The sequence below is a fragment of the Kordiimonas lipolytica genome (assembly GCF_042651265.1).
In the GTDB taxonomy this organism is placed as follows: domain Bacteria; phylum Pseudomonadota; class Alphaproteobacteria; order Sphingomonadales; family Kordiimonadaceae; genus Kordiimonas; species Kordiimonas lipolytica.
In genome coordinates this window covers 458939-516609 of the sequence record NZ_JBHSCR010000003.1, presented here as the reverse complement: position 1 = coordinate 516609, position 57671 = coordinate 458939, and the positions used below count along the sequence as shown (strand labels likewise).

The 57671-nt window shown below is 56.1% G+C and carries 53 protein-coding genes and 1 riboswitch (2 of these 54 running past the window's edge); of the genes, 14 read left to right on the top strand and 39 right to left on the bottom strand.

What is annotated here, in order from left to right; genetic code table 11:
• Positions 1-282, bottom strand: partial view of a hypothetical protein gene (locus ACFO5Q_RS06560; RefSeq protein ID WP_068153203.1) — the 5' end (the start) only. 453 nt of this gene lie to the left of the window's left edge; the window shows 282 of its 735 coding nt (coding positions 1-282); the start codon lies at positions 280-282; its stop codon lies beyond the left edge, outside the window.
• 504 nt (positions 283-786) lie between these two features.
• Here ACFO5Q_RS06560 and ACFO5Q_RS06555 point away from each other — a divergent pair.
• Complete coding sequence (locus ACFO5Q_RS06555) at positions 787-1074, top strand: encapsulin-associated ferritin-like protein (protein ID WP_068153201.1); 288 nt, start codon at positions 787-789, stop codon at positions 1072-1074.
• Between the two features lie 49 nt (positions 1075-1123).
• On the opposite strand, the gene ACFO5Q_RS06550 is transcribed toward ACFO5Q_RS06555, so the two are convergent.
• The 14 genes from ACFO5Q_RS06550 to ACFO5Q_RS06485 form a co-directional block, all read right to left on the bottom strand.
• A complete protein-coding gene (locus ACFO5Q_RS06550) occupies positions 1124-3043 on the bottom strand; it encodes an NAD(P)-binding protein (protein WP_068153198.1) in 1920 nt (639 codons plus the stop codon).
• A 127-nt stretch (positions 3044-3170) separates the two neighbouring features.
• The gene (locus tag ACFO5Q_RS06545; protein WP_068153195.1) at positions 3171-3650 is read right to left on the bottom strand and encodes a glutathione peroxidase; all 480 of its coding nucleotides are present in this window, start codon (positions 3648-3650) and stop codon (positions 3171-3173) included.
• Between the two features lie 121 nt (positions 3651-3771).
• Entirely contained in the window at positions 3772-4584 is an 813-nt protein-coding gene (locus tag ACFO5Q_RS06540) for a PhzF family phenazine biosynthesis protein (protein ID WP_068153193.1), read from the bottom strand.
• Between the two features lie 4 nt (positions 4585-4588).
• Positions 4589-4945, bottom strand: a complete 357-nt coding sequence (locus tag ACFO5Q_RS06535; protein WP_068153190.1) for an ArsC family reductase — start codon at positions 4943-4945, stop codon at positions 4589-4591.
• A 2-nt stretch (positions 4946-4947) separates the two neighbouring features.
• Entirely contained in the window at positions 4948-5883 is a 936-nt protein-coding gene (locus tag ACFO5Q_RS06530; RefSeq protein ID WP_197421355.1) for a cation diffusion facilitator family transporter, read from the bottom strand.
• Between the two features lie 111 nt (positions 5884-5994).
• Positions 5995-6501 (bottom strand): F0F1 ATP synthase subunit B family protein, encoded by a 507-nt coding sequence (locus ACFO5Q_RS06525; protein WP_068153187.1) that lies wholly within the window; start codon positions 6499-6501, stop codon positions 5995-5997.
• Between the two features lie 2 nt (positions 6502-6503).
• Positions 6504-7046, bottom strand: coding sequence for a F0F1 ATP synthase subunit B family protein (locus ACFO5Q_RS06520; RefSeq protein WP_068153184.1), 543 nt, complete (start codon positions 7044-7046; stop codon positions 6504-6506).
• A gap of 141 nt (positions 7047-7187) precedes the next feature.
• On the bottom strand, positions 7188-7412 hold the full coding sequence (locus ACFO5Q_RS06515; RefSeq protein WP_068153181.1) for a F0F1 ATP synthase subunit C: 225 nt from the start codon (positions 7410-7412) through the stop codon (positions 7188-7190).
• Positions 7413-7472: 60 nt separating this feature from the next.
• Positions 7473-8228, bottom strand: coding sequence for a F0F1 ATP synthase subunit A (locus ACFO5Q_RS06510; RefSeq protein WP_068153512.1), 756 nt, complete (start codon positions 8226-8228; stop codon positions 7473-7475).
• Positions 8229-8265: 37 nt separating this feature from the next.
• The gene (locus ACFO5Q_RS06505) at positions 8266-8616 is read right to left on the bottom strand and encodes an AtpZ/AtpI family protein (protein ID WP_197421354.1); all 351 of its coding nucleotides are present in this window, start codon (positions 8614-8616) and stop codon (positions 8266-8268) included.
• A gap of 170 nt (positions 8617-8786) precedes the next feature.
• Positions 8787-12245 carry a chromosome segregation protein SMC gene (smc, locus tag ACFO5Q_RS06500; RefSeq protein WP_068153177.1) on the bottom strand — a complete coding sequence of 1153 codons (3459 nt, stop codon included), beginning with the start codon at positions 12243-12245 and terminating at the stop codon, positions 8787-8789.
• A 77-nt stretch (positions 12246-12322) separates the two neighbouring features.
• Complete coding sequence (locus ACFO5Q_RS06495) at positions 12323-13012, bottom strand: thioredoxin domain-containing protein (protein WP_068153174.1); 690 nt, start codon at positions 13010-13012, stop codon at positions 12323-12325.
• Positions 13013-13102: 90 nt separating this feature from the next.
• Positions 13103-13705 carry a DsbA family protein gene (locus ACFO5Q_RS06490; protein ID WP_068153171.1) on the bottom strand — a complete coding sequence of 201 codons (603 nt, stop codon included), beginning with the start codon at positions 13703-13705 and terminating at the stop codon, positions 13103-13105.
• Positions 13706-13726: 21 nt separating this feature from the next.
• Positions 13727-14281, bottom strand: coding sequence for a DUF721 domain-containing protein (locus tag ACFO5Q_RS06485; protein ID WP_068153169.1), 555 nt, complete (start codon positions 14279-14281; stop codon positions 13727-13729).
• Between the two features lie 112 nt (positions 14282-14393).
• On the opposite strand from ACFO5Q_RS06485, the gene mutY reads away from it, so the two are divergent.
• Positions 14394-15446 carry an A/G-specific adenine glycosylase gene (mutY, locus tag ACFO5Q_RS06480; protein ID WP_068153167.1) on the top strand — a complete coding sequence of 351 codons (1053 nt, stop codon included), beginning with the start codon at positions 14394-14396 and terminating at the stop codon, positions 15444-15446.
• A gap of 188 nt (positions 15447-15634) precedes the next feature.
• Positions 15635-18103 (top strand): ABC transporter permease, encoded by a 2469-nt coding sequence (locus ACFO5Q_RS06475; RefSeq protein ID WP_068153164.1) that lies wholly within the window; start codon positions 15635-15637, stop codon positions 18101-18103.
• 26 nt (positions 18104-18129) lie between these two features.
• Here the strand turns inward: ACFO5Q_RS06475 and ACFO5Q_RS06470 are convergent, their stop codons facing one another.
• The 6 genes from ACFO5Q_RS06470 to rmuC all read right to left on the bottom strand — a co-directional run bounded on the left by ACFO5Q_RS06470 (position 18130) and on the right by rmuC (position 23915).
• Entirely contained in the window at positions 18130-18693 is a 564-nt protein-coding gene (locus ACFO5Q_RS06470; protein WP_068153160.1) for a beta-lactamase hydrolase domain-containing protein, read from the bottom strand.
• A 515-nt stretch (positions 18694-19208) separates the two neighbouring features.
• Complete coding sequence (locus ACFO5Q_RS06465; RefSeq protein WP_068153154.1) at positions 19209-20324, bottom strand: site-specific DNA-methyltransferase; 1116 nt, start codon at positions 20322-20324, stop codon at positions 19209-19211.
• A 153-nt stretch (positions 20325-20477) separates the two neighbouring features.
• A complete protein-coding gene (gene rnhB / locus ACFO5Q_RS06460) occupies positions 20478-21131 on the bottom strand; it encodes a ribonuclease HII (protein ID WP_156432084.1) in 654 nt (217 codons plus the stop codon).
• Positions 21132-21884: 753 nt separating this feature from the next.
• Entirely contained in the window at positions 21885-22121 is a 237-nt protein-coding gene (locus tag ACFO5Q_RS06455) for a YdcH family protein (RefSeq protein WP_068153152.1), read from the bottom strand.
• A 238-nt stretch (positions 22122-22359) separates the two neighbouring features.
• Entirely contained in the window at positions 22360-22596 is a 237-nt protein-coding gene (locus tag ACFO5Q_RS06450; RefSeq protein WP_068153149.1) for a YdcH family protein, read from the bottom strand.
• Between the two features lie 83 nt (positions 22597-22679).
• Complete coding sequence (rmuC, locus tag ACFO5Q_RS06445) at positions 22680-23915, bottom strand: DNA recombination protein RmuC (protein ID WP_068153146.1); 1236 nt, start codon at positions 23913-23915, stop codon at positions 22680-22682.
• Between the two features lie 198 nt (positions 23916-24113).
• Between rmuC and ACFO5Q_RS06440 the strand changes: the two genes are divergently transcribed.
• Positions 24114-24995: a phytanoyl-CoA dioxygenase family protein gene (locus ACFO5Q_RS06440; protein WP_197421353.1), complete on the top strand. Its 882-nt coding sequence runs from the start codon at positions 24114-24116 to the stop codon at positions 24993-24995.
• The gene (locus tag ACFO5Q_RS06435) at positions 24992-26215 is read left to right on the top strand and encodes an NAD(P)/FAD-dependent oxidoreductase (protein ID WP_068153144.1); all 1224 of its coding nucleotides are present in this window, start codon (positions 24992-24994) and stop codon (positions 26213-26215) included. The genes ACFO5Q_RS06440 and ACFO5Q_RS06435 overlap by 4 nt, the downstream gene beginning before the upstream one ends.
• Positions 26216-26245: 30 nt before the next feature.
• On the opposite strand, the gene ACFO5Q_RS06430 is transcribed toward ACFO5Q_RS06435, so the two are convergent.
• Complete coding sequence (locus tag ACFO5Q_RS06430; protein WP_068153142.1) at positions 26246-26800, bottom strand: glutathione peroxidase; 555 nt, start codon at positions 26798-26800, stop codon at positions 26246-26248.
• Positions 26801-26993: 193 nt separating this feature from the next.
• Between ACFO5Q_RS06430 and ACFO5Q_RS06425 the strand changes: the two genes are divergently transcribed.
• A complete protein-coding gene (locus ACFO5Q_RS06425; RefSeq protein ID WP_068153139.1) occupies positions 26994-28103 on the top strand; it encodes an NADH:flavin oxidoreductase in 1110 nt (369 codons plus the stop codon).
• A gap of 83 nt (positions 28104-28186) precedes the next feature.
• Here ACFO5Q_RS06425 and ACFO5Q_RS06420 read toward each other — a convergent pair whose 3' ends face one another.
• The 3 genes from ACFO5Q_RS06420 to ACFO5Q_RS06410 all read right to left on the bottom strand — a co-directional run bounded on the left by ACFO5Q_RS06420 (position 28187) and on the right by ACFO5Q_RS06410 (position 32570).
• Positions 28187-29449: a DUF547 domain-containing protein gene (locus tag ACFO5Q_RS06420; protein ID WP_197421352.1), complete on the bottom strand. Its 1263-nt coding sequence runs from the start codon at positions 29447-29449 to the stop codon at positions 28187-28189.
• A 226-nt stretch (positions 29450-29675) separates the two neighbouring features.
• Positions 29676-30902, bottom strand: a complete 1227-nt coding sequence (locus ACFO5Q_RS06415; RefSeq protein ID WP_068153134.1) for a DUF547 domain-containing protein — start codon at positions 30900-30902, stop codon at positions 29676-29678.
• A 483-nt stretch (positions 30903-31385) separates the two neighbouring features.
• Entirely contained in the window at positions 31386-32570 is a 1185-nt protein-coding gene (locus ACFO5Q_RS06410; RefSeq protein ID WP_082720117.1) for a DUF547 domain-containing protein, read from the bottom strand.
• A 294-nt stretch (positions 32571-32864) separates the two neighbouring features.
• On the opposite strand from ACFO5Q_RS06410, the gene putA reads away from it, so the two are divergent.
• Positions 32865-36026: a bifunctional proline dehydrogenase/L-glutamate gamma-semialdehyde dehydrogenase PutA gene (putA, locus tag ACFO5Q_RS06405; protein WP_068153129.1), complete on the top strand. Its 3162-nt coding sequence runs from the start codon at positions 32865-32867 to the stop codon at positions 36024-36026.
• Between the two features lie 78 nt (positions 36027-36104).
• Here putA and ACFO5Q_RS06400 read toward each other — a convergent pair whose 3' ends face one another.
• Positions 36105-37214, bottom strand: coding sequence for a PA0069 family radical SAM protein (locus ACFO5Q_RS06400; RefSeq protein ID WP_197421350.1), 1110 nt, complete (start codon positions 37212-37214; stop codon positions 36105-36107).
• Positions 37215-37362: 148 nt separating this feature from the next.
• Here ACFO5Q_RS06400 and ACFO5Q_RS06395 point away from each other — a divergent pair, with 148 nt between their 5' ends.
• Entirely contained in the window at positions 37363-37956 is a 594-nt protein-coding gene (locus ACFO5Q_RS06395; protein WP_068153127.1) for a MarR family winged helix-turn-helix transcriptional regulator, read from the top strand.
• Positions 37957-38036: 80 nt separating this feature from the next.
• Here ACFO5Q_RS06395 and ACFO5Q_RS06390 read toward each other — a convergent pair whose 3' ends face one another.
• From ACFO5Q_RS06390 to gcvT, 6 genes are all read right to left on the bottom strand, one after another.
• On the bottom strand, positions 38037-38714 hold the full coding sequence (locus ACFO5Q_RS06390) for a nitroreductase family protein (RefSeq protein WP_068153124.1): 678 nt from the start codon (positions 38712-38714) through the stop codon (positions 38037-38039).
• Positions 38715-38819: 105 nt separating this feature from the next.
• Positions 38820-40019, bottom strand: a complete 1200-nt coding sequence (locus tag ACFO5Q_RS06385) for an EAL domain-containing response regulator (protein ID WP_068153120.1) — start codon at positions 40017-40019, stop codon at positions 38820-38822.
• 122 nt (positions 40020-40141) lie between these two features.
• Positions 40142-41677, bottom strand: coding sequence for an aminomethyl-transferring glycine dehydrogenase subunit GcvPB (gene gcvPB / locus ACFO5Q_RS06380; RefSeq protein WP_068153117.1), 1536 nt, complete (start codon positions 41675-41677; stop codon positions 40142-40144).
• Positions 41677-43026 (bottom strand): aminomethyl-transferring glycine dehydrogenase subunit GcvPA, encoded by a 1350-nt coding sequence (gene gcvPA, locus ACFO5Q_RS06375; protein WP_068153114.1) that lies wholly within the window; start codon positions 43024-43026, stop codon positions 41677-41679. Before gcvPA ends, gcvPB begins: the two co-directional genes overlap by 1 nt.
• 59 nt (positions 43027-43085) lie before the next feature.
• Positions 43086-43457 (bottom strand): glycine cleavage system protein GcvH, encoded by a 372-nt coding sequence (gene gcvH, locus ACFO5Q_RS06370; RefSeq protein ID WP_068153111.1) that lies wholly within the window; start codon positions 43455-43457, stop codon positions 43086-43088.
• Positions 43458-43481: 24 nt separating this feature from the next.
• Positions 43482-44615, bottom strand: coding sequence for a glycine cleavage system aminomethyltransferase GcvT (gcvT, locus tag ACFO5Q_RS06365; protein ID WP_068153109.1), 1134 nt, complete (start codon positions 44613-44615; stop codon positions 43482-43484).
• Between the two features lie 153 nt (positions 44616-44768).
• A riboswitch (glycine riboswitch) is annotated at positions 44769-44872 on the bottom strand.
• 222 nt (positions 44873-45094) lie between these two features.
• Between gcvT and ACFO5Q_RS06360 the strand changes: the two genes are divergently transcribed.
• Together ACFO5Q_RS06360 and ACFO5Q_RS06355 are read left to right on the top strand one after the other, a co-directional pair.
• The gene (locus ACFO5Q_RS06360) at positions 45095-45415 is read left to right on the top strand and encodes a hypothetical protein (RefSeq protein WP_068153105.1); all 321 of its coding nucleotides are present in this window, start codon (positions 45095-45097) and stop codon (positions 45413-45415) included.
• Positions 45416-45513: 98 nt separating this feature from the next.
• The gene (locus tag ACFO5Q_RS06355) at positions 45514-47682 is read left to right on the top strand and encodes a TonB-dependent receptor (protein WP_197421349.1); all 2169 of its coding nucleotides are present in this window, start codon (positions 45514-45516) and stop codon (positions 47680-47682) included.
• Between the two features lie 79 nt (positions 47683-47761).
• Here the strand turns inward: ACFO5Q_RS06355 and ACFO5Q_RS06350 are convergent, their stop codons facing one another.
• Complete coding sequence (locus tag ACFO5Q_RS06350; protein ID WP_068153098.1) at positions 47762-48271, bottom strand: hypothetical protein; 510 nt, start codon at positions 48269-48271, stop codon at positions 47762-47764.
• 308 nt (positions 48272-48579) lie between these two features.
• Between ACFO5Q_RS06350 and ispH the strand changes: the two genes are divergently transcribed.
• Genes ispH through rnhA form a run of 3 tightly spaced genes read left to right on the top strand, consistent with a single transcriptional unit; the run spans position 48580 to position 50928 of the window.
• Positions 48580-49530, top strand: a complete 951-nt coding sequence (gene ispH / locus ACFO5Q_RS06345) for a 4-hydroxy-3-methylbut-2-enyl diphosphate reductase (protein ID WP_068153095.1) — start codon at positions 48580-48582, stop codon at positions 49528-49530.
• Positions 49530-50489: a homoserine kinase gene (gene thrB / locus ACFO5Q_RS06340; protein WP_068153091.1), complete on the top strand. Its 960-nt coding sequence runs from the start codon at positions 49530-49532 to the stop codon at positions 50487-50489. Before ispH ends, thrB begins: the two co-directional genes overlap by 1 nt.
• A complete protein-coding gene (rnhA, locus tag ACFO5Q_RS06335) occupies positions 50479-50928 on the top strand; it encodes a ribonuclease HI (protein ID WP_068153502.1) in 450 nt (149 codons plus the stop codon). The genes thrB and rnhA overlap by 11 nt, the downstream gene beginning before the upstream one ends.
• Positions 50929-50985: 57 nt before the next feature.
• On the opposite strand, the gene ACFO5Q_RS06330 is transcribed toward rnhA, so the two are convergent.
• The 4 genes from ACFO5Q_RS06330 to ACFO5Q_RS06315 all read right to left on the bottom strand — a co-directional run bounded on the left by ACFO5Q_RS06330 (position 50986) and on the right by ACFO5Q_RS06315 (position 55612).
• Positions 50986-52674 (bottom strand): M28 family metallopeptidase, encoded by a 1689-nt coding sequence (locus ACFO5Q_RS06330; RefSeq protein ID WP_156432083.1) that lies wholly within the window; start codon positions 52672-52674, stop codon positions 50986-50988.
• A 144-nt stretch (positions 52675-52818) separates the two neighbouring features.
• Complete coding sequence (locus ACFO5Q_RS06325) at positions 52819-54102, bottom strand: DsbA family protein (protein WP_068153087.1); 1284 nt, start codon at positions 54100-54102, stop codon at positions 52819-52821.
• Between the two features lie 143 nt (positions 54103-54245).
• Complete coding sequence (locus ACFO5Q_RS06320) at positions 54246-54728, bottom strand: peroxiredoxin (RefSeq protein ID WP_068153085.1); 483 nt, start codon at positions 54726-54728, stop codon at positions 54246-54248.
• A gap of 56 nt (positions 54729-54784) precedes the next feature.
• Positions 54785-55612: a protein-disulfide reductase DsbD domain-containing protein gene (locus ACFO5Q_RS06315; protein ID WP_197421347.1), complete on the bottom strand. Its 828-nt coding sequence runs from the start codon at positions 55610-55612 to the stop codon at positions 54785-54787.
• Between the two features lie 182 nt (positions 55613-55794).
• Here ACFO5Q_RS06315 and ACFO5Q_RS06310 point away from each other — a divergent pair, with 182 nt between their 5' ends.
• Positions 55795-56358 carry a YqgE/AlgH family protein gene (locus tag ACFO5Q_RS06310; protein ID WP_068153079.1) on the top strand — a complete coding sequence of 188 codons (564 nt, stop codon included), beginning with the start codon at positions 55795-55797 and terminating at the stop codon, positions 56356-56358.
• Positions 56359-56373: 15 nt separating this feature from the next.
• Here ACFO5Q_RS06310 and ACFO5Q_RS06305 read toward each other — a convergent pair whose 3' ends face one another.
• Positions 56374-57069, bottom strand: coding sequence for a PAS domain-containing protein (locus ACFO5Q_RS06305; protein WP_197421345.1), 696 nt, complete (start codon positions 57067-57069; stop codon positions 56374-56376).
• Between the two features lie 119 nt (positions 57070-57188).
• Positions 57189-57671, bottom strand: partial view of a M16 family metallopeptidase gene (locus tag ACFO5Q_RS06300; RefSeq protein WP_068153073.1) — the 3' end only. The gene runs 759 nt beyond the window's last position; 483 of the gene's 1242 nt are visible here — the last part of the coding sequence; the start codon falls outside the window, past its right edge; it ends in the stop codon at positions 57189-57191.

Below are 57671 nucleotides of genomic sequence, written 5' to 3'. Positions count from 1 at the left end.
ATGGAACTTTTTGCCAAAAACGTTGCTAACTTCGATTCCCTTTGAGGACAGCTTTATGTGAGGAAGTTTTTTATAGAATGTCCACAAGTTTAGGCAAATGACCGCTACCATGAGAATAGCGAGACAACTGTGTAAGTTGAGGCGACCAAATTCATCATTCGTCACCATTAAAATAGCTAACGGTATGGATGCAGCTCCACATGTAAGCAGCATATACTTGAGCGCTTTGGTGGATGGTCCATAGACTTTTATTTCATCATTTTCTTTATGTAGAACCGACATGCTTATTTTTCGACTTCGAAGAAACTAGTTGCATATTGTTCAAAACATATAACCAACTCAAAAGAGAAAGATAGGGTTATCCGTTTTGGGTTAGAAAGTGTCATTCCTAGGCTGGAGTAAGTCGGCTATCACGATAGTCCGCTTCTGGCCGAGAGGCGAGATTCGCCTTAATGATATAATGATCATTGAGTCAAAAAAACGGGTCATCCTACCGTCCCGAAGCCCAATGTGATCACATTCACTTTTTAGCCTCAAAATGTCCGATTTTGGCTAGATTTTGGTGGGCACTATGGGTGTGAAAAAAGTGCCCAAAGTGACCGTTTTTGGTCCATATGGCCCAAAATGTGTGCCCTTTTTGCGGGATTTGGGCGCTATGGCGGCGGGGTGTATGCCCAAAATCTGACGCTGTGTTTTACAACCCCGGCAGATTGATTATGATCAACCACACGCCTTAGCGCACTTGCTAGGGTGGCGACTGTAAAACCAACAGCAAAGGAGCTTCACATGTCAGATGGCGGATACCATGAACCGATCAACGAGCTTTCAGACGACACGCGCGACATGCACCGCGCCATCCGGTCCCTGATGGAAGAGCTTGAAGCCGTTGACTGGTATAACCAGCGCATGGATGCCTGCAAGGACCCGGAACTGAAGGCGATTTTGAAGCATAACCGCGACGAAGAGAAGGAACACGCCGCCATGGTCATGGAATGGATCAGGCGCAAGGACCCCACGTTCGACAAGGAACTGAAGGACTATCTGTTCACCGACAAGCCGCTTTCACACGACTAGGCCAGGCACACGACTAGGTCAGCCGCACGACTAGATCGCGGGCCGCGTTTCAGCCGAAAAGCTCGTCCACCGCGCGGATGGCGGCATCCACCGCGCCGTTCACATAGGCGTAGGCCGAGCTGTCGGAATTCGCGATGGCGAGCTTGCCAACGCGCGCCCGCGCGGTAAGGTGCGGGCCGTTTTCCGGTGACCAGCCACCATCGAAAAGCTCATTATATTCATAGGCATAGCCGTGCGGCCAGCGGTTCACCGTGATGGCGGCGATGTCGCGTTCGGCGTCAAAGCCGTAGGGCCCCAGCGCGCCGGTCAGTTGGTCAATCGCTGCCTGTTCGAACTCCTCAAAACTGGTGCCATACATCTGGTAGCGCCCCGCCTTGTGCTGCTCGCGGCTCATCAGGCCCGGCGCTTTCGGGATATGCACCATATGCACCAGGATCGGTTTTTCGGGGTCGCTTGAGAAGGCGTAGCCGCCCATCGAGACCGGGAAATCGAGCGAGAAATTGCTGTAAAACGCACCCGGCGTGTAAACATAATTCACGCCCGCCTGCTTGAACGCCCGCCAGTTCCTGAGCGCCACATTGACATACGCCAGCGGCACTTTTTCGGGCCACTGCAGCGCCTCGATCTGCTCTTCGCCCAGCTCCGGCATGATGAACGGCAGGATATGGCCATAGCAGGCCATGATGCCATAGCGGGCTTCCACGCGCTCTGCCCGGCCGTCCCGAACATAAGTGATTTCAACGCCTTCGGCTGTATTCCGGGCCTCCACGGCAGTCGAGGACAAGCGGATGCGGACGCTGTTTTCCGCCAGGTCGAGCCTGTCATAATGCACGCGGGCGAGCGCCTCTTCTTCCATGGTGCTGGCTTCCACGGCGTTCGGAATCAGCTTGGCGACAGCAAGCCGCGCGACGCCTGCGTTGCCGTCCGGGAAGTGGAAGATATAGGGTTCTTCACTGTCATAGGGCTCCGGAACGTCAAGCGGGTCAAGCCCGAGCCCGAGCGTGCCGCCGATGCCGAAGCGCACAGCCTCAAGGCCCGAGAGCGCGTCCCAGCCAAGCCCCCAGGTGCCCACGACTTCATCGCGCAAAAGCTCGCGCGCCATCTCGCCAAGGCCGCCGTGCTTGATCATGCACTCTTCAAAGGAAGTCCGCGCCAGATAGTCGATCTTCTCATCCCGCGACAGGTGCGCCAACCAGTCCGGCTGGTCCACAAGCCAGTGGTGCAGCGCTTTTTTGTCAGCGTCTTCAAGGGGTAAGCCGGTAATAAGAGTGCTCAGCTCAGCCTTCTCCGCGTCCCCATAGGCGGCCAGCACATTGTGGCTGCCGCCCGTGCGGCTGCGCTTCAGAAGCCCGCTTTCGCCGAAGGTTTCCGCGCCCGGGTGGACGCCCGCCGTCAGGCCCTGGCGCTCATAGAAGCTCTGGTCGAAATAGCGGTAGAATTTTTCCGTGTCGATGCCGAGTGTCTCAAGGAAGGCCTTTGAGCCCGCGCTATAGTGCGCCGGGCTTTCCAGTGACTGGCTGCCGCCGTAGCCGACCAGCAATTCGCCGTCCACATTGAATTCGTTGCGTTTGGCGTGCCCGCCGAAATCGTCGTGGTTATCCAGGATCAGGATGCGCGCGCCTGCGCCCAGCTTTTCCTCAGCCAGCACAGCCGCTGCGAGGCCGGAGATGCCAGCGCCCACAACCACAAGGTCATACTGGCCGTCCTTGGCCTTCCGGGGGCGGTCATAGGACTTGCCTTCCCAACTGATGGCGTGGGCGACCTCGAAGCTGCCAACATGGCTGCCGCGCAGGCCAGTTTTGGCGGGTGGGTAGGTCCAGGCGCCCTTGCTGTCCACAAGGCCGTTTGCCATCGCCTTCGCCGGGCTCACGCCTAGCGCCGCCGCCCCTGCCAAAGTCACCCCTGTCAGCCCGGTCAGGGCCACGCCATTCAAGAAATCTCGCCTGTTGATGCCCTTCAGCTTGGACATGGATACTCACTCCCACAATTCACGCTCCACCCCGAGCATTTCCCGAAAACAGTAAACCAGGACAAAGCGGGCGCAAAGGAAAATGTGATCACATTAATAAGCTGCTGATTAGTATATGATTTTCAGACTATAGCAGCGCCTCAATCGCGGACCGGATCGCCTCCGGCTTCGTCTTTGGAGCGAAGCGTTTGACCACATTGCCCTCGCGGTCCACCAGGAACTTGGTGAAGTTCCATTTGATGCGCTCCGTCCCCATCACACCTGGCTTGACGGCCTTGAGGTGCTTATAGAGCGGGCTGGCATCATCGCCGTTCACATCGATTTTCGCGAACATCGGGAAGCTGACCCCATAATTGATCTGGCAGAACTCGCCGATCTCATCGTTCGACCCCGGGTCCTGCTTGCCGAACTGGTTGCAGGGGAATCCAAGGATTTCCAGGCCTTTGTCCTTGAGGTCTTTGTAGAGCACCTCAAGCCCCTCGAACTGCGGAGTGAAGCCACATTTGGAGGCGGTATTGACCACCAGAAGAACCTTGCCCTTATAGTCTGCCAGGTTCTGCGGTTTTCCGTTCAACCGCTCGCACGTGAAATCGTAAACAGACGTCATCAGGCCTCTCCCTCATTTGCTCCACCCGACCAAGGTAACGCACTGGGTACAGAAGGCAAGCCGATCCAACGCTACTCGCGCTCTCAAAGCGCAGAACCGGGAAGGTAGGACCGCATGTATATTAGCCCGCGAGCAGGAGCCTGCCCCGCATAACCTCAACCGCCTGCCCGGCTATCTTGACCCGGTCCCCCTTGACCGTCAGCCATAAGTCACCGCCACGGGCTGAGACCTGCCGTGCATAGAGGGTGTTCTTGCCCAGGCGCTCCGCCCAGTAAGGGGCCGATACACAGTGGGCAGATCCCGTTACCGGGTCTTCCGCTATGCCGTGGTTGGGAAAAAAGCATCGAGAAACAAAATCCACATCGCCTTCCCCCGGCGCCGTTGCAATAAAGCCAAAAGGTGCGAATGCCTTCAGCGCCGCGCTATCGGGTGTTAGCGCCCGCACGGTTGCGGCATCTTCGTATACAAGCATCAGGTCCCTGTCTGCGCGGTCGCTTTTGCACACGGCCATCGGCTCTGCCCCCATCGCGTCGCCCAACCCTTGGGGAATATCATACGGGTATGGGTGCAGTGACGGGAAATCCATCTCATAACGACCGCCGTGCCGGATAACGGCCAGCACCCCTGAGGCAGTGTTGAAGCGCACCATCTCCCATTCGGGGTGCAGGTGGGTGAAAACCACATGGGCGGAGGCTAGCGTGGCATGACCGCAAAGCTGTACTTCCATGGTGGGCGTGAACCACCTGAGCTCATAATCGGCATCATCACTTGCTGACGGCACGATAAAAGCGGTCTCTGACAAGTTGTTTTCAAGCGCGATCTTCTGCAACAGGGCATCGTCTGGAAAAGCAGTGAGCGGACACACCGCCGCCGGGTTACCCCTGAACGGCCGGCTGGTGAAGGCGTCAACCTGATAGAGGGCGCATTCCCGCATATTGCTAGCCTTTCGCCCAGGTCTTGATGTCGTCCTGGTCCTTGGGCGCAAAGCCAAGGCGGAACTCACTACCCTTTTTCCAAACCGGGCGCTTGATCAACGCCTCGTGTTCAAGCATCAGCTCGGCGGCTTTGCCGGCATCCACCCCTTCGCGCTCATTGTCTGGCAGTTTGCGCCATGTGGTGCCGCGGGTATTCAGGAGAGCTTCCCAACCCAGCGCAGCGATGAAGTTCGCCATCAGGGCATCATCCAGACCGTCAGCGCGGAAATCATGGAAGCTATGCTCCACACCTTCGGCTTCCAGCCATTTGCGAGCTTTCTTCACGGTATCGCAATTCTTGATGCCATAGATGGTCAGCATACTCATTCCCCAATTTTTCCAAGTTCTTTAACGGTCAGTTGGTCAGACAGCAGGCTTGGCGGGTCCACATGGATGAGGACTTCGCTATCCGGGAACGCCTCGCCAATCATGGCCTCCACCTCATCCGCCACGAAATGCGCGTCCTGCACGGTCATGTCTCCGTCTACCTCGATATGCATCTGGATAAACAGGTCCCGCCCTGACATGCGGGTCTTCAGCTCATGCAGTCCCCGCACATGCGGGTTGCCCATGGCCAGATTAAAAATCTTTTCCCGGTCCTCAAGGCCCAGTTCCTTGTCCATCAGCATGTCGACAGCAGGCAGCGCGATTTCCTTGGCGCCATACAGGATGTAAAGCGCGATCAGGATACCGAAGGCACCATCCGCATAATCGAAACCGGCGGCCGTGGCCCAGGCCGCAAAAATCACTGACAGATTGAGCAGAAGATCACCCTTATAGTGCAGATGGTCGCCCGCCACGGCCAGAGAGCCAGTATGACGCACCACATACGACTGGAAGGCCACAAGCGCGAGAGACAATAAAATCGCAACCCCGGACACCACCATCACCAAGGTAGACTGTGTCACAGGGTGTGGCACAGCCACGTGGTTGATCGATTCGAGCAACAGAAACACAGCTGAGCCCGACATGATGGCCGCTTGAAACAGCCCCGCCAGAGCCTCAGCCTTGCCGTGCCCGAAGCGGTGATCCTCGTCAGGCGGCAACAACGCCGTGCGCACGGCAAACAGCGTGACAAGCGACGCCATAAGGTCGAGGCCGCTATCGGTCATGCTGCCAAGCATGGCCACAGAATCAGATAGCCACCAGGCAACCGCCTTTGCCGCCACCAGCGTGGCCGCAACGCTTACGGAAGCGCGCGTTGCCCAGCGCATCAGATTGTTGCTCTTGTCCCGCGTCACGGTAGCCATCCTTTCCATGAAGACTTGCCTTAGGGGTATATAAGATGGCACCCCAAGCACAAGAAAAAACGCCCCGCCGGAATGGGCGGAGCGTTCTTTCAGAACCGAAATACTTCAGAACTTCTATTCTTAGTGCAGCTTGCTTTCGACGTCGGTGATTGCCTTGTCGATCAGCGCGCCGCCTTCCTTGCCCTTGAGCTTGTCGGCAAACACAGCGCCAGCCGCCTTGATGGCAACGTCAACTGCAACGGCGCGGACTTCCTTGACCGCATTGGCTTCAGCCTGTGCAATCTTTTCTTCCGCGGCGCGCGTGCGGCGCTCAGCCATGGCTTTGATGTCGGCTTTTGCCTCTTTCGCCATGATCTTTGCGTCTTCTTTCGCCTGGGCTACCATATCGGCAGCTTCCTTTTCAGCGTCGCGTTGCTTGCGCTGGTAATCGTGCAGAAGCTTCTCGGCGTCCTCACGAATGGCTTTCGCCTCATCCAGCTGGCCTTTGATTGCAGCCGTACGCTCGTCAAGCATACCGGCGATTGTCTTGTGTGCCTTGGCATACATCACACCGGCAACAAAGACGACAAAGGAACCGGCAACCCAGAAGGTTGGATCGGAGAATACAGAACCGTGTCCATCAGCCATGGTTATGCTCCCTTCACGTCTGCGAGCGCTGACTTAACAGCACCGGAAACTGCGGCGTCATCGCCTTCAATACCAGCCAGCTTGGCAACGAGGTCGGCCGCAACATCGCTTGCAACATCGCCAACGCCTGCCAGGGCCTCTTCGCGTGCCTTGGAGATCCGAGCTTCAGCTTCCGCAGCTTTCGCTGCCAGCGTTTCCTCGAGCTCGGCCTGGGCTTTCGCGATATCAGCCTGAATTTTCTCTTTGGCTTTCAGGATTGTATCCTGAGCCTGCTTGCGTGCCTTCGCGCTTGCTTCCTCGTACGCTTCACGTACGTCATCAGCGTCCTTGCGCAGCCGTTCGGCTGTATCCAGGTCGTTCGCGATCCGCTCTTCACGCTCTTCGAGGACCTTGGTCACGCGTGGCAGAACCAGGCGGGATACGATCACGAACAGCACGATGAAGGTCAGGAAAAGCCATACGACCTGCTCTTCATAGGTCGCGAAGTTCAGCTGTGGCAATCCACCTGCTTCTTCGTGTGCGACTTCTGTATGAGCTTCTGCCATCACTTGCCTCTGTGGCTAGATGTTTCTGGGATCGGGCCTCTTGGCCCACCACCTGTCAAAGCAAGCTTTGCCTGGGTGGCTTATAAGCACTTGGCGCGACCACGCTTGGCCGCGCCTGGTGCTTCATTCGGTAGCTGATCCTTAACCGAAGAGGATCAGGAACGCGATAACCAGCGCGAACAGGGCAACAGCCTCTGTCAGGGCGAAGCCCAGGAGCAGGTTACCGAATACTTTCGGTGCAGCAGACGGATTGCGCAGAGCACCAGAAAGGAAGTTACCGAAGATGTTACCAAGACCAATACCAACACCGGCGAGAGCGAGAGTGGCGATACCAGCACCAATCATCTTTGCGGCTTCGAGTTCCATGTTAAATTCCTTCTCTATTGAATGAAGCTTGATTTCTAAACTGTTAGGATTGTCCGGATCTTAGTGCGATGGATGCATTGCATCATGCAGGTAGATACAGGACAGGATGGCGAAAACGTAGGCCTGCAGGAAAGCCACCAGGATTTCCAGCCCCGTCAGGAAAATGTTGAAAGCAAACGGCAGGATTGCTGCGGCCTGGCCAACAAGACCAATAGTACCCAGCGAGATAATGAAGCCTGCGAATACCTTCATCATGATGTGGCCCGCCAGCATATTGGCAAACAGACGAACCGACAGGCTGATCGGGCGTGTGAAATAAGACATAATCTCAATCGGCACGATCAGAATATAGAGCGGTGCGGGGACGCCGGATGGCGCAAACAGCTTCAGGAAGCCGAGGCCATGTTTGGCAAAGCCAATCAGGGTCACACCCAGGAACACCACCGCTGCCAAGGCAAACGTAACAATAATGTGGCTGGTTGCTGTAAACTGGTAAGGCACCATGCCCCAAAGGTTACAGCCCAGAATGAACATGAAGAGGGTGAAGATGAAGGGGAAATATTGTTTCCCTTCACGGCCCACATTTTCTCTCACCATGTTGGCGATAAACTCGTAGGCCATCTCAACGATTGCCTGCCAACGCCCTGGAACCAGTGAGCCCTTGCGAATACCGCCGACCAGGAAGAAGGTCAGAAGCGTTACAACGATCACCATCATCAGGGAACTGTTAGTGAAGGAAACATCAACCCCGGCGATTTCCATTTCGGCGATGGGCTTGATTTCAAACTGCTGAAGAGGTCCTGCCACGGCTACCATCTCTTTTTTTGTGCAACCCGCTTTATGCGGATCGCGGTCAATCTTTATCCGCCTTGCCCGCGCCATCCTCACCAAGGTCCTGCGCCGGTGCATCCTCAGCCTCTGCCTGCATCTTGTTGGCCTCACGGATTACATTCCGGATGCCGGCGGCGAAACCAAGAAACAGAAAGCCAATCAAAAATCCGGGGGAAGTACCGAGCCATCCATCCAGGTTAATACCGATAATCAGGCCAACGCCCACACCAGCAACCAGATCGATACCCATCCTGAAGGCCCTACCCATGGGAGACGGCTTGTCATCAAGCGTTTCTCCCTGAGCCTTCTTCCGGGCTTGGCTCAATTGCTCGTCAAGTGCCTTGAGCTTTGGGTCAATCTTATTTTCACCCATCGCTTCAGCCCCTTGAACCCCGCGTTCGACCAACATTTCTGCCGGGCTGCTCCCTTAAAAAGAAGCGCCGTAAAAGGCGCCTGCAACATAGTGAAGGCCCCACCCCGTGTCAAGGTCTATCGCAAATAAGTTAACCTATTGTTTTTAAATAGCTTTTAAGAAAAAAGCCATTAACCGGCCTCACGCAATTCCTCGGCGCGCTCAAGGTCGACGGAGACAAGGGTCGAGATTCCGCGTTCCGCCATGGTCACGCCAAAGAGCCGCTTCATCCTTGCCATGGAAACCGCATTGTGCGTTACAATCAGGAACCGCGTGTCTGTTCGCTCGATCATTTCATCGAGCAAATTGCAGAATCGCTCAACGTTCGCGTCGTCCAGTGGGGCGTCCACCTCATCAAGCACGCAAATGGGTGCAGGGTTAGTGATAAACACTGCAAAAATAAGGGAAAGAGCCGTCAAGGCCTGTTCCCCGCCCGAAAGAAGCGACAGCGCCTGCAGTCTCTTGCCTGGTGGACTGGCGAAAATCTCAAGGCCCGCATCCAGCGGATCATCGGACTCCGTCAGTTCCAGATGCGCTTCACCGCCACCGAACAGGGTTTTGAAGAGTTCCCCGAAGTGGTTGTTCACTACATCAAAAGCTTTCAGAAGGCGCTCGCGCCCTTCCCTGTTGAGGCTGCCGATCGCCTGCCTGAGCCGCGCGATTGCGTTCTCAAGATCTTGCCGTTCCCCGACCAGATGAGACAACTGTTCGTCGATTTCGGTAAGCTCTTCATCCGCCCGCAGATTCACGGCACCCAGCCGGTCCCGCTCACGCTTCAGCTTTTCAAGCTTGGCTTCCAGCACCATGGCATCCGGCAGGCTGTCGCTTGCCTCAAGACCTACCTTTTCAAGAAGCTGGGTAGGAGCACACTCGAACCGCTCGCCGATCTGGCTTGCGATATCCTTGCGGCGGGAAACTGCATTTTCCACGGCGGCGTCAGCCCTGATCTGTCGCTCACGCGCTTCGGACTGTGCCTCATGTATTTCCTTGAGGGCCTTGTCTTTCCCCGCCAGCTGCGCTTCGGCTGTCACCAGCTTGTCACTGCTGTCGTGACGCTCCTTTTCGGCCTTTTCAAGCTCTGTCAACAAGGATTGACGGCGGTTCTCAAGGTCTTCAGGGCTCGCTTCTGCGTCCTTCAGCTGGCGTTCTGTCTCCTGCTGGCGGTCATCTAGCGCCTTCAATTGCTTCGCCGCACTATCCACCCGCAATTGCCACGCCCCTGATTCGGTTTGGATTGCATTCAGCCGGTCATTGCGCGTTTCCGCTTCCCGGCGCAGGCTGTCATAGGCTGCGCGGGCGCTCGAAAGTTCTGACCGCAGCGCTTCAACTTTGCTGCGAGCGTCCTGGAGCTCAGCCTCAAGCTTGGTATTTTCCGGCAGTTCCGCCAGTTTGGCATCGATGCCTGCCTGTCGCTCGTTGGTTTCAGCCTCTTCCTGGGCCAGACGCGCCAGGCTGTCTTTGAGCATATTGACTTTACTGGCCCGCTTACTGGCTTCCTGCTCGGCATTAACAAGCGCGCGGCGCGCCTCAGCCAGCGCCTTTTCGACATCCTGGCGCACCTGCCTCTGGGCCTGCTCCGCCTCGCGGGCTTTCTGGTGAGCATCAAAAGCATGCTGGGCCGCTTCCGCGGCACCTGCAGCTTTATTGCGCGCCTGTTCCTCCTCGGCCTTCAGCTTCAAAAGCCGGTTCTGGCGCTCCAGCCGGATGGCAGCCTCACTTGGGGCGCCCGCCTTCTGCACATAGCCATCCCAGCGCCAAAGCTTGCCTTCGCGGTCAACCAGCCGCTGCCCGGGTTTCAGCTGTTTCTGCAGGCTACTTCCGTCTGCGCCTTCATCAAGGATGCCTGCAAACGCGACGCGCCTCTCTAGAACCGATGGCGCTGTCAGAACGTCCTTAAGCGGGGTCACACCTGCAGGCCAGCTTGCTGCCTCCAGCGCGCCCTGGCTGCTCCAATGGCGTTTGGCCGATTCGCTCAGACCAGCTTCGGCTTCTTCGCCCAACGCCGCACCAACTGCAACCTCAAAGCCAGGCTTGGCCTTGAGCGATGCTGAAACCGGCAGGTCCTCGTCCGCGGCGGATTGCTCAAGCATGCGTTCCAGGTTGCCCACTTCCGCCAGTACAGACTTGTGCGCGCCTTCTGCTTCTGCTTTTGCGGAATCGGCTTCATTGCGGCGGTTGCGTGCTTCAAGGGTCGCCGCTTCCGCAGCCTGCAGGCTATCCGCCACCTTGCCCAGTCGCTCTTCTTCTTTTTCGACCGTCTGTTCGGCGGTCTTGAGCGCCTTCAGGATTTCATCTTCGGCCGTCATGGCATCCAGCTCGCCGTTCAGGCGCGTCTGTTCTGATCTGAGCTGATCGCCCCTGCGCACGATCGCGAGCTTGTCGCTTTCAAGACTGGACCGCCGCGCACGGGCTTGGGCTGCCTGTTCGCTGATGCCATCATATTCGGCTTCTGCAGCCGACGCAGCCTTGGTTGCTGTATCAAGCTTTTCCCGGGCCTGCAGTTCATTGTCTTTTTCGGCATCGCGCGCAGCTTCAAGCCGCTTCTTCTCCGTCGTCAGGCGATCGAGCGCAGCCTTTGCGTCCGCTGCAATCTCCGCCTCGCGCTCGCGGTCAGCACCGATTTGCTCCAGCGTCTGACGAAGCGCAAGCGCAGTTTGTTTGCGCCGCTCGCTTTCCTGCTCCAGGTTTTCCTTTTCAATCGACAGGCGCTGCAGCTTGGCTGCGGCCGCCGCATCCGCCTCTCTGAGCGGCGGCAACATGGCCGCAAATTCAGCCTGTGCCTTGGCAAGCCGCGCAACTTTCTCTTCGATCTCGGCGACGCCTTTCTCAGATTCCCTAAGCGCACGTTCAAGATTGATGACTTCTTCGGCAGCATGTGCCCAGCGCATATAGAGAAGGCTGGCCTCCGCCTGTCTGATATCGCCGGAGATGGAGCGGTAGCGCACAGCCTGTTTAGCTTGTCGTCTCAGGCTCTGGATCTGGCTTTCCATAGCCTGGATCACATCCTGCAGGCGCGTAAGGTTGCCTTCAGCACCTCGCAGACGGCTTTCGGCCTCCTTGCGCCGGGTGTGAAGACCGGAAATGCCGGCGGCTTCTTCCAAAATTGCGCGCCGGTCCTGTGGCTTGGCATTGATCAGCGTGCCGATACGCCCCTGACTTACGAGCGCAGGCGAGTGTGCGCCGGTCGCAGCATCCGCGAACAAAAGCTGCACGTCCTTTTGGCGCACATCCTTGCCATTGATGCGGTAGGCAGAACCTGATTCACGCTCAATCCGGCGTGTTACTTCAATGAAGTCTTCGTCGTTATAGTCTGCTGGGGCGGACCGGTCCTGGTTATCGATCACCAGCGTTACCTCGGCCATGTTGCGCGCCGGGCGCTTGTCCGTACCGGCGAAGATCACATCGTCCATGCCGGACCCGCGCAAGCTCTTGGCGCGGTTTTCTCCCATAACCCAGCGGATGGCTTCAAGAAGGTTGGATTTACCGCAGCCGTTCGGGCCCACAACGCCGGTCAGGCCGCGCTCAATATGAAGCTCGGTCGGATCGACGAAGGATTTGAACCCCGATAATCGCAGACGCGAAAAACGCATGGCTGCGCCCTACTCCCCCTGTTTCATCCATTAAACAGGCGGCCCCGTTCCCCAACAAGGCCGCCCTATATCAAAGCTTACCCGGCGTCGTTGACTGCCTCGACCATCTGCTCGATCGCTTCGTCGAAAGACTTGAACTCCAGAAGCTTACCATCCACCATGAAGCTTGGCGTCGAATTGATATTGTGTTTCTTCACTGCGTCCTGCGTCATGCTCATCAGATGCTTGAGCATATCGTCATCGGACACGCAGCGATCGAATTCTGTGCGACTGATACCGGCACGCCGCGCAATTGACGCCAGTTCGTCAACCGGCGACTGGGAACGGGCCCAATCACTCTGGCGCGCGAAATATACTTTCATCAGCTTCTTCGTGGTTTCTGCATCGCCACAACGGGCGGCTGCTGATGCCACGATATCGACCCGGTTCATGATAAAGTTATGATAAACAAGCTTGGCTTTGCCCGTATCCAAAAGCTGCTCTTTCAACTGGGGGAAATAGCTTTTTGCAAAGGTGGCACAGTGTGGGCAGGTTAGCGACGCAAATTCGTGAATCTCAACCGGTGCGTTCGGGTCACCATACACGATCGGCCCCCATGTGCCCTGTGTCTTGGAAGCAACGTCCACAGCTTCAGTAGCCGGCTCAGTAGACGCCTGCTGGGCATCGTCCGCCGCAGGCTTTTCGCTGCTGTCACCACAGGCTGCAAGCAAAAGCGCTGCGCCAAAGGCAGCAGCAAATTTGAACTTAGATACGTAGTCCTTGTGCATTAAATCATCCCCACTACTAGATATTGTGTTTACATCGCATGAAACAGGCTGACGAGTCTTTTCTGCGACCCGCGTGATATTTCCTGTGGATTATTTGGCTGCTTCAACAGCTTCCTTAACGTCCTCGAATGAGTGCCCAGCAAGATGCTTCCCATTCACCATGATGTACGGAATGCCATTGATCTTGTATGTCTCGATGCCATTCTGCGTCATTTCCGCCAGATGCTTTTGCGCCTCCTGATCAGAGATACAGCGCGACATTTCGTCCTGGGCGATGCCAGATTCTGTTGCGATGGCTGCAATCACTTCATACGGATTTTGCGCCCGCATCCATTCATCCTGACGGGTAAAATAGGCATCCAGAAGCTGTTTGGTAACATTCACATCTGCCGTGCAGCGGCTGATCACGGCCACGGCCATGTCATAGCGGTCGCGCACGAAATTGCGGAATACAAAGCGGATCTTGCCAGTCTCAATCAGTTCTTTCTTTACCTGCGGGAAAGTGTCGCTGGCAAAATGCCCACAATGTGGGCAAGTCATGGAGCCATACTCAATAACTTCGACAGGCGCATCAGCCGCCCCATAGACAATATCACCCATCACAAAAGGCTGACTGGGCCCATCCTGAGCCATTACCGCCGTTGCGGTAAACACCGTCGCTACTGCCGCCATAACAGCTTCTTTGAAAGACATCACGCCCCCTACTCCCAATTATTATTTCTTGTCCGGCTTCTGGCCGGCCTCTCGCGCTTCAGAAAGCACATACTCGCCAAGGCTTTTAACCGCTTCTTGAAGTGGGCTCAACCCCCCTTCACCGACAAGTGACCGCAGTTGACTTGCTTCCTTCTCCCCAAGAGCCCGTTTTTCATAGGGCATCTTGCGCGGTTGCCGCGGCAGCGGCCCCTGCTTTACCTCAAGTTTGGCCACCGCCTGATAGCCGAAGAAGCTGTTGACCATTTCAATCACCCGCCCGGCCTTGTGGCTCAGGAGCGGCGCGAAGGCAGATTCGCAGCGGACAGTCAGTGTGGCGCCCATTCGGTCACCCCTTGGGAATCGCAGCGACACAGGCAGCGTGCTTTCCGCCAATTCCGGACCGACTATATAAGCCCAGCGAGTGACCACCTCGGCCTGCGCAAAGCCTTTGGCCCTGAGGGCCGGAGTCACAAGCGCCGAAGCAACCCTTGAAGCACGTTGGGTCGACCGCCGCCGGAACGGTTTTTTTTCGTCTGCTTTCCCTTTAGCGCTCGTTTTATCTGGCTGTTTCGCCATTTGGCTTGCTCTCTCTGCCCGTCGGGCTATGGTCCTGCATTAATGCGGCACGTCCATGGCATGCCGCCAAGGCTAACACTTTTCAAGACAATAATCAGTTTTCAAGATCAAGATGACCAAGACCGCCCGACAGTTACTTGAATGGTATGACAGAAACCGCCGGCAGTTACCCTGGCGCGCTGCCGATGGAGCAGACGCGGACCCTTATCACGTCTGGCTCTCGGAAATCATGCTGCAACAAACAACTGTCGCAACCGTGAAGGGCTATTTCGAGAAATTCCTGGCCCGTTGGCCTTCTGTGGAAGCGCTTGCCGCAGCGCCGCAGGAAGATGTGCTGCAAGAATGGGCAGGCCTTGGTTATTATGCCCGGGCCCGCAATCTCCATAAATGCGCCCAAACCGTGGTGTCTGAACATGACGGGGAATTTCCGAGTACCGAAGAAGGCCTGAAAGCACTGCCGGGCATTGGCGACTATACGGGCGCCGCAATCGCCGCCATTGCCTTTGGTGAAGCAGCCACCGTGGTGGACGGCAATGTGGAGCGGGTGGTCAGCCGCCTATTCCGTGTTACTGAGGCATTGCCTGCAGCGAAAAAGGCCATCAAGGAACACACCGCAAGCATTACCCCGTCTGAACGCCCGGGCGATTTTGCCCAGGCCATGATGGATCTGGGAGCCGGTGTCTGCACGCCCAAATCTCCCAAATGCCTGTTGTGTCCGATCCGGACCGGCTGCGCGGCCCACGAAGCGGGCGATATGGAACGCTTTCCGGTCAAGGCACCGAAGAAGACAAAACCCACCCGCAGAGCTATGTCCTTCTGGCTGGAGCATGATGGCCACGTCCTACTAGAGCGCCGCCCGCAAAAAGGCCTTCTGGGCGGCATGCCGGGCTTCTTTTCAACCCCATGGGAAGAACGCGCGACCTTCCCCACCAAGGAAGAATGGCTCGACCACAGGCCGACAGAAGATTACTGGAAGCCGCTCGAAGGCTTGGCCAAGCATACCTTCACCCATTTTCACCTGGAAACAAAGCTGCTGACTGCCAAGGCAGACGCTAAACTGAATTTTGAGAACGGATTCTGGCATCCCCTGGCCCAGTTGGAAGATGTCGGCCTGCCAACCGTTTTCAAGAAAATTGCCGCCCTGAAAACCACGCCTCAAAAATAGGGGAGGCATACAAAGTGGTGTTCACAAACGAACACCGGCCTTGGAAAAACCGTTCGAAAACGAACAGAATAGACACCATCTGAATTTGCAAAATCTTTTATTTACAATGCCTTATTAAGAAAACTCGGGTTGGCCTGCGAATTGCAACCTCGGCGAAAACCAATGTCACGACCGGGGTTCTGCTCGAAATGTTCAAAAATTACCTGACCATCGCCATTCGAAATCTGACACGCCACAAGCTCTACAGCGCCATCAACATCGGTGGCCTGAGCATTGGCCTGGCCGCTTGCATCCTGATTTTCCTGTTCGTCCAGAATGAGCTTTCCTATGACAAGTGGCTGCCTGACAGTGACCGGATCGTTCGGATGGAAGGGAAATATCGTGGCGAAGCGGGAGAGCCCGATAGCCCCACGGCTTTGTCCCCCGGTGCGCTCCGTAATCCCATGCAGGCCAAGTTCGGAAGCATGATTGAAGCCAGCGCCAGGTTGATGACGGAAAATTACCTTATCACCAAGGGAACCTTGAAAAACCTGGAGCAGGTCAGCTTGGTCGACGAAGGCTTTTTCGACGTATTTGACCTTCCCATGGTGGCAGGGGACCGCAGCCAGATGTTCAAGGACTTTAAGTCCGTGATCCTGAGCGAACGAGCGGCGCAGAAATACTTCGGTGACGCCGACCCCATCGGCCAAACCCTGGATTTCGACTTTGGCACCCTTGACGCTAAAGTCGTCGCCGTGATGAAGGACCTGCCTGAAAACACCCATCTTGCCAGCGACATTTTTTTGCAATTCGACGAAACCCGCTATGACAATATGCCTTGGATCGCCAAATTCTGGGTGTCCTCAAATGTCTATACCTATTTCAAGCTTTATGACGCGTCCCAGCGCCATGCCCTGGAAGCCGCTATCCCTGCATTTGTAAACCAGAATGCAGTGTTGCACCCGTCCTCGCCCGCCGACATCGTTCCAAGCGAGGTCTACAAGATCAGACTGATGCCGCTTGAAGATATCCACCTATATTCGACAGGCCGCTTCCAGATGAAACCGTCAGGCGACATTATGGTGGTCTATAGCTTTTCGGCCATTGCACTGCTGATCCTGGTGATTGCCGTCATCAATTTCACCAATCTCTCGACCGCGCGTGCATCCCTTCGGGCACGCGAGATTGCGCTGAGGAAAGTCGTTGGCGCGTCCCGCCGCCAGATCATTACCCAGCTTTTGGGTGAAACCCTCCTGACCACGCTAATCGCACTCTTGCTTGCCTTCACGATCGTGGAAGCCGCATTGCCATGGTTTAACGAATTCGTTGCCAAAATCCTGAGCCTGAACACCTTCAGTGACCCATTCGTGCAAGCCGGCCTCGTGGCGCTTGTTGCCGTTATTGCCATAGGCGCCGGTCTCCAACCGGCCGCGAAAATGTCAAGCTTTAGGCCCGGCCTGGTGCTGCATTCGAACAGTGCGACCAAAGCCAGCACAGCCCGCCTGCGGCAGGCACTGACCACCCTTCAGTTCACCATCTCCATCGGCCTGATGATTGCGACTGCAGTTGTATATAGCCAGATCAAATATGCTCAGAACATGACCCGCGGCCTGGATGTGGACAACAAGCTTTCCCTCGCCAACATGAATTATGGCCCCATAAAAGATCTCGCCGAAACCATTCGGCAGGAGATAGAGAGATTGCCTGGTGTAAACAGCACCGCTTTTTCCGCCCGGGACATCCCGCTGGGAGGATACTGGGACTGGCCCGTGAAGGTTGACATGGGCGGCTACACGGAAGTGAAAGACACGGAAGTCCTGCCAGCTGACCACGGTTTCCTTGAGTTTTTTGGCGCGGAACTGATTGCGGGACGTTTCTTCTCCGAAGCCCATCAGGCCGATTCCTTCCAGGAACCGCTTGAGGAAGGCGGAATGGCGCGACAGACGGCGATCATCAGTGAAAAAACCGTTTCCTACTACGGCTTTGACTCCCCGGAGGCGGCCTTGGGCCAAACCGTCTTCGTTAACAATTTTCAGGGTGTCACTGTGGCCATTCAAATCGTTGGGGTCGTCAAGAACATGAACTTGCGGTCGGCCCGTGATGTTCTGGACCCACTGATGTTCCTGGTGCAGGAGGACGATTTCTGGACCATGACCGTCAACCTGAGGGCTGACCAAATCCCGGAAACACTGCGCCAGATTGACGACACATGGAACCGCATCGTGCCGCAGTTCCCGATTGAGAAGTCATTCATGGTCGATAACCTGAACGCATTCTATCAGGCGGACGAGCAGCGCGCGGAAATGTTCGCTTATTTCTCGATCTTTGCCATTTTAGTTTCCTGCCTTGGGCTATACGGCTTGGCGTCCTTTACCGCGGAGCAACGCACCAAGGAAATCGGCATCAGAAAGGTTCTGGGCGCAAAGGTAAGGGATATTGTCACGCTGCTGACGCTGCAATTCTCAAAGCCGGTGCTCGTGGCAAACCTGATTGCCTGGCCGATTGCCTGGTATTTCTCCAACCGCTGGCTGGAGGGCTTCATCTATCGCATTGATTTGGGAATCCACTATTTCCTCGCGGCGGGGATTCTGGCTTTCGGGATCGCGGCAGCAACCGTGGCTGGACACGCTTTCCGGACAGCACGCTCCAACCCGGTCACGGCCCTTCGTCACGAATAGGTGCCCTGATAAGGCGTTAGGCAAAATCAGTTGTTGATGGTGGCAGCTTCGGTTTTATCCAAGGCAAGAAGTTCCCTTACCTTCGGCTCCAAACCGGTGAGGCCTGCTGCCTTCCCTATGGCAAGGGCGTCTTGCGCGCTCTTGCCCTGAACATGGAAGGCCCTTAAGGCCATCATGGCACCGGCACGGTTACCGCTGCCGCAGTGCAGTAGTACGGGCCCTTGCGCTGCGTTCAAAAGGTCATCAAGCGTCTTGGCATTCTCTTCGGTCAGCCCCTCGCCCGATGAAATCGGCAGATGGAAGTACTTCAGCCCAAGGGAGCTCGCGAGCGCTGCTTCGTCGAAGTTATAGTTAGCCGCGTCGGCCAGGTCGTCAGTCTTTGTCACCTCGCCTTCACGGCGCAGGTTGATCACTGTCGTAAAGCCCGCATCCTTGAGGCGCTGTAGGTCGGCTTTGCTAGGTTGCCCGCCGGTCGTCAGCACATCAGAAACCTGACGCGCATTTTTCAGTTCCAGATCAGGCTGATCGCCCGCGACAGCGGTGACGCAAAACAAAATCGTGGCAATCAACAAAGCAAGAAGGCGTGGCATACTTTACCCTTTTCAATCCCAAATAACAGCGAGGCCACCATAGGACAAATGTGACAATTTAAGAAGGCAAATGTAAAAGCAAAGGCCGCGTGATGCGGCCCTGCCTTGTTACTGCATTCAGAACAGAGTGATGCCTCTAGCCAGCGAGATAGGCAGGCACCTTTTTGGTTGCCTTGCTCATCTTCTTAGCCTTCTTGTCCAGAAGCGGCTTCTTCTTCAGTTCTTTCTTGGTGTTGCGTTCTTTGCTCATCATGGTCTCCGAACAAACGCTTTGCGCGGCACTCTGGCCGCTGTTCGCCGGGGAAAACCGCCCGGTTTTCCTGATCACCCGCGACCCCATGAATCTCGCACGTCCAAACCAAAATACAAGTGACCACAGAGCGACTTAAGAAAAGATTGTGCATCCACTCGTGGCCCTGTCGCAGCCATAAAAACAGGCGCTGCCCGGGCAGGACAGCGCCTTGGGTGGAAGCACAGACGGGCATCCATGCTTCCGGAGGTAACTTGTACCCTGACTAGTTCATTTCCGCGCGAACTTGCTGGCGGAAGAAGTCGATCGGCAGCAGTTCGCCTTTCTGCTCAACATGCCAGAAGGTCCAGCCATTACATGCAGGCGCACCCTGTACGCTGGCGCCAACCTTGTGGATCGAGCCTTTATCCATATCAGTGATCAGCGTACCGTCGGTCCGCACTCGTGCCGTGTATTTGCGCTTGCAGTCATAAAGCGTGGTACCGGGTTCGATCATGCCGCGCTCAACGATGGAGCCAAACGGCACCCGTGGTTGCGCGCGCTTGCTTTGGGTGAAACCAAGCGTTTCATCATCCAGCCGCTTAACCTTGGATATCCGGTCCATCGCAACCTTGATATAGTCGTCCTCACGCTCAATACCGATAAAGTCGCGGCCCAGCTTCTTAGCCACAGCACCCGTTGTGCCCGTGCCGAAGAATGGATCCAGGACCACGTCGCCTGGTTTGGTGGAAGACATCAGCACGCGGTAAAGCAGGGATTCCGGCTTCTGGGTTGCGTGGGCTTTCTTGTCGCCATTCTTGAGGCGTTCGCCACCTGAACAAATCGGCAGCGTCCAGTCAGACCGCATCTGCGTGTCGTCGTTCATGGCCTTCATGGCGTCATAGTTGAACGTATAGCCGCCCTTGTCCGCAGACTTGGCCGCCCAGATGAGCGTCTCATGCGCATTGGTAAAGCGCGTGCCACGGAAGTTTGGCATCGGGTTCGACTTGCGCCAGATCACATCGTTCAAAACCCAGTACTCAAGGTTCTGAAGCGCCGTGCCGACACGGAAAATATTGTGGTACGAACCGATCACCCAGATGGTGCCAGTATCCTTCAGGACACGGCGAGCGGCCTGAAGCCAGCGGTAGGTAAACTCGTCATAGGCATTGAAGCTTGAGAATTTGTCCCATGCGTCATGCACGCCATCAACCTTGCTGTTGTCAGGGCGCGAAAGCGTTTCCTTGAGTTGCATATTGTATGGTGGGTCCGCGAAGATCACATCGACCGATTTCTCGGGCAGTGAGTTCATCACATCAATACAGTCACCCTGAACAATCTTGTTCAGCGGCAACGAAAGGGTCGCAGAACCCTTGCGGGTCGCGTTCTTTGCATCAGCCATCAATTTTCTCCGTCCCGGCTTCATAGCCAACCGCTGGAAACGCCCTTTTTGGGCTTAATTTTTTGGTTTTTCTCAGCGATCTGTTGACCCGATCATGAGTCGACAGCGAATCGGTGTCAAGTGATTCTTATAGATGAATCAGTGATTTATAAGCTATTCTTCACTCAAAACTTGGCGAATCGGAGCAAATGTTCGACGGTGATGCGGAGTCGCACCCACAAGCCTTAGTGCAGCCAGATGTTTGGCAACACCATATCCTGCGTTTTGCGCCCAACCGTAGTCAGGGAACTCGGAATCGAGCTTTTTCATGAGATCATCACGAAAAACTTTTGCGATAATTGATGCCGCAGCGATGGAAAGCGACCGACCATCCCCTTTAATAAGGGTGCGTGTCGGCATATCGAGGCCCGGGTCGCGGTTGCCGTCCACCAAGGCGCCAGCGGGCCTCACTTCAAGCCCCTCGACGGCCCGGCGCATGGCCAGCATGGAAGCCTGCAGGATGTTTATTTCATCAATTTCGGCCACACTGGCCTCCGCAATGGAAACTGCGAGCGCCTTTTCCTGAATGAGACCATAGAGCATCTGGCGCTTCTTATCCGACAACTTCTTGCTGTCATTCAGGCCATCAGGGATATCGTTCGGGTCCAGAATTACCGCAGCAGCAACCACAGGGCCTGCAAGAGGCCCTCGGCCCACTTCGTCCACGCCGCACACGGGACCACCCTCAGTAGCCATCATATGCGCCTCCGCCGACCAATCCGGTTTCGGCTTCATATCCATGCCGGCGGCATCAAACAGGTCTGACATTCGGATCTCCCCTTCCGCCATCAGATTTGGCGCAACAGGGCGCGCCGGTCAAGCATGGTGCAGTAGAGAGATATTCAAATACGCCGGACCATCGCGGCCGTAGGCAGAAAAGCGGCGCCCCCAAAAAGGGAGCGCCGAAGTATTGGGTAGGTTTAGGAAAGAAACGCAGAACCCCCAAAGGGGTTCGACAACTGTGTACTCGTTACAGGGAAAGTGTGGCCGGACCAGATGGGCTCTTGGGGCTAGGGTCAGGGGTATGTCCTCACCCGGTCCGACCGGAACCTGCTATTGCTCAAACGCTAGGACGCACAGAGACTTAGAGCTGGAGTGCAATAGCCGGTTCTTGTCTTGGCCGCTTATGCTGCGAGCGGCACGCGTGCCAACCGGGCGACACGGCGCTGACGGCGCCATGATCGGCTTAGGGGTTGGCTTGTCAGGGAAACGCCGACGGTCTGGGGGACCTGGTGCCGGGCGTTGTTGAGACCTGTGGTCTCTGAAATCAGGGTCGTAAACATTTTATCCTCGCTGCTTGCGCATCTGTGCCGCTTTATCTTTTTGGGGAGGCGGCTGTTGATATCACTGTCGTTTTCTGCAGCCTTTTGTTTTTTGAGTCTTTGCTCGTGGCTACACTTTTAATGTAGGTGCGCGGGCTGAAGCGTTCAATAGCACTGGGCGCATTTATTGAACGCTTCATCGCAATTCGCGCCGCATTTGCGACACAATCCCTTTTCGGTCTTGTTAGTGAACAATCGTTCAGTGACGGAGACGGGAGAAAATCTCGTCTTTGATCCACAGCCGTTCCTTGCGCAGGTCATCTATGCAGAAGGTCAACTCGCACTCGCGCCGACGTTCTGCTTCGCAAAGGCTTTGATTGAGGGTGTTATAAGCCCGGGTGAGCTTATAGAATTGATGGTCGGAACTGATCAGGCTCCAGAATCTGTCCTCCCTGCCAGGGATTTCAGAAAGTAGATCGAACGGAATATAACGCATAACTCTTCCCCTTCGTTTAACGAGAGGGATTTTATCGCGCAGGGGGCGCGACCCATTGACAAAGATCAATCATGACAACGATTTTTCGGTGAACCGGATATATGGGAAACTCGTCTCTGAGAGCATGCAGCATGCGGCCCATATGGTGTCTGCTATTCTCTCGGCAAAAAGGCGACTGCCGACATAATGCACTTCGGCCCCGGATTGAGCCGGGGCCGGACATTAGGCTGCTATGATATCAGGCTTTCAGCATGCCGTAGATTTCGTCCTTCAGGCGCATCCGCTCTTTGCGAAGGTCTTCTTCATCAAACTGAGAGACGTGCTCTTCGTCGATTTCGATCCGGTGAATCTCACGGTTAACTTCATGGTATTTGTCGGCCAGTTTACGAAAATGCGCATCACTTTCCTTCAGCGTGTGAATACGCTCCTCATACTCCGGGAAATCTTCTCTCAACTCGTGCGGTACGTGGCTCATTTGTGTCCTCCAGTTGTCCAAACTTTACCAAGACTTAAAACAGGCCTGCTCAATGTGAATTGATTGTCGTCAAGTCACTGCATTTAATCGTCGCTGTCCCCCAGAAGGGTTTGGGCGGTAGCGTTCTCGACTTCTTCAACGCTCTTGAGTGCGCGAAGCATCACATTGCGGCGAGTGCCCAGCTTCTCAATGTGCTTCTCCATCGCCTCCACATTCTTGCCCATAGCGGTGATCTGGTCACCGTAACGCTCGAACTCATTCTTGACCGCACCCAACACTTTCCAGACCTCTTGTGCTTGCGCCTGCATGGCCATTTGCTGGAAGCCCATGCGGAAGGTGTTTAGCAACACCTGGAAGTTGGTGGGGCCGGTGACCGTGACGCTAAACTCGCGCTGTAGCCCTTCCACAAACCCGGGCATACGCAGCATTTCGGCATAAAGCCCTTCTGTTGGCAGGAACAAAATGGCGGAGGGCGTTGTGTGTGGCGGGTTGATGTATTTTGATGCGATGTCTTTGGCAAAGCCCTTCACCCGGTTCGCCAGCATCTTCTGTGACGCCAGAATGCCGTCAGTGTCGCCCGCTTCCACGGCACCCAGCAGGCGCTCATAGTCTTCTGTCGGGAATTTGGCATCAACCGGCAGATAGATTTCCGTGTCAGTACCCGGCATGCGAATGCCGAACTCCACATGCGTGCCTTTCCGTCCGCAATCATAGTTGGCAACATACTGGTTCGGTGTCAGCACGTCCTCGATCAGCAGTTCAAGCTGTACCTCGCCGAAGGTGCCGCGGGATTTCACATTCGTGAGCACGCGCTTAAGGTCACCCACGCCGGTTGCCAGCGACTGCATTTCGCCCAACCCCTTGTGCACCTGTTCCAGCCGCTCGGACACCGTCTTGAAGCTTTCACTGAGGCGCTTCTCAAGGGTGGTCTGCAGCTTTTCGTCCACCGTCTTGCGCATTTCGTCCAGCTTTTGGCTGTTCTCTGTGCGCAGCTCCTTCATTTTCTCATCCAGCTTGTCGCGAAACTGCTGCTGCTGGGTCGACTGGTCAGCCCCCAGCTTGCGCACGGTTTCGCCAAGAGCTGAAATTGCCTTCGACAGTTCTTCGCGGTTACCGCGGAATTCTTCCCGGATACCTTTTTCGCGCTCGCCCGCCTGCTCGTTCATATAACGAAGGCCGGCTTCAATCTGCATCAGCTGGTTCACTGCGTCTCCACCCTCAAGCTTGGCAGAAACAGCAGAAAGCCGCCGCCAGACCAAAAGCAGCCCAACAAAGACAAAAGCAAGAAGCGCAAGAATCACCAGACTGATTGGATCCACGATATTCCCCGATACTGAAATGCAAAAACAGGCACTTATCACCCCTATCTCACCGCCCGCCAGCGCGCAAGAACAGATGGCCCCCGCAGCCACCTTGACGCCCTTTGCGGCCTATGCTCTTTTTGGCGAAAGCTCGGTCTAAATCAACTTCCGTGGGCAGGTGCCAATCGGCGGACCAGGCTTTGATGGAGTAGGATAATGCTGCCTCGTTTTGATGCACGCAAATTTGAAACTATCACCCCGGAAATGAAAACGGCTTTTGACCGCGATGGCGTGCTGGTGCTGGACGGCCTCGTGAGCCATGAAATGTGCGACCGCTTGCGTGGCCGCATGGCCGAGATGGTCGCAGAATTTGACGTGGAAGAACACAGGAGTATTTTTTCTTCAACAAGCCAAGCTCACGATCAGGATGCCTACTTCCTGGAATCCGGACACCTGACACACTTCTTTTTCGAGGAGGAGGCCTTTGACAAGAACGGCAACCTGACTTGCGAGCTGCCGCTGGCGATCAACAAGGTTGGCCATGCCATGCATGACCTTGACCCCACCTTTGACGCTTTCGCCCGGCAGAGCGCCTTCAAGGCCATCTGTGAAGGCCTGGGGCAGCAACAGCCGCTGCCGCTGCAGTCCATGTATATTTTCAAGCAACCCCATATCGGCGGCGAGGTAGTTTGCCACCAGGACGCCACCTATTTGCGCACCACGCCGGAAACCTGCCTGGGCCTGTGGGTCGCGCTTGAGGATGCCACAGAGGAAAACGGCTGCCTTTGGGGTATCCCGGGCGGCCACGAAACAGGCGGACTGAGGTCTGCGTTCCGCCGCAAGCCAGATGGCGACGGCACCTACGTGGAAGCCCTCAATGATACGCCGTTTGAGGAAGACAAAAAAGTGGCCCTGCCCGCCCCCAAGGGCACAGTGCTGGTGTTCGGCGGCCTGTTCCCGCATATGTCATCCGCCAACCGGTCTGGCAAATCACGCCATGCCTACACGCTGCATGTTATTGACGGCACAGCCGATTATCCGGCAGATAACTGGCTCAGGCGCCCAGAAAGCCTACCGCTGAGAGGATTTACCCCATGAAACTTGTCATAATTGGTGGCGGACATGCTGCCGCCCAGGTCGCCACATCGCTGCGGCAACATAAATTCGAAGGCGAGGCCACGCTGGTCACGGACGAACCAGTGGTGCCCTACCAGCGGCCGCCGCTATCGAAAATGTATCTCTCGGGCGACATTGGGGCTGAGCGCCTGCCGATCCTGCGCGAACAGGCTTATGAGGGCGCGAACATCGCCCTGAAGCTAGGTGTCCATGCCAACAGCATTGACCGCGAGGCAAAGACCATCGCGCTTGCCGACGGGGGCACCCTTCCCTACGACAAGCTGATCCTGGCCACCGGCGGGCACGCCCGCAGGCTAACCTGCAAGGGCGCAGATCTCGCGGGCATCCACTATGTGCGCACCATGGCTGACACGGACGCCATGCGCGGTGAATTTGAAAATGCGGGGCGCATCGTGATTATCGGTGGCGGTTATATCGGGCTGGAGATCGCGGCCGTTGCACGCAAGGCCGGCAAGGCCGTGACGGTGCTTGAAGCCACAGACCGCATCCTTGGCCGCGTGGTGGCGCCTGAAGTCTCGGAATTCTACACACAGCTTCACACTGAAGAAGGTGTGGAAATTCACACTGACAAACTGGTGACCTCCATCGAGGGCACAGACCGCGCCAGCGCCGTATGCACAGCAGACGGTAGTCGGTATGAAGCTGACATGGTGGTGGTGGGCATTGGCCTTGTGCCGAACACGGACCTTGCCGAGGGGGCAGATCTTGACGTGCTGCCTCAGGGTATCCAGGTGAATACCCATTGCCAAACCAGCGACCCGGACATTTATGCCGTCGGGGACGTTACCTGGTTCAGTCACCCCTTCTATGGCCGCGAGATGCGCATTGAATCGGTTCAGAACGCTGTCGACCAGGCCAAGGTGGCTGTGGACCATATGCTTGGGAATGATGTGACTTATGATGCGCTGCCCTGGTTCTGGTCAGACCAGTATGGCCTCAAGCTACAGATCGCAGGCCTGAGCCAAGGCTATGACACGCTGGTGACGCGCGGCAATCCGGCAGAGCGTTCTGTCGCCTTCTTTTACCTGAAGGACGGCAAAATAATTGCCGCAGACTGCGTGGGCCGCATCGCGGAATTCATGAATGCCAAGAAGCTGATTGCCGCGAAAACGCCCGTCACCGAAAGTCAGCTTGTGGACGAGCGGCCTTTCAAGGAAGTGGCCGCAGATTTGTTGCGATAGAAAGAAGGGGCCATACGGCCCCTTTTTTAATTACTGCAGCACCTTATCAATCGCTGCACGCAGCTCAGACGACTGTGGCGTCACCTTGCTGCGGAAATAGGCCACCGGATGCCCTTCGGGGTCGATCAGATACTTGTGGAAGTTCCACTGTGGGCGGCTGTCTTCACCAAGCACACCGGCAAGCCAGTTGTAAATCTCAGCCGTGCCTTCCTTGCCGTCCACGACCATCTTTTTGGTCATGGGGAAATCCACCTGGAAATTCACCTTGCAGAAATTCTTGATATTCTTTTCTGAACCAGGCTCCTGATCCCCGAAGTCATTTGCTGGCACGCCAACCACAACAAGCCCCTTGTCGCGGTAGTCATTCCACAAGGCCTGCAGCCCTTCATATTGCGGCGTATAGCCACAGTAAGACGCAGTGTTCACCAGAAGAACTGCCTTTCCCTTATACTGGTCAAGAGGCATCTCAGTGTAGTCGATAGACGTTACAGTAAAGTCGTAAAGGCTTTTCTCGCCGTCGGCGGTGGCCGGTAAAGCACCCAAAACGACAGCAGCACAAGCGACAATGATAGACTTCAGTTTCATAAAAAGTTCCCCGGTTTTTCTTCACCCCTGTCTATACTCCAGCCCCGCCCTTTGCGGAAGCAGCTTAACAGAAGTGTGATGGCACAGATGACCCAACATTCTTGAAATAGCAATAAGTGACGCTACCTCAGTTCAGAACCTGTTACGGGGCTGGCATCTCACTAGATCAGCCCGACTATGCGAAGGACAAAGTATGAGTGAGACTGCTGGGGCGCTTTTCAAGCCGTTCAAATCCAGGAACCTAAGCCTCGACAACCGTATTGTCATGGCGCCAATGACCCGGGGGTTTTCGCCTGGAAATGTGCCAAACGACCTGAATGTGGAATACTACCGGAAGAGGGCCGCAGGCGGCGTTGGGCTGATCATCACAGAAGGTACCTGCGTGGGCCATAAGGCTGCGAACGGTTACCCTAACATTCCTTTTATTTATGGCGATGACGCGCTTGCGGGATGGAAGAAGGTCGTGGATGCCGTCCATGCAGAAGGCGGCAAGATCATGCCGCAGCTGTGGCATGTGGGCTCTATCCGCCGCCCCGGTGTTGAGCCAGACCCGGAAGTCCCAGGCCACGGCCCATCAGGCCTTGTGATGCCAGGCAAGAAACGCTGCCATGAGATGACGGAAAATGACATCGAGGATGTGATCGCGGCTTTTGCCAAAGCAGCCGCGGACTCCAAAGCCATTGGGTTCGACGGCGTTGAGGTCCATGGTGCTCACGGCTATCTGGTGGACCAGTTCTTTTGGGGCGGCCTCAATGAACGGACGGACAAATGGGGCGGCGACTATGTCGGCCGCACCCGCTTCGCTGCTGAGATCATCAAGGCAATCCGCAAGGAGGTTGGCCCAGATTTTCCTGTGATCCTCAGGTGGTCCCAATGGAAACAGCAGGACTATTCAGTGAAGCTGGCCGGGAACCCGCTGGAGCTTCAGCAGTTCCTTGAGCCTCTGACAGACGCAGGCGTGGATATCTTCCACTGCTCTACCCGCCGCTTCTGGGAGCCGGAATTTGAAGGCAGCGACCTGAACCTCGCGGGCTGGACCAAGAAGCTGACAGGCAAACCCACCATCACAGTGGGTAGCGTGGGCCTGGACACCGCCTTCACCGAAGAAGGACAGAAAGACTTTATGGACGCAAAGCCCGCCAGCCTCAGGAACCTGCTCGACCGGCTTGAACGCGGTGAGTTTGACCTGGTCGCTGTTGGCCGGGCGTTGATTGCAAACCCTGACTGGGCGAACAGGATCAAGGCGGCTGATGATGCGGACCTAGCACCCTACAGCAAGGAAATGCTCAAAGAACTGGCGTAACCTTTGGCCTGCAGGCACACACGCGAAAGGGCGCCATGCGGGCGCCCTTTTTTCCTGCCATACTCTTGCCCGCCTTCAAGTCATCAGCTGTCAGCAGGTTCGTCCTCTTCGGGTTCCTGATCATATTCCTCGATCCCAACAGTTCCTTCCCGCAGTTCCTTGATACGCCGCATCTGTATTTTCCGAAGGTATTCGGTCATGTGGGACGGAAACCGCACACTGATCATTTGCTGTTCAATGTTGCTCGACCACGCGGTCTGCACTGAACCACCAGCGGCACCACCTGCCCCACCATCCATAGGCTGGGCATTGCCATCAAAACCTGTCGCAGGGGTCACCCCACTTTCGCCATCAGAAATACCGTTGCCAGTGCGGAACGCAAGCAACAAGGCGCCCGCGTTGGTGTTCGCCGATCCTTTGGCCCTGTTCCCGCCAAAAAGGTCCGCGATGTACCAGTTACTCTGACCGGTCCCCACTACCGTGGAACCATCCTGGATTTTGTCTGCAAAGCTGGGGCGCGCATATTTTAAAATATGGCGGCGCAGGTCACGATCAAAATCAGGAAACAGGGCTGCATTCACTTCGTAAAAATAAGAGGTCCTGAGAATACGCTCGCGCACGAACGCCCCGCGATTTGAATTGACGAATTCGTTTGCGTTAGCCTCAAGCTGCTGCCAAACGCGGTAGCCCTCATACGCCTCATCCCTTAGGTTCGGCCCACCAATCACACCCTGGAACAGACCATAAAGAATGCGAGGGTCACGGTATTTCGGAATCAGGATTTTGTGATGAATATCATTCAGCGAGAGGGGCACACCGGAAACATTGAGAACCTTGGCATCCCAGATTTCAGGATAGAACTTCTTCAGGTTGGTTTCGGGGAATATTTCAGCAACCTGTGTCACCAGCGTGACATTATAAAGATTGAGCCAGTAAGCCAGCTGTTCATTACGATTGAACAGGTTCAAGGGGGCCAGATCAGGCACCTTGGCCAAATCATCTCGAAGCTTTCGAAGAACCTCCAGGTTGGCGCCAAGAAAGGCGTGAAAATCCACCCGGTTGCCTTCGAGGCGGGTAGTACCGCCACCGCCACGCACGATGCGGGAGCCTGCGCGGGGGCGCATTTTGGATGCTTCAACACGGTCAGACATGCCTGTATCCAGAACCGTTTGCGACAGCATCGCATCCCAGTCATCATATTTGATCGAAAAATCTGGGGCCGGGCTGTCACCGCGGAATTGTGCTGGCACGGTCGCTTCCCCAGCCAGGGATGGCGGGGCCATGATCGCAGCAAAAAGGGCGAATGTACCAACCCTTATTGCCTGTGGAAGTCGCTTAAGTTTCATGGTCATGCTCCTCCTATTGACTGCCCGGAATAGCGCTTGCGCGCCATGCCTCTGGGCAGGCTTCAACTGGTCGTGATCGCTCTCATGTTTGTTTTTGTGTAATCAAACTGGCGGGTTTTTCCCGCGCCCATCACTATATCCGACGGTTTGCTGGCAGGTCGGCGTGCGGGCTTTTTGGCGAGATACCCGGGCAACCGACTGCCCGGGCTAGTGTTTTCATGACAGCTTATCTGCCGTCAGAGTCAGTTTCCTTGTCACGCCCCTGAATACGCTGGTCGTCTTCATATTCTTCAATCGTGACATCGCCCGTGCGAGACTTCTTGTTTCGGACTTCCTGTTTATTCAGGTATTCGATCACGTGGATCGGGAAACGCCCCTGATACATGTTCTTGCTGGTGAGGCTGCCAATCCAGGCGGACTCGATTGCGCCACCGGCACCACCGCCAGCATCACCTGCCGCCCCGGCACCGCTACCAGTGCGAAATGCCAAGAGAAGTGCACCTCCATTCGTGTTGGCGCTGCCCTTGGACCGATTGCCCCCATAAAGGTCGGCGATATACCAGTTGCTCTGGCCGGTCCCGACAACGCTTGAACCGTTGGTGATCTTGTCAGCGAAATGCCCTTTCGCATGCTGAAGAATATGACGTCGCACGTCCCGGTCGAAGTTGGGGAAAAGGGCCTCATTGATTTCATAGAAATAAGAGGTCCGCAGGATACGCTCTCGAACGAATGCGCCCCTGTTTGAGTTGATAAATTCGAACGCATTGTCCTTCAACTGATCCCAAACCTCACGGCCAGTATAGGCTTCGGGCCGAATATTAGGGCCACCGATAACACCCTGGAAAAGGCCATACATGATCAGCGGGTTCTTATACTTCGGGATCAGGATTTTATGGTGAATGTCATTCAGCGAAAGCGGTACGCCGGCAACCGTCAAAACCTTTTTATCCCAAAGACTTGGGTAAAATTTCTTCAGATTGGTCTCTGGAAAGATTTCTGCAATCTGGGCAATCAGGGTGATGTTGTAAAGGTTCAGCCAATAGGCCAGCTGCTCTTTGCGTGTAAGCTGGTTTAGCGGCAATACACTGGGCACTTTCGCCAAATCATCCCGCAATCCTTTCACAACTTCAAGGTTATCACCCAAGAAGGAATGGAAATCGATACGGTTACCTTCTAGCCTTGTTGTGTTGGTACTACCCCGGATGATCCGTGACCCCGCGGTGGGGCGGGCCTTTCCCGCCTCTTTTCTGTCGGACATGCCAGTGTCGAGCACCGTTTGCTCCAGAAGGGCAGACAGGTCATCATAATTGATCGACAGTTCGGAGTTTGGATCATCGCCCTTGAAAGGGCTCATTACACCGCGTTCGTCAGCCGCGAAACTTTTTGAGCCCCCTACAGCCATTGCCAACAAGGCAACCAATCCGGCCGTTTTGGCAAATGTCATGAAACGCATATTTGTTCCCCATGTCTTTAGTATTCATACGGCAGGAAACAGCTTGCAGCTTCTTTGCTGGACAGGTTCCCCGCTGTTCGCTTCTCGCGCCCCTCGTGCCGTGCGGCAATAAGGACCTTAGAGGAGATGTTGGTGACGCGCCCTATGCCTGATGATAGCAAAAGTCGGCGTCCAGAAAAACAGACAGCGCACGCACTCCCCCCTCGGCGGCGCAGCCATACTCAGAACAATCCATGCCCCGCATAAAAACAAGTCGGGCAGTATAATGGACCAAGCAACCGCAACCAGCCCATGAACCCAAGACATAGGCACAAAGGGTCAACCTCATAATCTTTTTAAGTATTTTTGATGCGATAGCGACACACTAAGGAAAACCAAGGTTTGCGCATCCTAAACCAATGACGCCCGCCGCAGGGATGATCCAGATTGGACCAACCGCGCAGCAGGCGCCGTGCTTGGGTTTTTTATCAGACCTTGACAGGGTCAGTTGTCCTGGGTGCCACTTTCGTCTGCCGGAGTTTCATATTCTTCAACCTCCACATTGCCCACCCGCGTTTTCCGGTCGCGCTTTTCCTTTTTGTGAAGATACTCCACCACATGAATTGGGAAGCGTGTACGGTTCATGTTCAGGGTGTCCATTTTCATGAACCAGGCAGATTCGATGGCGCCGCCGTCAGCACCGCCAGACCCGCCAGCCCCGCTAGCGCCTGACTTGATCGACATGAGCATGGCCGCACCATTGGTGTTGGCGCTGGAAATGGCCCGGTTCCCACCATAAAGGTCAGCCACATACCAATCATCGATATCCGCCCGCAGACTTTTCGCCTCCCGCACTTTATCGCGGAAACTTGCGTATGCGTACTTGTACAAGTGGCGCTTCAAGTCCTGCTCAAAATTGGGGAACAAAGCGGCATTGATCTCATAAAATTCCGACACGCGCAGTTTTCCCCACTTGTAGCGGGCGCCTCGGTTGGAATTGACAAATTCTCGCGCATTGCGCTCCAGCATTTCCCAGACATTGCGTCCTTCGAAGGCCCGGCGGCGGATATTCGGGCTGCCAACAACGCCTTGGAACATGCCGTACATAACAAGAGGGTTCTTGAACTTTGGAATAATGACTTTGTGCTGCATGTCATTCAGAGACATCGGGATGCCCGAAACGGTGATCACCTTTTCATCCCATAGCGTGGGATAAAACTTCCGCAAATTTGTTTCCGGAAAGATCTTTCCGATCTGCGTAATCAACGTGACATTATAAAGGTTCAGCCAATAAGCCAGTTGCTCATCCTTGTTCAAATCACCAAGCGGTAACACAGATGGCACCGCAGCTATATCGTCTCTCAGACGCTGCATCATCTTGAGATTGCCACCAAGGAATACGTGAAAGTCGACACGGTTGCCCTCAAGCCGCGTAGGCTTTGAGTTACCACGCTTGATGCGACTACCTGCCGCCGGTCGCGCAGTCGGCGCCTCACGCCGGTCTGACTGCCCCGCCCTCATAACCGTGGTTTCAAGAACAGTGGTCAAGTCATCATAGTTGATGGTCAACTTGGAACCGGGTGTGTGTCCTTGGAACTGCGTCGGCACACCGCTTTCATCAGATGCCCGAAGTGGCGGCTCCACGACGACCAAAATGACAATCAGCAACGAGACCAATCTTAAAATCATTCCTACCCCCTAAATTTACGAGTCTCATGTTCTTATTCAATTATGATATAGTATTACATATCATTTATAATCGTCAATATCCCGTTTTAAGGATATTTGTCCACCATTAGATGCAAATAAGATCAGGGAAGCGTGAAAATCCCGCTGAATCCTACTTTTCTTGAAGCAATCGGGCGCGGGATTACGAATCTACTTCCCAGCGCGTTTTTTTGGCGTTATGGGGGAGTCAAATCCAACAATCAAAATTGGATACAAAATATTATATGTAACGAAGTGTGGTAGAGGGAAACAGTTATGGCCAAGCTTCGAATTTCGCCCCCACCGGCACAAGACCGGCCAAGCGCAATGCAGTCCTTGCGCGCAGCATACCTGCGTGACGAGACAGAGGCCGTGCGCGACCTCATTGAGAACTTCCCGCTGGACGACCGAACCCGCCGCGACGCCACGGCTACGGCTGCAGCTATCGTTGCCCAGTCGCGCGCCATGAAGGAAGAACAAGGCAGCCTGGACGCTTTCCTGGCTGAGTTTGGCTTGTCCAACCAAGAGGGCGTGGCCCTGATGTGCATGGCCGAAGCCCTACTGCGCGTGCCCGATGTGGAAACGCAGGACAAACTGATCGCCGAAAAGATCATGTCGGGGGACTGGGCGTCGCACAAGGGCCGGTCTGATAGCCTGTTCGTCAATGCCTCTACCTGGGCGCTGATGCTGACAGGCGGTGTGATTAAGTTAGACAAGACCATCACCAAAAACCCAGGAAAATGGGTTCGAGGCCTTGTATCCCGCACTGGCGAACCGGTAATCCGTACAGCTGTTAACCAGGCCATGAAAATCATGGGCCGCCAGTTTGTCTTTGGCAGAAATATCAAGGAAGGCCTGTCGCGCCAGTCCAAGCAACCGCCTGAACACAAGATGATGAGCTTCGACATGCTTGGCGAAGGCGCACGCACCATGGCTGCTGCGGACCGCTACTTTAAGCTCTATATGGATTCGATCGATGCCGTGGGTACTGCGACGAAAGCAGATGGCGCCGACCCGCACGACCGCTCCAGCGTATCGATCAAGCTTTCCGCGCTTCACCCACGCTATGAGGAAACAAGCGATAGCCGGGTTATGGCCGAGATGGTCCCCCGCGTGAAGGAACTGGCACTGCGTGCGAAATCATATGATATCCAGATGACCATCGATGCCGAGGAAGCTGATCGGCTGGATATCAGCCTGCGAATTCTTGAAAAGCTGGCGTCAGACCCGGACCTCGCAGGCTGGGAAGGCCTTGGCCTTGCCGTCCAGGCATACCAGAAACGAGCACCTTATGTGATCGACTGGCTGATTCTTCTGGCACGCGAAAACAAACGAAAGTTTGCGGTTCGGCTGGTAAAAGGCGCTTACTGGGACACGGAAATCAAGCATGCTCAGGAACTTGGGCTCGACGATTACCCCGTCTTTACCCGGAAGCCGTCCACCGACATCTGCTATGTCTATACAGCTGCCCGCATGCTTGAAGCGCAGGACGCTATTTACCCGCAATTTGCCACCCACAACGCGCACACCATTGCCTGCATCGCCAAGATGGCGGAAGGCAAGCGCTATGAGTTCCAGAAGCTGCACGGCATGGGCGCGCTTCTCTATAAGGCTGCCAGCAAGGTTGTGGGGAACACCATCCGCACGCGCACCTATGCGCCCGTAGGCCTGCACGAAGACCTGCTGCCTTACCTTGTACGCCGCCTGCTTGAAAACGGCGCCAACTCAAGCTTCGTAAACCGTTTCATGGACGCGAAAGTCCCGGTCGAGGAAGTCGCCGGCGATCCGATTGAGGCAATTGCAGACGCCCCGGCGCTGCGCCACACGCTGATCCCGACGCCTGATGACATCTATGGCGATGAACGCAAAAATTCCAAAGGATGCAATCTTATGGACCGCACCCAGTATGAGCCGCTGATGGCTGCCCTTGAAGAACGCAAATCTCACAAATATGAGGCCGCGAGCATCGTTGCTGGCATGGACGTGGGCGGTGAACCGACTGATGTGATCAACCCTGCCAATACGGCACAAGTGGTCGGCACGGCCCGTGAAGCCCGCCCGGAAGACCTTGAAACCGCAGCAGTGCGCGCACAAGCTGCGCAGAAAGACTGGGATCGCCTGGGCGGTAAAGAACGCGCGAAAATTTTGCGCGCCATGGGTGACGCGATTGAGGCTGAGCGTGACACCTTCGCCGACCTGCTGGTACGCGAAGCAGGCAAAACCCTGTCTGATGTAATCGCCGAGGTTCGCGAAGCCGTTGATTTCTGTCGCTACTATGCCGCCCGCGCGGAAGAGCAGTTCGGTGAGCCAATCAACCTGCCCGGCCCAACCGGCGAGAAGAACCAGCTGCACCTTTCGGGCCGTGGTACCTTCCTGTGTATTGCGCCCTGGAACTTCCCGCTGGCCATTTTCACGGGCCAGGTTGCGGCTGCGCTCGCTGCCGGCAACGCCGTGATCGCAAAACCGGCAGAGCAAACCCCGCTCGTAGCCTGGTACGCTGTAAAACTGTTTCTTAAGGCTGGTGTTCCGGCCGATGTGCTGCATCTGGTTCTGGGTGACGGCGTCCGTGTGGGCGCGCCACTGGTAGCCGACGAGCGCATCGCAGGCGTAGCCTTCACAGGCTCCACTGAGACCGCCAAGATCATCAACCGCACGCTCGCAGACCGGGACGGCGCCATCGCACCGCTGATCGCTGAAACAGGCGGCCAGAATGCCATGATCGTGGACAGCACGGCCCTGCCAGAGCAGGTCAGCGACGATGTCATCCAATCCGCTTTCGGTTCTGCAGGTCAGCGCTGTTCGGCCCTTCGCGTTTTGTTTGTGCAGGACAGTGTCGCCGATAAGGTGATAAATATGCTCAAAGGGGCGCTGAAGGAGCGCGTGATCGGTGATCCAGCCAAACTGACAACAGACATTGGCCCAATCATCGACAAGGAAGCGCTTAAGGGGTTGCAAGACCACTGCGCCCGCATGGAAAAAGAAGCCAAACTGGTCGCCAAAGCAGAGATGGAACCGGAAGCCGAGGCGGGCACGTTCCTCGCGCCACATATTTTCGAGCTCGAAGGTCTGCACCAACTTGAACGCGAGAACTTTGGCCCGATCCTGCACGTCATCCGCTTCAAGGCGGCTGAGATGGACGATGTCCTGAAGCAGATCGGCGACACTGGCTATGGCCTGACGTTCGGTGTGCATTCGCGCCTGGAAGGCCGCTGGAAAGAACTGTTCGAGAAAACCAACATCGGCAACACCTATATCAACCGCAATATGGTTGGCGCGGTCGTAGGTGTGCAGCCGTTCGGTGGCGAAGGCCTGTCGGGTACCGGCCCCAAGGCGGGTGGCCCACATTATTTGCTTCGTTTCGCAGCAGAACACACGCTGACGATCAACACAGCTGCCGTTGGCGGCAACGCCGAACTGTTCTCGCTGAACGAGGAATAGAGGCCTGGACCTTATTCGGTAATAAACACAAAAGCCCGGCGATTCCGTCGGGCTTATTCTTTGTCAGGCGCTCCATGATCAGCGCAACGCGTCCAGCAGGTTATATTGCCCGCCCTCCAGGACTGGCTTCCTGAACTGATCGGTCGCCAGTTCAAGCTTTTCAGTATTCAGCCGCAGGCGGCGGCACAGGTTCGTAAAGCGCTGGCGCATCAGATCGGCCTCAAAGCCGCTTCCTTTCATGCGGTGCTTGAAGCGGGGATCATTCAGCTTACCGCCGCGAAGTTCCTTCAGGCGGTTCAGCACCCGGCTCTTGCGGTCGGGGTAATGTTCATCCAGCCATTCCTCGAACAGGTCCGTCAGCTCCAGTGGCAAGCGAAGGAGGATATAGCCCGCTTCTTTTGCGCCTGCGTGGGCTGCAGCCGAAAGCACAGCTTCCATTTCATGATCATTGAGCGCAGGGATCACAGGTGCGAACATCACCCCCGTTGGCACCCCAGCGTCAGAGAGCAGCCTGATGGCATCGAGCCGCCGCTGCGGCGTGCTCGCCCGCGGTTCCATGGCGCGCGCCAGTTTGCGATCAAGCGTGGTGACCGAAAGCGCCACTTTCACCAGACCTTTTTCCGCCATCGGCGCCAATAGATCCAGATCCCGCACCACAAGGCGGGATTTGGTCACAATCGTCACCGGATGATCATGTTCCATCAGAACCTTGAGAAGCTCGCGGGTGATGCGACGCTCTTTCTCAATCGGCTGGTAGGGGTCCGTGTTGGTGCCCATGGCAATGGGCTTGGCCACATAGCCCTTCCTGGAAATCTCCTGCTTCAGAAGCTCTGCTGCATTTGGCTTGGCGAACAACTTGCTTTCAAAATCCAGGCCGGGCGAAAGCCCCAGAAACGCGTGCGTTGGGCGGGCAAAACAATAGACACAACCGTGTTCGCACCCCCTGTAGGCATTGATGGAACGATCAAAAGGTATATCGGGTGAATTGTTCTTTATCAGGATATGTTTGGCATCTTCCTCTGTCACGCTGGTGCGAAGTGTCTCGGTGGGTTCTTCCCCCAGCCAGCCATCATGAGACCGCACCCGCTTCAGGCTCTCAAATCGCCCTGTCGCGTTCGATACTGCACCACGTCCCCGCTGAAGCCAGGGAGAGGCCGTTGCCATACCGGTATGTTGCGCTTTGGTCATAACATCATAATACCATGAGAACAAAACAGGAACAATAGAGAAAAATCGCCTAACAACCATCCCTCTCCGCTTTGGTTTGACACGGCAAAACAGATACTTAGTATGGGTGATCTAAGGGCACACACTTGGAAATCAAAAAAGGGCATGCATGAAAAACAAGAATGTTTCTGCTGCACGGAAGCGAGTCTTTCGGCTGACCGACAGGATCGACCTGCCGCTCGACCTTCTTGAACACCTGCCCTTCCGTATCGCGACGGTGAGTAACCTGCTGGCGCTACCCCGCGACATACACATCCGCGAAATATCCGACCTTGAGGCCCGCGAGATGCGGGTGCTGATCAACATCGGCTCCTATATGCCGATCAACGGGGCTGATATCGCCTACCAGAGCCGCATGGACAGCTATACGGTCAGCAGGGCCTCCAAAGTGCTCAGAAGCAAGGGGCTGGTTGATGTGGAAGCCGATGCCACCAACAAGCGCACTAAGAATTTTGTCCTGACAGAAAAAGGCATAGCGGTATACAGGGCCATAGCCGATGCCATCGACATGCGATCCCGTGCCATTGACGCTGCCATCACAGCGTCCGAAAAAGAGGCCCTTTTTGACATGCTCGCCCGGATCGAGAACCAGACGGAACAGCTGCTGGCCGGGCAGGCAATCAAACGGTTGGAGAAGGGTGAAGATATTCCTGCTGAGCAGCGCGAACTGATCCGCTGGTATAAAAAAGGCAGGGAGAACTGACGCCCTGCCCTGCCAAGTGAAAAGCCGCTTTCCCCGGTCACTATGCCTCCCTTAGGGCGAAGGCACGGACGCCAAACAACTCAGAGATATGAGACGATATCCTCTAGCGGCTTTTTGATGGTTGCGTGTACGGGGATCGTTGCACCTTCTGCCGGATATCCTGTGACCAGCAGGATATAGGGGCGCTCATCCGCCGGACGACCGCAAATCTCATTCAGGAAGTTCATCGGCTTCGGCGTGTGCGTCAGCGTCGCGAGCCCCGCATGATGAAGGGCGCTGATCAGGAACCCGGTGGCGATCCCAACCGATTCCGGCACATAATAATTCTTGCGGCTCATGCCTGCTTCCACACCGCCGCGACGCTGTGCAAAAATAGCGATCAGCCAGGGTGCGGTTTCCAGATAAGGCTTGTGCGCATCAGTACCAAGGGCCGACAGCGCATCGAGCCATTCATCACTAGCCCGGCCTTCGTTATAGAAGGCGCGTTCTTCTTGCTCTGCCTTCTCACGCACCTGGGCTTTCACGTCTGGGCTACCGATCAGGGCAAAATGCCACGGCTGGTGGTTAGCACCAGACGGAGCCGTGCCAGCTGCCCTGAGGCAGTTATCGATAATATCTCTCGGTACCGGCCGGTCTGAAAAATCCCTCACCGTGTGGCGGCGCTTGATCTCGTCATAAAACGCCTGTGCGCGGGCACGCATTTCATCCTGTGGATATTCGATAAAGTCGCTCAGCGGCAAACTGTCGTGTGGCTGCATTTCAATTCTCCTTGAAAATGCACTTACATCATGTTTATTGCATATGCAATACTATTTGACCGGCAAGAATGCTTTACCCAAAGACCATGGAACCCGAAAGATGGATTAGCTGCTGATGCCCGGCACCTTGAGGACGCCGTCCTTGAAATCCTCGATCCAGATCAGGAATTCACCTGCTGACATGGGCTTGCCAAACAGATATCCTTGGGCATAGTCCGCCCCCAGGTCGGCAACCATTTTCAGGTGATCTTCCGTTTCAACGCCTTCGCAGGTGCATTTGAGATCCAGCTTGTGGGCAAGATCAATCGCGCTTTCAAGAATGATGCGCGCCTTTTCATCCTCCACAGCCCGGCTGAGGAACTGACGGTCGATCACCAACTCATCAAACGGAATTTCCTTGAGCATCAGAAGCGGTGCAAAACCAGCGCCGAAGTCGTCTAGCGCCAGACCAAAGCCGTCTTTATGAAGCTGCGCCAGCACCTGAAGCGGCACTTTGGCATCGATATCCAGATCAGATTCTGTCACCTCAAGGCGCACCATGGCTGGGGCAATATCGAACTGGTCAGCAAGGCCCGCCACCACTTCGGCGAAATCGGGCTTGCGCAGATTCTCAGATGTCACATTGATCGACAGGGTCACTTCCTGACCCTCTTTGCGCCAACGGCCCTGCTGCTGCATCGCAAGCTCAAGCATACGGTATGTCAGCACATCCATGTGGCCATATTCATTAGCGGCCTTCACCACCGCCCCTGCCCCCAGGAAGCTGCCTGAGGGTGTTTTCCAGCGCGCGAACACTTCAGCCCCCATCACGGCCTTGGCCTTCAGGTCCAGCTTCGGCTGGAACGCAGGCGCGAGGCCATCTGTCATCAGGCCACGGGTAAATTCGGCTTCTTCAAGCACAGTTTCCGTGCCCATGGCCACGCCTGCGCGTGTGTTGGCAATGTCTTCAAGCGCCGCCGTCAAAAGGTCTGCATTGATTGGCTTCGAGAGGGTCGCAAGCACATTGACACTGTAGGCCATGGCCTGCTCGCGCGCTTCCTGGTTGGCGCGCGCGTCCAGATTATTCAAAAGGATCACACCCGGATCCCAGTCAAGGTCAGAGATAATGCGCAGGATGCCATAGTCCTTGATACCCGGCACATCAATCACGGTAACGATAATGTCGAAACGCTCTGTTTTCAGGATATCAAGCGCCTGATCGCCGCCCGACACACCGGAAATCATATAGTCGCTGGCTGGCAAATGCTTTGCCAGAGCCTGCTGGGTCGTGGCCGTATCATCAATAACCAGAATGCGTTTACTCACAGAACCTCCTGTCCCCGACTGCTGTCGAAGTTATCACCATTCGGTCAAACGTCAAAGAAAACTGCCCGCCGGAGGGATCATTCCCCGGCGGGCAGCTGTGTCACTCAAAGCTGAAATTCAGCTTATTCTTCAGGGCTGTAGCGCAGCACCGGATTCCGTGCAGCCTGCGTTTCATCCAGCCGCTTCCATGGTGCATGGTATGGCGCGCCACTAAAGCGGTCCACGTTGCCTGCCTTGGCTTCACCTGCAAGACCGCGCATAGATGCGATGAACTGGTCCATGTTGAACTTGCTCTCGCTCTCAGTAGGCTCGATCAGCATCGCGCCGTGCACCACAAGCGGGAAGTACATGGTCATCGGGTGGTAGCCCTCGTCGATCATCGCCTTGGCGAAATCAAGCGTGGTCACGCCCGTGTCCTTCAGGAAACGGTCATCAAACAGCGCTTCATGCATGCAAGGGCCATCAAACGAGGCCGTCATCACATCACCGAGCGACGCCAGCACATAGTTGGCATTCAGAACAGCGTCTTCCGCAGCCTGACGGATGCCGTCAGCACCGTGGCTGAGCATGTAGCTGAGCGCCCGCACGTACATGCCCATCTGACCGTGGTAAGCAACCAGACGGCCCATGGACTTGTCGTCCGCGTCCTCAACCAGGTCGAAGCCGTCATCCGTCTTCACAACAAACGGCACCGGCACGTGAGCCTTCAGCGCGTCGGAGAAGACAACCGGACCAGAACCCGGGCCGCCACCGCCGTGTGGTGTGGAGAAGGTCTTGTGCAGGTTGAAGTGCATGGCGTCCACGCCCAGGTCACCCGGGCGGGCCTTGCCCATGATGGCGTTGAAGTTTGCGCCGTCACAGTAGAAGAAGGCACCAGCTGCGTGAATGGCGTCCGCAATATCGCGAATTTCATTCTCAAAGAGACCGCAGGTGTTCGGGTTGGTCAGCATAACGGCAGCTACGGTGTCATCAAGCGCTTCCTTAAGCGCTTCAAGGTCCACGCGGCCATTATCTTTAGCCGGGATCGCCTTCACCTTGTAGCCGCAGAAAGCCGCCGTCGCCGGGTTGGTGCCGTGCGCGCTTTCAGGGCACAGGATCACCTCACGGGCGTCCCCACGTGCTTCCAGCGCTGACCGGATGGCCATCACACCGCAAAGCTCGCCGTGCGCACCAGCTTTTGGTGAAAGCGCAACAGCAGGCATGCCTGTCAGCGTGCACAGCCAATGGCTCAACTCGTCCATCAACTGCATCGCACCGCGCACGGTAGATTTCGGCTGCAGTGGGTGGATATCGCTGAAGCCCGGCAGACGCGCCATCTTTTCATTGAGGCGCGGGTTATGCTTCATGGTGCAGGACCCAAGCGGAAAGACACCCATGTCGATGCCGTAATTCCGGCGGCTCAGACGCGTATAGTGACGAACTGTATCCGGCTCCGAAAGCCCTGGGCAGCCGATTTCCGACGTACGCTCAAGGCCACCAATGGCCATCTCGAACTCGCCCACTTCCGGCACATCAACGCCTGTAGTCTCGGTCGAACCCAGCTCGAAAATCAGTGGCTCGGCAAGACGCAGGCCCTTGTGCCCGGAGAAGCTCTCAAAATCTGTATTTTCTGTTGCGGCACCCGTAGAGGTCGGCCGCCCTTGATTATTCATGGACATTAGAGGACCTCCTTCAGACCGGCCACGAGAGCCGAGATATCATCTGCAGACACGGTTTCCGTGGCCGCCAGGATCAATACATCTTCAAGGCCTTCGCCCGGATAGAGGCGCGAGGCGGGAACGCCTGCAAGGATGCCTTTGTCCGCAAGCGCGTCAACAACGCTTGCCGCGTCTTTGCTGAGCTTCACAGAGAGTTCGTTGAAGAAGGTGCTATTCAGCACTTCCACGCCGTCAACGCCTTTGAGCGCGTCGCGCAAGTCAACAGCCGCCTTGTGGTTCGCCAGCGCCACACCGCGCAGGCCTTTTTCACCCAGCAGCGTCATGTGGATGGTGAAGGCCAGCGCACAAAGGCCAGAGTTGGTGCAGATGTTCGATGTGGCTTTTTCGCGGCGGATATGCTGCTCGCGGGTCGACAGCGTCAGCACGAAGCCGCGTTTGCCGTCAGCGTCAACCGTTTCACCGCATAGGCGGCCCGGCATCTGGCGCACAAACTTCTGGTTGGTGGCAAACAGGCCAAGGTATGGGCCGCCGAAGTTGAGGCCGTTACCGATGGATTGACCTTCGCCAACCACGATATCCGCACCCATTTCGCCAGGGCTTTGGGTCAACCCAAGCGACATCACTTCGGTGACAACAACAATCAACAGCGCCTTGTGCTCATGGGCCTTTTCAGCCAGCGGACGCAGGTCCAGCACGCTGCCGAACACGCCCGGGTTCTGGAACACCACGCAGCTTGTGTCGGCGTCGATCGCGTCAATCGCAGCCTGAAGTTCCGCCTCTGGGTTCGCAGGGTTTGGCGCCAGGCGCTCGATCACGTCATCGGTGAACTGGGTGGTGGTTGCCACCACAGACGCATAATGCGCATGCAGGCTACCGGCAAGGATGGCTTTCTTCTTGCGGGTTACGCGGCGCGCCATCATCACGGCTTCCGAACAACCGGTAGAACCATCATACATGGAGGCGTTGGCCACATCCATGCCGGTCAGTTGCGCTACCTGGGTCTGGAATTCGAAGATATACTGGAGCGTGCCCTGCGCGATTTCCGGCTGGTACGGCGTGTAGGCCGTCAGGAACTCACCGCGCTGGATCATGTGGTCAACGGTCGCCGGCACATGGTGCTTGTAAGCGCCCGCGCCCACAAAGAACGGCACACTGCCGGCAGCCGTATTCTTGGCGGCCATGCGCGACAGGTAGCGCTCCACTTCCATCTCGCTTTTGTGGCGAGGCAGATCAATTTCCGGGTTCAGGACATCATTCGGGATATCCTTGAACAGTTCATCAACATGACGAACACCGATTTTATCCAGCATTGCCTGCCGGTCGGTGGCGGTCAGCGGCAAGTAGCGCATGCCACATACTCCTTGAGGTAACAAAAAAGCGCCAGCCTACGGCCAGCGCTCAGGGTGTCTTATTCCAGACCTTCGATGAATTCAGCGTAGGCTGTTTCATCCATCATGTCGTCAAGCTCACCAGCGTCGGCGATCTTGATCTTGAAGAACCAGCCAGCGTCCAGGGCCGCGCTGTTCACAAGGCCAGGCTCGCCTTCAAGCGCTTCGTTAACTTCAACGATTTCGCCAGCCAGCGGTGCGTAAACTTCAGAAGCCGCCTTCACGGATTCAACAACAGCTACTTCGTCGCCTTTTTCGTATGACGCGCCAACTTCCGGCAGTTCAACGAATACAACGTCACCAAGGGCGTTCTGGGCATAGTCGGTAATACCAACCGTTGCGATTTCGCCTTCAACTTCCAGCCACTCATGCTCTTCAGTAAATTTCAACATGCGCCTATCCTCCAAAATCCAGGCTTAAGATACTTGCTTGCGCTTGTAGCGCTGCTCAACAAATGGGGTGCTTGCGACCTTGGCCGGGTGGGCCTTGCCGCGGATCAGAAGCTGCACATCGGTGCCGACTTCCGTAAATTCTTTCGGGACATAGCCCATGGCAACCGGGCCGCCGAACGTGGGGCCAAAACCGCCAGAGGTGATCTTGCCGATCTCATTGCCATCCATGTCTGCGATGATAGTGCCTTCGCGTGCTGGGGCGCGGCCCGCAGGCAAAATGCCCACGCGGGAGCTTGCTGCGCCTTCCGCCAGTTCCTTGAGGATACGGTCAGCGCCGGCAAAGTCAGCGTCTTCGCGGCGTTTCTTGCCAATAGCAAAAGTTACATTCGCACCAACCGGCGTGACGCTCGCGTCAAAATCATGACCGGACAGACACAGCCCAACCTCAAGGCGCAGGCTGTCGCGCGCGCCAAGGCCAATCCATTCTACATCGTCGCTTGCCAAAAGGCGCTTACACAAGGCCTCAGCCTCGCTCTCAGGCACGGAAATCTCATAGCCGTCCTCGCCGGTATAGCCAGAACGAGACACCCAGCAAACCACGCCTTCAAGCGTGATGGCGGTTGCTTCCATGAAGCCAAGGCCTGCGGCCTCTGGTGCCAGCTCTGCCAGCACTTCTTCCGCCTTCGGGCCCTGCAGCGCGATCAGCGCGCGATCTTCAAGAGGCTCTACGGTGATAAGGTCACCCAGCTTTTCTTCAAGGATATCATAGTCTTTGTCTTTGCAGGCCGCATTCACGACGACATAGAGCGTACCCTCAGCATCGTGGCTGCGGGTAACCATCAGGTCATCCTCGATACCACCTTCGTCGTTCAAGAGTAGCGTGTAGCGCATCTTGCCCGGCTTCAACACCTGAAGCGCGCCCGGCATGATCTTCTCAAGCGCGGCGGCCGGGTCACTGCCATCTTTGGAATGAATGTAGCACTGGCCCATGTGAGACACATCAAACAGGCCCGCCTTCGCACGGCAGAACTCATGCTCTTTCATGATGCCGAGCGGATATTGGACAGGCATGGCATAGCCGGCGAACGGCACCATTTTGCCGCCAGCAGCCACATGCATGTCATAAAGGGGGGTCTTGAGAAGGGTCTCATCAGTCATCAGGTATGGTCTCCGCGTGCGCATGGTACCGGATAAATCCGGCAATTGCGCCCCCTCTGTCACGGAACCTGAGAGATTTGACCGGCAAAAACTGGCCGGCTTACCCCGTCGGTGAGCCCCGCTTGCGCGGATAGCTGCTTTCCAGAGCGTTACATGGCCCGTGCGGTCCTTTTGCCTGAGAGTTTCCGGGGCGGTTGCTCCTTCGGCGCCAGCCGTCAAACCCATCAGAGGTAACTGGTCTCTCCCGCACGGTTGCTGCAATATACCATAAAGCATACAGCGTAACGTGTTGGCGACGGTATGCCGGACGGCGCGCTAAGAGTCAATCACGCAATTGCTCGCCCAATCGCTTTTATCAGCGCTACCTGCCACATTTCATCCCGTCCTATTTTCATTTCGTCGCAATCCACCTTGAATAACGCTATACTATAGCATAGATATCTTTCCGATTGGTTCTACAGGCTAGGGGTTTGATAACGGTGGCATTTGCCGAATCAAATAACGTGAAAACAAGCATGAAGGGGCGCCTGATAGCGCTGCTTGCGCTGTTTTTCGTCGCGGCCCAATTCCTTGCCGCCGCCCACAACGGTGCCTATGGCGACAGTGACCACCTGCATGACGGCCACCCCTGTATTGTAGCATCCATCGTCAAGAAATCGTCAGATATGGATATGGCGGAAACGGCCGATTTCGCCTTCGACGACCGAGCAGAATGGATAGAACCAACCGCCCAGCCCCATCAGGCAGACAGCGAGACCGTCCGGTCGCGCAGCATTCGCGCCCCACCAGCACACGCATGATCCCGCGGCCCTGTGCCGTCACCAATAAGCAATCCTATACTGAACGCGCCAGCTCCCTATTTGCCGCGCGACATCTGATTGATACAGGGATGATTACCGTGTCTGAAGTTATGAAACAAAAACGATTTTCCATTCTCCTTGCCTCCAGCGCTCTTGTGGGTGGCTGGACGATGCCTGCCAACGCTGCTGCTGCACCACCACTTGGTGAGCAGCTGGAAGAAATTGTTGTCTCCGGCGCCTATGAAGGCCGCAAGCTTGGCGAAACTATCGTCGGCGCCACGGTTCTGAGGCAGGAGGAAATCCTGCGCCAGCTTGATGGCTCGCTCGGTGAAACGCTGAAGCGCCAGCCAGGCATTTCCAGTACCTTCTTCGGCCCTGGCGCAAGCCGGCCCATCATTCGCGGCCTGGGCGGTGACCGGATTCGCGTACTGGACGCCAGCCTCGGATCGATTGACGCCTCCTCAACCAGCCCAGACCACGCAGTTTCGGTGGAGCCTGCGCTTGCGGAACGTATTGAGATTCTGCGCGGCACCGCCATGCTCATGTATGGCAGCAGCGCTACTGGCGGCGTAATCAACGTGTTTGACGGCAGGATACCGAACGATCTGCCGGAAGGTGGTTTTGAAGGGGCCGTCCGCTATGGCCACAGCACTGTGAACGATGGCGACGAAGTAACGGCAGCCTTCAATGCCACCCTTGGCAAGATTGGCGACAGCACGCTTGTTGCCCACGGCGACTTCATGTTCCGCAATACGGATGACTATAACATCCCGGGCTATGCCGAATCCGAAGCCTTCCACGACGCAGAAGAGGCCGAAGAAGAAGGTCATGAAGAAGACCATGACGCAGACCACGAAGGTGAGCGTGAGGGTGAAGAATTCGGTATCGCCGAAAATTCCGCCACTGAAACATCTGGCGGCTCGGGCGGCTTGTCGCTTCTGTTCCAGGACGGTTTTATCGGCGTAAACATCAAGAAGGTGGACAGCCAGTATGGTGTGCCAGGTGGCCACGCCCACGGCGATGAAGACCACGAAGAAGACGGACATGAGGAGGACGGCCACGAGGAAGAAGGCGAAGAAGCTGTCACTATCGACCTGAACCAAATTCGCTATGACTTAAATGGTGAGCTGAGCCGCGACTTCGGTTGGTTCAAGAAAGCCAAGCTCCGCTTCGGCTATGCCGACTATAAGCACACTGAACTTGAAGGCGAGGCCATCGGCACCGTGTTCGCCAACAAGGGCTGGGAAGGCCGGCTGGATCTGATTGAAAAAGGCGGCGGCGAATGGTCTGGCGCGACGGGTATCCAGCTCCGACGGCGTGACTTTTCGGCTATCGGCGACGAGGCCTTTGTGCCTTCCACCATCACCAATCAGTTCGGCCTCTATAGCGTCAAGGAATTTGACATGGGCCATTACACACTTGAAGTGGGGGGCCGATACGAGCACACGAAATACACAGCCGATGAGTTGGGCACGAGCGAAAAGTTCGATGGCTTCAGCGCTTCCGCAGGCCTGGGGTATGACCTGACAGACGCTGCCTTTATCGGTGTGTCCCTGTTCCGTACAGAACGCGCGCCTTCTGCTGAAGAGCTATTCTCCAACGGCCCACACCTAGCCACCGGCGCTTTTGAGCTCGGTGACCAGACACTGAGGCTCGAGACGGCGCTGGGCGTTGAAGCCACATTCAGCTATTCGGAAGGCCCCTTTACCTTGGCTGTGAACGGCTTCCTGACCAACTATAACGACTTCATCTATGAAGCCGCCACAGGCGAAGAAGAAGACGGCTTGCCCGTTTTCGCATTCACTGCGAGCGATGCGCGCTTCTACGGCTTTGAAGCCAAGGCAGAATTCCACGCTGGATCGTTCAACAGCGGCGCGCTGGGCGAAGTTGATATCCATATTGACGGCCAGATGGACTATGTGCGCGCCAAGCTGACAGGCGTTGACGGCACAGCGAACCTGCCGCGCATACCGCCCCTGTCCGCGCTGATGGGTATTGAAGCATCCTCTCTTTCAGTCGACTTCCGGACGGAACTTGAATATGCCGCAAGCCAGAACCGGGTAACGGAATTTGAACTTCCTACAGAAGATTACCTGCTGTGGAACGCCTACCTGACTGTTCGCCCGTTTGATAACAAGAACCTGTCGCTTGCCCTGAAGGCCACGAACATCGGCAATGTGGAAGCACGCCAGCACACCAGCTTCCTCAAGGACATGGTGCCACTTCCAGGCCGCAACATCGGCGTGGCGTTCCGCGCCACCTTCTAAGGCAAACAGCATTATCCAGAATCAAAAACGGCGGCTCCATAAGGGCCGCCGTTTTCATTTGAACTTTATTGGAAAGCGTCTAGCGCTCCATGTTGAAAATCGCATCCTGAGCCGTTAGCTGGAAGCCCACGAGAACTTCATAATTATAGCGACGAGCCTGCTCAATCGTCGGGATATGCTGCTCCAGCACTTCACGCGAAGAAGCACGGCCATTGCTGTCGAAATTCAGCGTCACGTCATAGATTTTCTTGGTGATAATCTGGCTGTTGTCCTTCAGGACCACGACAAAGTATGGGAGGGTCACGCTGCCGCCCCGGAAAGCATCGCCTCTTGTGGCCGCAACGCTAAAGCTAACGTCGGAGGTCACATCCTCGGCCTCTTCACAAGTCAGGCGCACGTCCATGATGGAAGCAGTGAAAGCCACGTCCTCAATGTTACGGCCTTCGCCTTCAAAGCGGGTCAGTGTGCCAGCGTCCCCCACAACAGCAATGGCCGGACAGCGGGACACCGTCACCTCAAGCGGATTGCGGTTGCCGCAGGCAGCCAGCAAGAACAGAAGACCGAACAAAATCACACTACGAACGGACATAAATCGCCTTTCAAAATCAGGTATCGGCCAATGGCGCCCTTCTGTGGGTCAGCGTAAAGCCGGAATTTGGCCGCGATCATAAAAAGAAGACCGCTAAAGAGCAACCCACCTTATCGCCCGCTGGCACAATTAGCACGCAGCACCGGCTATCAGCCAAGCATGTCGAAACTGTGGCGCCAGAAAAGCAATCAGACAAGCATTCAGGCAAGCACGACATCTTATGCGCCCGCGAAGCACGTCTTGCTTGACGCTTGGGGCAGTTGGGCGGTAGCTAAGGGCTGCAATTTCTTTCCCATGGAGGCAGCCGAATGGCGGCAGAAAACAGCCTGCGAATTCTTTTGGCCAACCCGCGCGGTTTCTGCGCCGGGGTCGACCGCGCGATCAAGATCGTCGAACTGGCGATCAAGAAGTTCGGCTCGCCCGTCTATGTAAGGCACGAAATCGTGCATAACCGCTATGTAGTCGAAGGCCTTGAAGCCAAGGGCGCCGTGTTCGTGGACGAACTGGACGAAGTACCAACCGACATGCCGGTTGTCTTTTCTGCCCACGGCGTGCCCAAGTCGGTACCGGCAGAGGCTGAACGCCGAAACATGGTGTATGTAGACGCCACCTGCCCGCTTGTGTCGAAAGTGCACAGGCAGGTTGAGCGTCACCTGATGCATGGCCGCGAGATTTTGATGATCGGCCACGCAGGGCACCCGGAAGTCATCGGCACCATGGGCCAGGTGCCCGACGGCACAGTGACACTGATCGAAACAGTAGAGGATGTGGCGAAGTTCGAGCCCAAGAACCCGGAAAAGCTGGCCTTCGTGACACAGACCACTTTGTCGGTTGATGATACTTCCGAAATTGTCGCAGCCCTTCTGGACCGCTTCCCGTCTTTGGACCAGCCCAACAAGGAAGACATTTGCTACGCCACCACCAACCGCCAGATCGCGGTGAAAGAAGTGGCCAAGCAGGCCGACCGCATGATCGTGATCGGCGCCTACAATAGCTCTAACAGCATGCGTCTTGTGGAAGTCAGCGAAAAGGCAGGCTGCCCGGCAAAGCTGGTGCGCCGTGCGGTTGAACTGGACTGGGACTGGCTGGACGGAGCCACCGCCGTGGGTATTTCCGCAGGTGCGAGCGCCCCGGAAGTGCTGGTCGAAGAAGTGATCGAAGCCCTCAAGGGGCATTATGACGCCAAACTGGAACTGGTGACCACCGCAGAAGAAAATGTGGTGTTCAAGGTGCCGCCCATTCTGAAGGACGTTGCCTGATGGCGGTCTACACTAAGGTTGACGACCAGACGCTAAGCGCCTTCCTGAGCCGTTACGATGTCGGCAAAGCCACAAGCTTCAAAGGCATTGCCGAAGGCGTGGAGAACTCCAACTATCTGCTGGAGACCACCAAGGCGCGCTATATCCTGACGCTTTATGAGAAGCGCGCAAACCCGGACGAACTGCCCTATTTCCTGAACATGATGGAACATTTGGCGGAAGGCGGCATCCCAACCCCGCTGCCGATTCATGATAAAGCGGGCAAGGCGCTGCAGATACTGGCTGGCCGCCCGGCCTGTCTGATCAGCTTTCTCTCCGGGGTAAGCGTCCATCATCCATCCGAGAATCAATGCGCGGCTCTAGGTGGCATGCTCGCGGACATGCACAAAGTGGGACAAAGCTTCGACGAATCCCGCCCCAATGACCTGTCGCTAGCGGGCTGGAAAGACCTGGCAGCCAAGACCGAAGCCCGTGCTGATGAAGTAAAGGCCGGGCTGGCGGATGAAATCAGGGCCGAGATCGCAGCACTGGACGCCGCCTGGCCAACTGGCCTGCCAACTGGCACCATCCACGCGGACCTGTTTCCGGACAATGTGCTGTTCACTGGTGACACCATCACCGGGGTGATTGATTTCTATTTCGGCTGCACCGACATGCTCGCTTATGACATCGCGGTGTGCATCAACAGTTGGTGCTTTGATGAAAATCACCAGTTCCTGCCCGGCCATGCCAAACGACTGATGGAAATGTATGACGCCCACAGGCCGCTGACGCCCGTCGAAGTTGATGCTCTTCCGCTTCTGTGCCGGGGGGCTGCGCTACGGTTTCTGCTGACCCGCCTTTACGACTGGCAGAACCCGGTTGAAGGTGCGGTTGTGACCCCAAAAAATCCGCTTGATTACCTGAAGCGGCTGAAGTTTCACCAGCAGATCAGGGATGCGGCCGGTTATGTCGTCTAAAAAGAAGGTCGTTGAAATCTATACCGACGGCGCCTGTTCCGGGAATCCGGGGCCGGGCGGTTGGGGCGCGCTGCTCCTTTATGGCGAACACGAAAAGGAAATCACCGGCGGCGAGCTGGAGACCACGAACAACCGCATGGAGCTGACGGCGGCGATAGAGGCACTGAAGCTTCTCAAGCGCCCGTGCATCGTGCATCTGCACACAGACAGCACCTATGTGCGCGACGGCATCACCAAATGGATTCACGCCTGGAAAAACAAGGGCTGGAAAAACGCCGCCAAAAAGCCGGTGAAGAATGCCGACCTGTGGCAGGCGCTGGATAAAGCCATTAAGCCCCACGAGATTGACTGGATCTGGGTAAAGGGCCATGCGGGCGACCCAGGCAATGAACGCGCAGACGCACTGGCAAACCAGGGCATGGCCCCCTACAAGCCATAAAAAAAGCGCGGACAATTGCCCGCGCTTTTCTTTGTTTTATGCTTAATCGCAGGCCGATTAACGCGCCTCTGAAGCGTCCACTCCAAGACCGCCGAAGGTACGACCAAAGAAGTCACCGGCGTTCCAGCGTGGGCGCTCATCCGCATTCGCCACTTCATTCAGGATCAACCAGTTCACATAGGCGAACTTGGCGCCGGCCTGATAATTGATCTCCTGATCGAGCGAGTCATGCGGACGGTGGTAGGTCTTGCCCAGGAACTCGCGGAAGATGGCACCGCCATCCTTGCCGTCCACCGATGGGCCCCAACCTGTTACCAGAAACACGGAAGGGATGCCCTGCTGCACGAACCGGTAATGGTCGGACCTTGTGAAGATGCCCTCTTCCGGCATTGGGTCCGGGCTCAGGGCCACGCCAATGCTGCCCACTGCTTCGGCCGTTACCGGACCAAGCGATGAGCGGTCCGCACCAAAGGCAACTACATCGGCGAAATCATACAGCAGAATCGGCATATCCACATTGACGTTGGCAACCATCTGTTCCTTTGCCACCGTCGGGAATTTGGCGAAATACTCAGCGCCCAGAAGGCCTTTTTCTTCTGCCACAACAGCGGCAAACAGAATGGACCGGCGGGGACGCTCGCCCGAGCGCACATAAGCCCGCGCCACTTCCATCATCACAGCAACGCCCGACGCGTTATCAAGCGCGCCGTTGTTGATCTTGTCATCACCCTTTGCATGCTCGGAAACACCGATATGATCCAGATGCGCAGACATCACAACATACTCGTTTTTCAGTTCCGGGTCAGACCCTTCAAGCACAGCCAGGACATTGGGGCTATGGAAGGTGTCGGACAGGATACTGTCTCGCTTGATGGATGCGCTGGTCATAAGCGGCATCGCCTTTGGCGTGCCCTCTTCTGCTTCGGCCAAAACATCGTCAAAGGACATGTCGGCCCCCTCAAAGAGCATCCGGGCCACGTCGTGGCTGATCGCAGCAGAGGCAGTTATGCGCGGGGTGCCATCGTCAGTGCCCTCAGGGGCCACCCAATCAAAAGATTCGCTGCCCAGATATTTCTTGAGCCGGGAAAATGGACGGCGCTTTTCACCAGCGAGAGTGCTGACAACAAGCGTTCCAACGACGCCACGGCGAGCCAGTTCCTTTTTCTTGGTCGTACTTGAGCCGTGGTGCGCACGAATTTCGCTGTTGAAGCTTGTCGGTGCGCCACCGATAAGAACTGCAATCTTGCCTTCAAGGTCAACGCCCGTGAGGTCATCATGACCAAGATCTGGCGCGTGGATGCCATAGCCAACAAACACAAGATCGCCCGAGACATCGCCCGACGGCACATTCACATCACCGCTCATGTAGAAGTCATCGCCGGCAGTCAGCGTCTTTTCTTCGCCGTTCACAGTTACGCTCATCGCAGCTGATTCAACATCCAGCTTGGCCGTCTTGAACGGAACTTCCTGGAAGTACCCACCATTTTCGCCCGCCGGTTTCAAGCCAAGCTGGGCAAATTCAGCCGCCACATAATTAGCTGAGATGCGGTAGCCTTCGCTACCTGTATCGCGGCCCTTGAGTGTATCATCTGCCAGGAAACGAACATCGGCTTCGATCCGACTGGCGCTGAAGCTTTCCGCCCGGTCGGCTGCCGTTTTCTCCACACTACCGGTATCGGCACACGCTGCCACTGCCAGAAATGACAGCGCGGAAAAGCCGACACGCATTTTATTATTGCTAAACACTGTAACCAGTCCCCTTAGTTATTAACTTTGCGGGCTCCCAAACCCACAACATGCCGCAGTTTGCCAGGCTGCGACCGAATAAATGACAATACGCAGCTTTTACACCCAGTCAATCCAAGCGAAAGCTTACTGCGACAAAGCGTTTTACTGTTGCTTTAAAGCGTCGACAACGGCCCACAGCCGGTCTTGTCCCCACAAGGTCTCATTGCCCACCCGGAAGGTGGGCACGCCCCATGCACCCGCCATCAAAAGTGCCTGACGGTTTCTTTCCGCCACAGGCCCCCAGACTTCTTCCGGCAGGGCGGCCGAAAGTTTGGCGCCGCCAATGCCGGCCCGGTCCAGGATTTTCCTGAGCCCCGCGTCTGTGGTGCCGTCGATCCCCTCAGCCCATACGCCTCTGGTGAAGGCCTTGAAGAAAGCCAGGTCCTGGTCTGTGTCCGCAAAGGCAAAACCAAGCCCCATCGCCCGTTTGGTCGCCAGCCCAAGGGGGTCAACGATACGCCCGAACGGAATACCCTCCGCCCGCGCCTCGCGCGCTGTATCCATCAGGATATAGCGGCCTTTGGCAGGTGGCACCTTCATGCCGCGCATCATCATTGGCAGCACCGGCTTCAACTTGAGCCGGATACCGGATTTTTCCGCCAGTTCTGACGCCAGTTGCAGCCCAAGATAGCTATAGGGGCTACGAACAGAGAAAAAGAGCTCCACACTACGCCCGGATACCGATTTTTCCATATTCTGAAGACCGTATCGCCATAGGCGGGTGAGCTCGAAATGCACTTCACCATCCCCCACACCTGCCTTATTCAGGCGGTGCTCCAGATGGTCCAACCGGTCCAGCCCAAGATAAAACTCGCCACCATAATAGACGGTGGCACTGGCATAGTGGCCAAGCTGCCTCAGCAGTTTTTCATTTTTCTCAAGCGCCAACTCGTCAATGTCTGCTGCAACACACTGGCTGCGCACCAGCTTGTGGTCGTTACGCCAAAGCGCCTCACCGACTTCTTCTGCCGCAGTGAAAAAAGCAGGATCATCCTGCAAGCTGACCAGATAGCGGTTGGCCATGCCCACATTCAGCCGATCCGGCACCATGGCGGTTGAAGGAAAGCCAAGCCCGTAAAGCCGGGCGAGCCGCGTGGCATCAAGAATGCTGTAGGCTTCGAAGCGCTGAGGATCGGGATACATGTTGGCGGGCAGCCGTTCGATCACCAAAGGCTTTATCTTTACGTCAAAGCGGCTGGCAAGGTCAGGCAACGCCTGCACCATCAATTGGCAATAGGGGTCATCCGTGCGGTGAAAATACAGAATCTCTCGCCCCCGGCGCCCAAAGCGCCGCGACACTTCCTCTCTCGCACGGGCCAGATTCAATCTGGTCTCGCTTGTCAGCCAGGCCGCTATACCCGACTTCAATACTGTTTCGAAACTCATTGAGCGGCAGTCTTGTTTGTTGATCCCTAGATCGCTTCTAGCACTATTGATCTGGCTTCAACAGCCCTTACCTGCCTGTGCTGCAAACAGGCACAAAAAAGGGCCGCAGAAGCCGCCCTTTCAGTCTCTTTCGTTGGCCCGGCTTAAAGCTGGGTCAGCGCGTGCTCAGCGGAAGATACCTGAAACGCGCCTGGCTCCTCGATATTCAGCTGGGTCACAGTGCCGTCTTCCACAATCATGGAAAACCGCTTTGACCTGGTGCCCATGCCAAACCCGGATGCATCCATTTCAAGGCCCAGCGCCTTGGCGAATTCGGCGTTGCCGTCTGCCAGCATTACAACCTTGTCCTCGACGCCCGCGCTTTTGCCCCAGGCGTTCATGACAAACACATCGTTCACCGACACGCAGGCGATGGCATCCACGCCTTTAGCGAGGATTTCATCAGCATGCTCGACAAAGCCCGGCAGGTGTTTGGCCGAACAGGTCGGCGTGAAAGCCCCTGGTACGGAGAAAAGCACGACCTTGCGCCCCTCAAAAAACTCCTGTGTGGACACTGGCCCCGGACCGTCCGCTGTCATGGTAGTCAGCGTCGCGGCGGGAATTTTATCACCAAGCTGGATGGTCATCGTTTGCTCCTGTGGTTTGCCCGATCGGGCAATTGATCTGGTATTTACTCTAGCCGTTATTTGGCAGGCAGGTCCAGCATGCGCTCAATGGCATTGCCCTGCCCATCAATGAAGGTCAGTCGGATCTGCTTACCCCGCAGGTCCATCGGCTTTTTCCCGGTCATGGCGGAGAGCACAAAACGCGCCGAGCGCCCGTCCCCCGTAATCTTAATCCTGGGTGCGCCGAAATGGACCATATCGTTCACCTCAGCCAGCATATCAGGCGCAGTAAGCATGGCATCCGCGCGGGCATCCACCACCACATGTTGGCGGCCCACAGGCCCGGTGACGCGAACGGAATCAATCACAAGGCCTGCGCCCGCATCGCCCTCACGCTCAGGCACTTTTTTCATCCAGGCATCGACACGAATATCATGCGGTGAAAAATCAGCCCCCAATGCCGAGGCAGGGAGGTTATAGGTGGCATCAAATGGCACGCAGATATCCTTGCACACCATGAAGCTGGCACTCACGGTTATGCCCGCTTCATTGGTGCTGTGCGGCCGAAACGGCAACAACACCGTGTGGCTGTAGCCATATGTCTCCAGACCGAAAAGCTCGAACCGTTCAGGAACGGGAAAAAGAATATCAATCTCTGCAGCGTCCTGGCTCAGACGCACTGGCAGCCCGGCTTCGCCGGGAGACCGCCAATAGGTCTTCCACCCCGGCGCCAGCTTGGCCTCCCAGGCCAACAGCGGCTTACCATCTGAATTCGTCATGTCGGCAGATGTTGTAACAAGGCGGGTTTGAAGCATATCAAGATGCTCCTGCCACGGCGTCTCTCCCGCCTGTACGGGTAATGTCAGGCCAAAAAGGCCACTCAAAACTATTAAAATCGAACGCATGCCGGTCTCCAGCTGATTTCCTGTCATGATTAGCAACCGCCTTGATGAATTGCCAGTCGCGATTGATCACATTGCCGTCAATCCGGCCAGACCGGCGACCCACATATAGGTTTACAACCGCTGGCCGATTGCACAATCCTGCTATACGCGCTAAGCTTGAAGGCGCTATATAGAGAGGCCACATGACATCATCCACTTACCTGGACAGCAAGCTACTGCTGGCAATGCCCAGCATGACCGACCCACGGTTTGACCGGAGCGTCGTTTATGTTTGTTCCCACGATGAATCGGGCGCTATGGGTCTGGTGATCAACCAACCCTTTCCCAACCTGACGTTTGAAAGCCTTCTCGAGCAACTGGATATCGAAACCGAAGGCCCAGTGCCGCCGCTTCCTATCCACACAGGTGGGCCAGTGGAACCCGGGCGGGGCTTTGTACTGCATTCAGCAGATTTCGTGCAGGAATCAACCCTGGTGGTCAGCGAAACGCTGGCGCTGACAGCAACGGTAGATATCCTGACCGCGCTTGCACACGGGCGCGGGCCGATACATCATCTTCTGGCGCTTGGCTATGCCGGATGGGGTGCGGGCCAACTGGAACAGGAAATCCAGGAAAACGCCTGGCTGACGGCAGAAGCCGACGACGAGATCATTTTCAATACGGAACTCGAACAAAAATGGCCACGCGCCATGGCTAAACTGGGCATCAATATTTCGATGCTGTCATCGGATGCAGGGCACGCCTGACCCACCATCCCCAATTCAGTTAAGGGTATGTCCCTGCTGGCCTGACAGACGGTCGAGATCAAAGGAAGGTATCTCCTGCCCCGGCAACTTGTTTGCGCCGCTGCGATAGAGAGCCAGAACCTTGGGCACATCAAGGGCGCGCAATTCAACGCCGATCAACTCAAGCATCGCATTAACCCGGTCAGACAACTGCTCTCTCGAGAGCACGCGCGGCGAAGGCACAACCATCAGCGTTGTCAGATCATGCTGAAAACGTCCCCAGTGGTCCGAAAATTCTTGATTCAGCATATCAAAGGGCCGCACGACACCGACAAGCACGGTCCCTGCCATCGCCCGTGTATCGGAAAAGGGCAATGCCAATACTTCCAGGTCGAAGGTCTCATCCTGTTCAAGCGAGAATGAACCCGTGCGCACAAGACCACTGCCCTGCACGAGAGAGGTGGCATACAGTTCTTCCATTACCGAGGCTTGCTCGTGGTCACTGAAGATATCGGCATATGTCTTGCCAGCCATGCCGCACCCGACACCTTCTTCAAGGCTGGAACCTGCAAGGCGATACCGAAGCGAGCCATCTGCCCCCATTTCCAGGATGAACATCCAGGGCAATATTGTCGTAAGCCGACGAAGATCAAGCTGCGAGCGTTCAGGCAACGCATCCGCGCCGCCTAAATCATGCCAGTAAGCCAGTAATTGACACAACTCCGGGCTCAACAAGAGTCCCCCCTGAATATTTTATGGCTGGCATGGTATCACTATACCTGCCTGCCAGCAATACTTAGAGGAGTATGAATTAATCTTATAATTTAGTAACGGATTTCACTAAAACACGATCAGGAGAAAGTAATCCGGTCCAAATCACCGCCACCGACTATTGCCGTAGCAAGATCGGGTTTCACCAATAACTGCTCTGCGGTACGCGCAACGTCATCTGGCGTGACTGCCTCGACATTGCTGATCATTTCCTCGATTGGGATCAGGCGATCGAACACAAGCATCTGGCGACCCATCTGCTCCATCCGCGACGTTGTCGCCTCAAGCGCCATAACAAGACCGGATTTCAGCTGGGCGACAGCGATTTTGAATTCTTCGTCTGTCGGGCCTTTCGTCAGCGCTTCCATTTCGCCTTTGATCACCGGCATCATGCCTTCGGCCATTTCCGGGCCGGTACCAGCATAGATGCCCAACAAGCCAACGTCCTGATGGCTGCTGGTGAAGCTGTAGACCGAATAAGCCAAGCCCCGGTTTTCCCGCACCTCCTGGAACAGACGCGAAGACATGCCGCCACCCAAAATCGTGGAGTAGACCTGCATGGC

Excerpts from the sequence above, each read along its gene's own strand:
- ACFO5Q_RS06555 (WP_068153201.1), top strand. The coding sequence starts at position 787 with ATGTCAGATGGCGGATACCATGAACCGATCAACGAGCTTTCAGACGAC.
- ACFO5Q_RS06550 (WP_068153198.1), bottom strand. The coding sequence starts at position 3,043 with ATGTCCAAGCTGAAGGGCATCAACAGGCGAGATTTCTTGAATGGCGTG.
- ACFO5Q_RS06545 (WP_068153195.1), bottom strand. The coding sequence starts at position 3,650 with ATGACGTCTGTTTACGATTTCACGTGCGAGCGGTTGAACGGAAAACCG.
- ACFO5Q_RS06540 (WP_068153193.1), bottom strand. The coding sequence starts at position 4,584 with ATGCGGGAATGCGCCCTCTATCAGGTTGACGCCTTCACCAGCCGGCCG.
- ACFO5Q_RS06535 (WP_068153190.1), bottom strand. The coding sequence starts at position 4,945 with ATGCTGACCATCTATGGCATCAAGAATTGCGATACCGTGAAGAAAGCT.
- ACFO5Q_RS06530 (WP_197421355.1), bottom strand. The coding sequence starts at position 5,883 with ATGGAAAGGATGGCTACCGTGACGCGGGACAAGAGCAACAATCTGATG.
- ACFO5Q_RS06525 (WP_068153187.1), bottom strand. The coding sequence starts at position 6,501 with ATGGCTGATGGACACGGTTCTGTATTCTCCGATCCAACCTTCTGGGTT.
- ACFO5Q_RS06520 (WP_068153184.1), bottom strand. The coding sequence starts at position 7,046 with ATGGCAGAAGCTCATACAGAAGTCGCACACGAAGAAGCAGGTGGATTG.
- ACFO5Q_RS06515 (WP_068153181.1), bottom strand. The coding sequence starts at position 7,412 with ATGGAACTCGAAGCCGCAAAGATGATTGGTGCTGGTATCGCCACTCTC.
- ACFO5Q_RS06510 (WP_068153512.1), bottom strand. The coding sequence starts at position 8,228 with ATGGTAGCCGTGGCAGGACCTCTTCAGCAGTTTGAAATCAAGCCCATC.
- ACFO5Q_RS06505 (WP_197421354.1), bottom strand. The coding sequence starts at position 8,616 with ATGGGTGAAAATAAGATTGACCCAAAGCTCAAGGCACTTGACGAGCAA.
- smc (WP_068153177.1), bottom strand. The coding sequence starts at position 12,245 with ATGCGTTTTTCGCGTCTGCGATTATCGGGGTTCAAATCCTTCGTCGAT.
- ACFO5Q_RS06495 (WP_068153174.1), bottom strand. The coding sequence starts at position 13,012 with ATGCACAAGGACTACGTATCTAAGTTCAAATTTGCTGCTGCCTTTGGC.
- ACFO5Q_RS06490 (WP_068153171.1), bottom strand. The coding sequence starts at position 13,705 with ATGTCTTTCAAAGAAGCTGTTATGGCGGCAGTAGCGACGGTGTTTACC.
- ACFO5Q_RS06485 (WP_068153169.1), bottom strand. The coding sequence starts at position 14,281 with ATGGCGAAACAGCCAGATAAAACGAGCGCTAAAGGGAAAGCAGACGAA.
- mutY (WP_068153167.1), top strand. The coding sequence starts at position 14,394 with ATGACCAAGACCGCCCGACAGTTACTTGAATGGTATGACAGAAACCGC.
- ACFO5Q_RS06475 (WP_068153164.1), top strand. The coding sequence starts at position 15,635 with ATGTTCAAAAATTACCTGACCATCGCCATTCGAAATCTGACACGCCAC.
- ACFO5Q_RS06470 (WP_068153160.1), bottom strand. The coding sequence starts at position 18,693 with ATGCCACGCCTTCTTGCTTTGTTGATTGCCACGATTTTGTTTTGCGTC.
- ACFO5Q_RS06465 (WP_068153154.1), bottom strand. The coding sequence starts at position 20,324 with ATGGCTGATGCAAAGAACGCGACCCGCAAGGGTTCTGCGACCCTTTCG.
- rnhB (WP_156432084.1), bottom strand. The coding sequence starts at position 21,131 with ATGTCAGACCTGTTTGATGCCGCCGGCATGGATATGAAGCCGAAACCG.
- ACFO5Q_RS06455 (WP_068153152.1), bottom strand. The coding sequence starts at position 22,121 with ATGCGTTATATTCCGTTCGATCTACTTTCTGAAATCCCTGGCAGGGAG.
- ACFO5Q_RS06450 (WP_068153149.1), bottom strand. The coding sequence starts at position 22,596 with ATGAGCCACGTACCGCACGAGTTGAGAGAAGATTTCCCGGAGTATGAG.
- ACFO5Q_RS06440 (WP_197421353.1), top strand. The coding sequence starts at position 24,114 with ATGCTGCCTCGTTTTGATGCACGCAAATTTGAAACTATCACCCCGGAA.
- ACFO5Q_RS06435 (WP_068153144.1), top strand. The coding sequence starts at position 24,992 with ATGAAACTTGTCATAATTGGTGGCGGACATGCTGCCGCCCAGGTCGCC.
- ACFO5Q_RS06430 (WP_068153142.1), bottom strand. The coding sequence starts at position 26,800 with ATGAAACTGAAGTCTATCATTGTCGCTTGTGCTGCTGTCGTTTTGGGT.
- ACFO5Q_RS06425 (WP_068153139.1), top strand. The coding sequence starts at position 26,994 with ATGAGTGAGACTGCTGGGGCGCTTTTCAAGCCGTTCAAATCCAGGAAC.
- ACFO5Q_RS06420 (WP_197421352.1), bottom strand. The coding sequence starts at position 29,449 with ATGAAACTTAAGCGACTTCCACAGGCAATAAGGGTTGGTACATTCGCC.
- ACFO5Q_RS06415 (WP_068153134.1), bottom strand. The coding sequence starts at position 30,902 with ATGCGTTTCATGACATTTGCCAAAACGGCCGGATTGGTTGCCTTGTTG.
- ACFO5Q_RS06410 (WP_082720117.1), bottom strand. The coding sequence starts at position 32,570 with ATGATTTTAAGATTGGTCTCGTTGCTGATTGTCATTTTGGTCGTCGTG.
- putA (WP_068153129.1), top strand. The coding sequence starts at position 32,865 with ATGGCCAAGCTTCGAATTTCGCCCCCACCGGCACAAGACCGGCCAAGC.
- ACFO5Q_RS06400 (WP_197421350.1), bottom strand. The coding sequence starts at position 37,214 with ATGACCAAAGCGCAACATACCGGTATGGCAACGGCCTCTCCCTGGCTT.
- ACFO5Q_RS06395 (WP_068153127.1), top strand. The coding sequence starts at position 37,363 with ATGAAAAACAAGAATGTTTCTGCTGCACGGAAGCGAGTCTTTCGGCTG.
- ACFO5Q_RS06390 (WP_068153124.1), bottom strand. The coding sequence starts at position 38,714 with ATGCAGCCACACGACAGTTTGCCGCTGAGCGACTTTATCGAATATCCA.
- gcvPB (WP_068153117.1), bottom strand. The coding sequence starts at position 41,677 with ATGTCCATGAATAATCAAGGGCGGCCGACCTCTACGGGTGCCGCAACA.
- gcvPA (WP_068153114.1), bottom strand. The coding sequence starts at position 43,026 with ATGCGCTACTTGCCGCTGACCGCCACCGACCGGCAGGCAATGCTGGAT.
- gcvH (WP_068153111.1), bottom strand. The coding sequence starts at position 43,457 with ATGTTGAAATTTACTGAAGAGCATGAGTGGCTGGAAGTTGAAGGCGAA.
- gcvT (WP_068153109.1), bottom strand. The coding sequence starts at position 44,615 with ATGACTGATGAGACCCTTCTCAAGACCCCCCTTTATGACATGCATGTG.
- ACFO5Q_RS06350 (WP_068153098.1), bottom strand. The coding sequence starts at position 48,271 with ATGTCCGTTCGTAGTGTGATTTTGTTCGGTCTTCTGTTCTTGCTGGCT.
- ispH (WP_068153095.1), top strand. The coding sequence starts at position 48,580 with ATGGCGGCAGAAAACAGCCTGCGAATTCTTTTGGCCAACCCGCGCGGT.
- thrB (WP_068153091.1), top strand. The coding sequence starts at position 49,530 with ATGGCGGTCTACACTAAGGTTGACGACCAGACGCTAAGCGCCTTCCTG.
- rnhA (WP_068153502.1), top strand. The coding sequence starts at position 50,479 with ATGTCGTCTAAAAAGAAGGTCGTTGAAATCTATACCGACGGCGCCTGT.
- ACFO5Q_RS06325 (WP_068153087.1), bottom strand. The coding sequence starts at position 54,102 with ATGAGTTTCGAAACAGTATTGAAGTCGGGTATAGCGGCCTGGCTGACA.
- ACFO5Q_RS06320 (WP_068153085.1), bottom strand. The coding sequence starts at position 54,728 with ATGACCATCCAGCTTGGTGATAAAATTCCCGCCGCGACGCTGACTACC.
- ACFO5Q_RS06315 (WP_197421347.1), bottom strand. The coding sequence starts at position 55,612 with ATGCGTTCGATTTTAATAGTTTTGAGTGGCCTTTTTGGCCTGACATTA.
- ACFO5Q_RS06310 (WP_068153079.1), top strand. The coding sequence starts at position 55,795 with ATGACATCATCCACTTACCTGGACAGCAAGCTACTGCTGGCAATGCCC.